The following is a 53022-nucleotide window of genomic DNA, read 5'->3' as shown; positions in this document are numbered from 1 at the left end:
CGGCGCGGATGACCGCCGACAGTTCGGCGTCGTCGCCAAGGCGGATCAGGGCCTGATCGACGGCCCGGCGCGCATTGACCTCGGCCACGCCGAGGCCGAGCAGGGCGGACACCGCCTCGCCGGTGACGCTGGGGACCGGTGCGATCTCGGCATGCAGCCCCGCCGCGCTCGGCGTGAAGCTGACATCTCCGAGCGGCTTGCCCTTGAGTTCGGTGACGATGCGCAGGGCCAGCTTGGGCCCGACGCCGTTGGCGCGAGCCACGGCGGCCTTGTCGTCGCGGGCCACAGCGCCGGCGAGTTCGCCCGGCGGCAGGACGTCGAGCACCGCCAGCGCCGCCTTGGGGCCGACGCCCTGGATCGCGATCAGGGTGGTGAAGGCGCGGCGTTCGTCGCGGGTCAGGAAGCCGTACAGGCGCGGCCCGTTCTCGGCGGACCAGCTGGATTCGACGTGCAGGGTCGCCTCGTCGCCGGGCGCCGGCAGCCGCTGCAGCGTCCGCGCCCCGCAGGCCACCACATAGCCGACGCCGGCGCAGTCGATCAGGCAGTGATCCGCCTCGACCTCGGCCAGCACGCCTCTGAGCCGGCCGATCATGCCGCCCCCGCGAGTAGGGCCCGCTTGCGCAGCTGGGCGTGGGTGATCGCCACGGCCAGGGCGTCGGCCGCGTCGGCCTTCACGTCGCCGGCGGACGGCAGCAGCCGTTTCACCATGAAGGCGATCTGGCTCTTGTCGGCGTGGCCGGCGCCGACCACCGCCTTCTTGATCAGGTTCGGCGAATACTCCGCCACGCTCAGCCCGTGTCGCGCGGGGGCCAGCATCACCGCCGCCCGGGCGTGGCCCAGCTTCAGCGTCGAGGCCGGGTTCATGTTGACGAAGACCTCCTCGATCGCCGCCTCGTCGCAGGCGTGGGCGGCGCAGACCTCGCCGACCGCGTCGAGCAGGAACAGCAGTCGTTCGCTGAACGGCGCCCCCTCGGGCGGGGCGACGACGCCGTGGGCGATCCAGCGCAGGCGCGAGCCTTCGGCCGCCACCACGCCCCATCCGGTGCGGCGCAGGCCGGGGTCGAGACCGAGGATTCGAGTCACTTCGTTCGCCATCCGTTCCGTTATTGCCCGATAGATGGCTAACGGACAATGACCGATCGCCGGCCGTTCAGTGGCCGAGACGCAGAAGTCCCAGCGCCGGCGTGCCGTCATCCGTCGGCATCAGGTTGAGCATATAGACCGGCTCGGTCGCGGCGTGGTCCGCCATCGCCTCCATTCCGCCCAGCATCAGTTCGGTCCGGTCGGTGTAGGGACCGTTCCCCGAGAAGGTCCAGACCGGGAGGATCGCGGCGGCGAGGCCGAGCCGCGCCTCCACCAGGGCGCTGAGCGCGGCCTCGTCGATGGCGGAGGCCGGCGCGGGCTCCACCACGCAGACCCGAACCTTCACGCCGCCCTGCCCCGCCATGGGGGGCGAGGTGGTGAGGATCAGCCGGGCCGGGGCGGCGTCGACGGGCCCGCTCAGGCGGACGACCGCCTCGGGCGCGTCAGGGTTGACGATCTCGTCGACCATGGCCTGGGGCGCGGGCAGCCAGCCCTCGGCCTCGGCCGCCGCCGTCGCCAGCGCCGGATCGCCCCCGGTGCTCAGGCAGAAACGGTCGACATGCTGGAAATAGGTTTCCGTACTCATCGGAGTCTGCGCCCCGGCGGGCGTCGCCATGACCATCGCCGCCATGGCGACGAGCGCCGTCCTTCGTCCAGTCATCGTGTTCCCCCAAAGAGCCCTGCGCCTTGCTAGCACGCAGGTCGGCCATGGGAAGCACCGGCGAACCGATCATTTCTGACGGCGGCGTCCTTTCGCGCGGCCTACTCGTCGCGCGGCAGCACCGAGAACCCGGCCAGGCCGTCGTGGCCGGACAGCTGCGCCACCAGGGCGTCGGCGTCGATCGGCATCGGCCCCTTCACCTTCAGCTGGTGCTCGTGGATCAGGCGGTCGGGGCTCATCACATGGCCGATGCGCACGGCCTTCAGGCCCCGGGCCCGCAGCAGGTCGCGCAGCGCGGCCTCGCTCGGCGCCGCCCCTCGTTTCCAGCGCAGCACCACGTCCATGACGCCGACGTGCGGAAGCTTGGCGTCGAGCAGGCGCAGCACGGCGAGCACCGCCAGCGTCGCGCCGGAGCCGATCAACGCCAGCTCCAGCATGCCCACGCCATAGAGGACGCCGATCGCCGAGGTGACCCACAGCGAGGCGGCCGTGGTCAGGCCATGCACCGAGAAGCCCTCGCGGAAGATCACCCCGGCGCAGAGGAAGCCGATGCCGGTCAGCAGACCGTGCGACATCCGCGTCGGGTCGATCACCACCCTCTGGCCGGGGAGGTAGGCGAAATCCCAGGTCGACTGCTGCATCGCCGCCAGCATCAGCAGGCAACTGGTCAGGCACACCAGGATATGGGTCCGGAACCCGGCCGGATGTCCGTGATAGGTCCGCTCGACCCCGATCAGGCCGCCCGCCGTCATGGCCGCGACGACCGGCCAGACCAGATCCCAATCCACCAAGAAAATCCCTCCGGAAGCTGCCGAACCTCCAGCGTAGGCCCGCCGCCCCGCGGCGATCAAGCGGCCGTCAGTCGTCGCGCGGATCGAGCCGGTAGCCGGTGACCCCCTCGATGGTCCTCAGTCGGGCCGCCAACGCCTTCAGGGGCTCCTCGCCGACCGCCCTGAGCCGGAAGGCCCGCCGCACGGATTCACCGCCGTCGATCAGTTCATGCCGGTCGCCGCTGGGGGACCAGCCGATCTCTCCCATGGCCGCCTCGACCGCGTCTTCAGCGTCCGGGGCGTCACGCCGCCACACCACCTCAGCGTCCACGACGGTCTGCTGCGGCAAACGCACACTCACCAGCCTCAGCGCCGCGAGGATGACCACGGTGAGCACCGTTCCGCTGGCCGCCAGCGCGAACAGGCCGGCCCCGAACAGCAGGCCTATCGCGGAGGTGATCCACAACGACGCCGCCGTGGTCAGGCCGTGGATCGAGAAGCCCGCCCGGAAGATCACCCCCGCGCAGAGGAAGCCGATGCCGGTGAGCACGCCGTGGGCCATCCGGGTCGGATCGCTGACGATCTCGGTCCCGGCCAAGGCGTCGAACCGCCAGGCGCCCTGCGACACGGCCGCCGCCATCAGCAAGGCGGAGGCGAGACAGACGAGAATGTGGGTGCGGAAGCCGGCCGCCCGCCCCCGCCACTCGCGCTCGAAGCCAACCAGTCCGCCGGCCAGCACGGCGGCGAGCAGGGGCAGGGCGAAGTCGGGCAGCGAGGCCAGGTCCATGCTCCGGCAACGGCGCGGCAGCCTCGCCGTTCCCGCCCTCCGGGGCCGCAACCCCCTCATGAGGGTTAACGCCGGAACCGGACGCCGATCCGAGGGTTACTCGCCGGTTGACCACAGGCCTTCGCCGCCACGGAGGGCTCATATGGCCCAGATTCCGGACCGCCGCCTCGCCCTCGCAGCCTATGAGAAGGTTCGGGCTGACGTGTTGCACGCCGTCGTCGAGCTGTCGGACGACCAGTTGCTCGAGCTCACCGACGCCCTGCACGATCTCATCCGCCTGCGCCGCCCCGGCCGTCCGGGCCGCCACCCCGACGGCTGGGTCGTCGACGAGTTGCGCCGCTTCGCGGGCTGACCCTCAGCCGGCGTATTTCGCCAGGTCCTCGTCCGAGATGTCCTCGTTCGAATAGACGTTCTGCACATCGTCCTCGGCGTCCAGCGCGTCGAGCAGCTTCATCAGCGTGCCGACCGCCTCGCCGGTCACGGCGACCTCGGATTGGGGTTTCCAGACAATGGCCGTCGACTTCGGGTCGCCCAGCACCTTGGACATGGCGTCGGCGACCTCGTTGAGGTCCTCGAACTTCGTCCAGATGGTGTGGCCCGGCGCGTCCTCGTAGATGTCCGGCTTGACCAGATCGCTCTCGACGTCCTGGGCGCCCGCCTCGATGGCGGCCTCCATGACCTGGTCCTCGGTGCCCGCGTCGGCCTTGTAGATGATCTGGCCGACCCGATCCCACATGAAGGCGACCGAGTTCATCTCGCCCAGGGCCCCGCCGTTCTTGGAGAAGGCGGCGCGGATGTTGGAGCCGGCGCGGTTGCGGTTGTCGGTCAGGGCCTCGACGATGATGCCGACGCCGCCCGGCCCGCGGCCCTCGTAGCGGATCTCCTCCATCGTATCGACGTCGCCCGCCGCGGCCTTGTTGATAGCCCGCTGGATGACGTCCTTGGGCAGGCTCTCGGCCTTGGCGTTGTTCACCGCGAGGCGCAGACGCGGGTTCATGGCCGGGTCGGGCATCCCCGACTTGGCGGCGACTGTGATGTCGCGGGACAGCTTGGAGAAGAGCTTGGACCGCTGCGCGTCGGCGCGGCCCTTGCGGTGCATGATGTTCTTGAACTTGGAATGGCCGGCCATGAGGATTCGTTCTGGGTCCGTGGAAAAGTGAGGCGCGCCGTCTAGCCGATGCGCGACCGGCTGTCACGGGACAGGAACCGCCAGCTTCGCCGGGCATTTCCCGAGAGACCCGCCGGAGCCCGCCATGACCGCCGAAGACGCCATCTATGACACCGACCTCTATGACGAGGGCGACCTCGACGAGGCGGACATCGTCGAGTGGTACGAGGCCCGCCCGGTCACCGTCCCCGCCGCCGTCGCCACCGGCGCCATCATCGGCGCCTTCGCCCTGGGGGTGCTGACCGCGGTCGGCGCGCTCGCCCTCATGGGGCGGTTGGACGACTAGGTCTTCAGGCTTTCCAGGAACCCGCGCATCTTCTCGTCCACCGACACCGGTCGCTTTGTCTCGCGGTCGACGTAGACGTGGACGAAATAGCCCACGGCCGCGGCTTCCTCCTCGGCATTGCGGAACAGGCCGATCTCGTAGCGCACCGACGATGTGCCGACGTGGGCCACCCGCACCCCGGCCTGAATCTCGTCCGGAAAGGCGGTCGGCGAGAAGTAGCGGCAGCCGGTCTCGACCACCAGGCCGATGGTCCGGCCGCCATGGATGTCCAGCACGCCGTTGACGACCAGCAGCCGGTTCACCGCCGTGTCGAACCACGAGTAATAGACCACGTTGTTCACGTGGCCGTAGACGTCGTTGTCCATCCAGCGCGTGGAGATGGCCTGGAAGCGGCGATAGTCGCTCCGTTTGGTCCGTTCGATGGTGCCGGTCATGTATCCCCTCCGGGTTGGTGCGCTATCGCTCGGCGCGCCGCGCCTCGCTGCTTGAGCGCGATGTTTCCTCGAGCACGTCTGGCGCGCGCTTCATGGGCGACGCTCGGGCTTGGCGGACGCGGCGTCAAGCGCCTAGCCTCCGCTCCATGCAGACCACCGCCGCCGTCCTCCGCAGCATGGGCGCCGCCCGCCCCTACGCCGACAGCCGCCCGCTGAGCCTCGAGACCGTGACCCTCGATCCGCCGGGCGCGGATGAGGTGCTCGTCGCCATCAAGGCCGCCGGCCTTTGCCATTCGGACCTCAGCGTCATCAACGGCGACCGGCCGCGCCCCCTGCCGATGGCGCTGGGCCATGAGGCGGCCGGGGTGGTCGAGGCGCTGGGGCCCGGCGTCGGCGACCTGGCGATCGGGGACCATGTGGTCATGGTCTTCATGCCCAACTGCGGTCATTGCGACCCCTGCGCCGGCGGCCGGCCGGCCCTGTGCGAGCCGGGGGCGGCGGCCAACGGCCGGGGCGTGCTGCTGGGCGGGGACCGGCGCATCCATGCCGGCGCGGATACGCTGAATCACCATCTCGGCTGCTCCGCCTTCGCGGGTCATGCGGTGGTGTCGCGGCGGTCGCTGGTGAAGGTCGACCGCGACCTGCCCTTCGAGCACGCCGCCCTGTTCGGCTGCGCGGTGCTGACCGGCGTCGGCGCGGTGGTGAACACCGCCGGGGTGCGGACGGGCCAGTCGGTGGTGGTGGTCGGGCTCGGCGGACTCGGCCTGTCGTCGGTGCTGGGGGCGCTGGCCAGCGGAGCGTCGCCGGTGGTGGCGGTGGACCTGAGCGACGACAAGCTGGCCCTCGCCCGGTCGCTGGGTCCGGTGCGGACGGTCAACGCCGCCGACGCCGATGCGGTGGAGCAGGTCCGGGCCCTGACCGGCGGCGGGGCCGATGTCGTGTTCGAGATGGCCGGCAGCGTGAAGGCGCTGGAGGCGGCGTGGCGGATGACCCGGCGCGGCGGGACCACGGTCACCGCCGGCCTGCCGCCGCCCGAGGCGGCGCTGGCGGTCAACGTCGTGCAACTGGTCGCCGAGGAGCGCAGCCTGAAGGGCTCGTACATCGGAACCTGCGTGCCCTCGCGGGACATCCCGCGATACGTGGCGCTGTTCCGCGAGGGGCGGCTGCCGGTGGACCGGCTGCTGACCGGGACCATTCCGCTGGAGGACATCAACGCCGCCTTCGACGCCCTGGCCGACGGGGTGGCGGTGCGAACCGTGGTGACCTTCCCGTAAGGCCAAGCTAGAACCCGGTCCGAAACCCGCGAGGAGAGACCGCCATGGCCACCGAACTCTACGATCTGACGGTCCCCGTCTTCACCCGCGCCCTCAAGGCCCTGTCGGGCCTGCTGGACAAGGCGGTCGAGCACGCGGGCCAGGCGGGCGCCGACGCATTGCTGTCGAACCGGCTGGCCGAGGACATGCACCCCCTGGTCAAGCAGGTGCAGATCGCCTGCGACGGGCCCAAGCTGTGCGTCGCCCGCCTGTCCGGCGTCGAGGCCCCGGTCAACGAGGACACCGAGACCACCATCCCGGAGCTGAAGGCCCGCATCGCCGCCACCCTGGACTGGATCGGCTCGGTCCCGCGCGAGGCGATCGACGGACAGGAGAACCGGGATGTTGTGCTGAAATTCCCCGGCGGGGAATGGCCGTTCAAGGGTCAGGCCTACGTCGTCGGTTTCGCCCTGCCCAACTTCTTCTTCCACGTCACCACCGCCTACGACCTGCTGCGCCAGGCCGGCGTGCCGCTGGGCAAACGCGACTTCCTCGGCGCCGCGGGGTAGCCGGACCGGGGGTGGACCCCGCCAAGGCAACGCTGCTACCCCAAGGGCATGGAAACCGGCGCACTCATCACCATCGGCCTCTATTTCGTCCTGATGCTCGGCATCGGCGTCTATGCCTGGAGAAAGTCCACCAGCGACGTCTCGGGCTATATGCTGGGCGGGCGACAGCTGGGCCCGGGGGTCACCGCCCTGTCGGCGGGCGCGTCGGACATGAGCGGCTGGCTGATGATGGGCCTGCCCGGCGCGATGTTCCTGACCGGCCTGTCGGCGGCGTGGATCGGGGTCGGCCTCGTGGTCGGGGCATGGCTGAACTATCTGATCGTGGCCCCGCGGCTGCGCGTCTACACCGAGGTCGCCAACGACGCGATCACCATCCCCGACTATCTGGCCGAGCGCTTCGCCGACCGGGCCCATCTGCTGCGCATCATCTCGGCCGTGGTCATCGTCGTCTTCTACACCCTGTACACCGCCAGCGGCATGGTCGCGGGGGGCAAGCTGTTCGACAGCGCCTTCGGCCTCGACTACGCGTGGGGCCTGTGGATCACCGCCGGCGTGGTGCTGGCCTATACGATGTTCGGCGGCTTCCTCGCCGTCAGCCTGACCGACTTCGTGCAGGGCTGCATCATGTTCCTGGCCCTGATCCTCGTGCCGATCGTGGCCATGATGAACGTCGGCGGACCGGCGGAGACGGCGGAGATCGTCCGCTCGGTCGATCCGGCCCGCTTCGACCTGCTGGCCGGCACCACCGCCGTGGGCGTCGTCTCGGCCCTGGCCTGGGGCCTCGGCTATTTCGGCCAGCCCCACATCATCGTCCGCTTCATGGCCATCCGCTCGGTGCGCGACATCCCGGCCGCGCGCCGCATCGGCATGAGCTGGATGATCGTGTCGCTGGTCGGCGCCCTCGCCACCGGCATCACCGGCCTCGCCTACGCCACCTTGAACAACCTCGACGTCGCCGACCCCGAGACCATCTTCATCCTCCTCTCCGACCTGCTGTTCGATCCGCTGATCACCGGCTTCCTGCTGGCCGCCATCCTCGCCGCGATCATGAGCACCATCTCGTCGCAGCTGCTGGTCTCGTCCAGCTCGCTGACCGAGGACGTGTACCGCACCTTCCTGCGCCGCAGCGCCTCGCAGAAGGAGCTGGTGCTGGTCGGCCGCCTCGCCGTGCTGGCCGTGGCGCTGGCGGGCATCGGACTGGCGTATGACCCGGACAACAATGTGCTGGGCCTCGTGGCCAACGCCTGGGCCGGCTTCGGCGCCGCCTTCGGGCCGCTGATCATCCTGTCGCTGACGTGGAAGCGGATGACCCGCAACGGCGCCCTCGCCGGCATGATCACCGGCGCCGCCGTGGTGCTGTTCTGGATCTTCGCCCCGGTGCTGCCCTCGGGCGCCGCCCTGACCACGGTGCTGTACGAGATGGTCCCCGGCTTCATCCTCAGCTTCCTCGCCATCGTCGCCGTCAGCCTGATGGGCAAGGCCCCGGCCGGCGAGGTCGCCGCGACCTTCGACGCCGTCGAGGCGAAGCTGGCCGAGGCGAAGGCGCCCGAAGCGGCGGCGTCGTGAGCGACTCCGCGCCCGGCCCGCTGCGGCGCCTCGCCGACCTGCCCGGCGTCGACGACCTCGAGCTCAAGGCGCTGATGAAGCCGCGCCTCGCCGACCCCGACCTGCGCGACGAGCACCCCGAGGTCGACGCCGTCGCCCGCGCCGCCTTCGGCCTGTCGCTGGCCGAGGCCGAGGCCGTCGCCCTGCCCGCCGACTGGCCCGACCCTCTGCGCGACCTGCACCGCCGCTCGCCGGCCGAGCTGGTCGAGGCCTTCGAGGCCGAGGGCTGGGACGTCACGGACAAGCGCCGCAAGCCGCTGCGGATGCTGCCGATCTTCGCCCTGCCGCTGGCGCTGGCCGCGCGGGGCGTGGCGGGACAGCTGCCGTTCGTCGCCGAGCCGGATCATCCCACGACCGACTGGGGCGCCAGTCTGAAGGCCGAGGCGGGGCGGTTCAGGAAGCGATGACATCGGCGGCGTCAGCCGCCGCGTCGTCGGTCCGGGCGGCGGTCCGCCGCAGCGGGTCGGTCACGGTCTCGGCCATGAACAGCAGGCCGGGCAGGATGAAGTCGGCGGGGTCGGCGATGCGGCGGGCCTGAAGGGTCCAGAGGAACAGGTGTTCGCGCTCGAAATGCGGCTCCATCCGGCCCTCGGCGATCTGCATCAGGCGATGGCGCTGGACGGCCCACATCTGGTGGTCCTTGCGGCGCAGGCGGTTGGGGCGGCGGGTTTTCACGGCGATCTCTCTCCGTCAGGCGCCTTGCAGGCACGGGTTTGGGCTTCCCGGAGCAGGCTCCGGAAAGGTGGGAGGGAGCGGGGCGACCGGGCCTCGCCCGGTGCTTTGATAGATAACCGTTTCGACGAGACAGGCTGCCCCGCGTAGTCGTTTTCCACACGCCCTCCGGCTGGCGGCCTTGGCATTCGGGCCTTGCCGGATCACCGCCGGAACCGTTGCCGGGCCCGACGCGGGGCGGACATGACGGCCTCAGGACGTCAGCAGCCCGCAGTCCAACAGCGCGCGGCGAGCAAGCAGAGGCCATCCATCGACCTCCACGAGGACCCCCGGACTCTCCTTCGCCCGGGCTTCATCGCTCGACCATAGCCCGCCGCCATCGAGGAACGTGGATCCGACGCCCTCCCCACCGACGGGATGGGCAGGAGTATGGGCCGGGTTCTTCCTACGGCGGGCTCAGGACGCTGGGAATTTTCGATCCGGCCTGAAAACAACAGGTTGGCGGTAAAGATTAGGGAGGTTGGGCCCGGATTTGCAGCGCAGCATTCCCCTTCGTCATCCTCCGGCAAGCGCAGCGAGACCGGGGGACCCAGCGGCGCCGAAGGCGGTCTGTTCCGGCAGGCTGTATCGAACAGCGGCGCTCCCGACAGGGTCGCGCTCGCGCGCGCCGCTGGGTCCCCCGGTCTGCGCGGCTACGCCGCTTGCCGGAGGATGACGATAGCGGGGATGCGTCTCCTCCCTGTCCGCAGAGCGGATGGGGAGGTGGATCGACGGCGGAGCCCGCGAGACGGAGGGCTGGCGGCGGCGCGCACGAAAGGGCACCCCTCCACCGCTTCGCGGTCCCCCTCCCATCGCGGAGCGACGGGGAGGAGACGTGGCAACGGCGCCCAGGGCGCGTGTTGAAGGCTGGCGTCCGACGCTCCGGAGGCGCTAACCTCTAGTAGGAACGCTGAGCGACTCACCTACTCGAGGTAGGAACTTGGTGATGAACTGGGGGGCGGACGCCGTGAGCGCTCTATCTGCTGCGCTTTCGAAACTAACTCCGCAGCATCGCACCGCGCTGGAATGGTTTTGGTCGCGGCGAGGTGAACTTATCGGATGGCCCGAGCCACTCGACGGCCTGTTCCTAGTCAACCGCCCCAAGGGCATCCACAAACCTGAGGGCTGGGTGCACGCTCTTAGCGTTCGGCAGGCCCTTAAGGGCCCCTACCCCGACAAGCCGGTTAGTGGCTCGTTCGAAGACGGCTGGACCTACGACTATTTTCAAGAGGGACAGCGGCCGGAAGACCGGGACAAGTACGCGGGCAATCGCGGGCTGATGGCGTGTAAGGCGGACGGGGTTCCCGTGGCTGTCCTTATTCAAGAAAAGCCGAAACCCGGGGTGCAGTATCGCGTATGGGGGTTGGCAGAGGTCGTTGATTTCGATGCCGGCTACTTCCGACTTCGTGGTTTCTCCGCCGACGGCAACCTAAAGACTCCGCACCCGGGGGCCGGGCTGGATTTCGCGTATCCGCAACCCGAGCCGAGCCTCGCCCACGCGGCTGACCACCCACCCCTTTCACTCGACGACGCTAGGCGTCGTATTGAAACCCAGATCGTGGAGCGCCAAGGCGGCAAAGCCTTTCGCGAGGAGGCGCTCAAGCGCTTCAGTAGCCGCTGCGCGGTGACCGGATGGAACGTGCCCGAGGTACTCGAAGCCGCCCATATCGTTCCTTACCTCGGAGAGCACACCAATCGGCCCGACAACGCGCTGCTGCTGCGGTCAGACATCCACACACTTTTTGATCGTGACCTGTTGGCCATTGACCCCGAGACCCTCCGAGTTCGCCTAAGCGGCACTCTCGATCAGGGGCCATACGCTGAGTTCTCCGGCAAAGGAGTCGCCCTTCCTACCGGAATCGCGCCGGAGACGCTTCGAGCCCGCCTGTTGGAGCGGATCGAAGCTCTGAAGCCAAAGACGTTTCAGGCTTAACCAGAAGTCATCCGAATGGCCTCGAACCGGATCAGCCCGTACTTCTCGACGAACCACGCCACAAAGGCCTCTGGGCTCTCGCCGTATCGCCAATAGCGCAGCGCGTCTTCGGGCGACCAACCTGCGTCATTCGAGTCGATGCACCAGTCGCGCTTCATGACGCGATCGACCTCCGCCAGCCATGCGATGCATTCGGAAGAAATTGGAGCGGAGGCTGCCATGGCCGCGAGCCTATCCCTGTCTCGCCGACGCCTCTACCAACCCGGAGTAGGTACGCCCCCTACGCCCGGTCCCGCACCCGCATCGCCCCGCCCGCGCTGGTCTCCACCTCGAACCGGCCCGTCCCGCGGATCAGGTCCGACAGCTTGGCATAGCCATAGGACCGCTGGTCGAAGTCCGGGTAGGCGTTCCTCAGCCGGTTGGCGATGCCGCCGGCGTTGACCCAGCCGTCGCCGTCCTCGTCCATGTCGGCGATGACCGTGGCGATCAGGCGGGCGGCCTCGGACGGGGGGCGTTTGCCGGGGGCCGGGGTCGCGCCGGCCGGGGCGGCGGCCGCGGCGGTCTTGCGGCCGCGGCCGGAGCCGGACGCGGGGGCGGCGGGCTCGTCGGCGGCGGCGGCGGCCATGCGGCCGGTCAGGTTCTCGGTGTAGATGAAGCGGGTGCAGGCCTGGCGGAAGCTCTCGGGCGTCTTGCGCTCGCCGAAGCCGTAGACGTCGACCCCCTCTTCGCGGATGCGCGAGGCCAAACGGGTGAAGTCGGCGTCAGACGAGACGAGGCAGAAGCCGTCGAACCGGCCCGAGTGCAGCAGGTCCATGCCGTCGATGACGAGGGCGATGTCGCCGGAGTTCTTGCCCTTGGTGTTGGCGAAATTCTGCTGGGGCTGGATGGCGAGGCGGGCCAGGACGCGGGTCCAGCCGGCGATCTGGGGGCTGGAGAAGTCGCCGTAGATGCGCCGGGCGCTGGCCTCGCCGAGGGTGGCGATCTCGGTGAACAGGGCCTCGGCGATCTTCGGCGAGGCGTTCTCGGCGTCGATCAGCACGGCCAGGCGCGGGGCGCGGTCGGCGGCTCGGGTGGGGTCGGTCGCCATGTCGTCGGGCCTCCTCGGCTGATGAACCGGTGTGGCGCGGCGGCGGGGGCGGGTCAACCGGGGGCGGCCGGGGGCCGGCGGACCCATTGGCTCGGCCGCACGTTTTCCCGGTCATGGTTTACCACAATCACCTTCTCGACACGCTCGGGCCGGACGATCTGGAGGCGCTGCGCCCGCACCTGCGCCCGATGGCGGTCGCCGCCGGCCAGATCCTGATCGAGCAGGACGGCGAGATCGCGGAGGTGCATTTCCCCGCCGACGCCCAGCTGGCCAATCTGGTGCGCTTCTCCGACGGGTCGGCGGTCGAGACCGCCGTGGTCGGGCGCGAGGGCCTGTCGGGACTGGCGCCCCTCATGGCCGACGAGCCGTGCGGCTGGGAGGTGGCGGCGCGGCTGCCGGGGACGGTGCATGTCATGCCGGCGGCGGCGCTGCGCGCGCGGATGCGGGTCAGTCCGCCGCTGATGGACCGGCTGCTGCGCCTGTCGTCGATCTACCAGATGCAGGCGGTGCAGCACGCCGCCTGCAACGCCACGCACAGGGTGCTGCCGCGGGTGGCGCGCTGGCTGCTGAGCGCCGGCGACCTGACGCCGGACGAGCGCATCCACTTCACCCAGGAGGAGCTGGCCGGCCTGCTGGGGGCGCAGCGCACCACGGTCAACGACGCCGCCAACCAGCTGAAGGACCGCAAGGCGATCAGCTATGCGCGCGGGGCGATCCGCATCCTCGACCGCCGCGCGCTCGAGGCGGAGGCCTGCGAATGCTACGCCATGGAGCGGAGGCGGATCGAGCGGGCGGGGGTGCGGCCCTGAGGCGTCACGCCCGGGCGGACACGATCTCCAGCCCGGCCCCGGGCGCGGCGTCGGGCGAGCCGACCACCACGTCGAGGCGCGTGTCCAGCGTCACTCCGGCCAGCGCCCGGTTCATCAGCAGGGGGATCGGGGTCTCGCCCGCCGCGCGGATGTCGAGCAGGAAGCCCTCCTCGCCGTCGTTCCAGCGGGCCAGCGCCAGCCACGCCGCCTTGACCGCCGGCTCGGCCGCCAGTTCGCGGGTCAGGGCGTCGACGAGGCCGGGCGGGGTGCTCGCCGGTTTGGCGACCTGGGTGGGGTAGCGCTCCGCCGGGGCCGGGTTGGGCCGGCCGATCAGCCGGGCCATGGCGTCGGGCGACCAGCGCGCGCCATAGCCGTGGCCGGGGTTCAGCACTGCCGGGTTCTCGCGGATGGTCTCGAGCAGGGCGCGGCCGGGGAAGGCCGTCGGCTCGGCGTCGGCGCCGATGGACTGCAGCGCCCGTTCGCGCGCGGTGAAGACGGCGGTGGCCGGGCGGCCGTCCTGGGCCACGGTGCGCAGGCGCAGTTCGTCGGCGGCGGTCTGGCCGGGGGCGGGAACGACCCACAGTTCGGCGTCGGACACGGCGGTCTCGAAGGCGGCGCGCTCGCCGGCCCCGCCCGAGGCGGCGGCCATCAGCAGGCGCTCCAGATCGTTGAGCGGCTCGAAGGCGGGGCGGGCGGGGGTGGCGGTCATGGGGTCAGTCCTCGTCCATCTTCAGCGCGGCGATGAAGGCCTCCTGCGGGATCTCCACCTTGCCGAACTGGCGCATGCGCTTCTTGCCGGCCTTCTGCTTCTCGAGCAGCTTCTTCTTGCGGGTGGCGTCGCCGCCGTAGCACTTCGACGTCACGTCCTTGCGCAGGGCGCGGACGGTCTCGCGGGCGATGATCTTGCCGCCGATGGCCGCCTGGATCGGGATGACGAACAGGTGGGGCGGGATCAGCTCCTTCATCTTCTCGACCATCGAGCGGCCGCGCATCTCGGCCCGGCCGCGGTGGACCAGCATGGAGAGGGCGTCGACCGGCTCGCTGTTGACCAGGATGTTCATCTTGACCAGGTCGCCCTCGCGGTAGTCGCTGAGCTCGTAGTCGAAGGAGGCGTAGCCCTTGGAGATGGATTTCAGCCGGTCGTAGAAGTCGAAGACCACCTCGTTGAGCGGCAGTTCGTAGACCACCAGGGCGCGGCTGCCGACGTAGGACAGCTCGACCTGCTGGCCGCGGCGGTCCTGGCACAGCTTGATGACGCCGCCGAGGTATTCGTCGGGGGTCAGGATGGTGGCCTTGATCCAAGGCTCCGAGATGCTGAGGATCTGCATCACGTCGGGCAGGTCGGCGGGGTTGTGCAGCTCCATCTCTGAGCCGTCGCGCAGGCCGATCTTGTAGACCACCGAGGGGGCGGTCGCGATCAGGTCGAGGTTGAACTCGCGGCTGAGGCGCTCCTGGATGATCTCCAGATGCAGCAGGCCGAGGAAGCCGCAGCGGAAGCCGAAGCCGAGGGCGGCCGAGGACTCCATCTCATAGGTGAACGACGCATCGTTCAACCGCAGGCGGCCGATGGCGGCGCGCAGGTCCTCGAAGTCGGCGGCGTCGACCGGGAAGAGGCCGCAGAAGACCACCGACTGGACCTCCTTGAAGCCCTTGAGCGGCTCGGCGGTCGGCTTCTTCTCGTCGGTGATGGTGTCGCCGACGGCGGCGTGGGCGACCTCCTTGATCTGGGCGGTGATGAAACCGACCTCGCCGGGGCCGAGGGACTCGACCGGGGTGTTCTTGGGCAGGAAGACGCCGACGCGGTCGATCAGGTGGGTCGAGCCGTTCTGCATCATCTTGACGCGCTGGCCGGCGCGCAGCGTGCCGTCGAAGACGCGGACCAGCACGACGACGCCGAGGTAGGGGTCGTACCAGGCGTCGACCAGCAGGGCCTTGAGCGGCGCGTTGGGGTCGCCCTTGGGGGCCGGCAGGCGGGTGACGATGGCCTCGAGCACGTCCTCGATGCCGATCCCGGACTTGGCGCTGCACAGCACGGCGTCGGAGGCGTCGATGCCAATGACGTCCTCGATCTGCTGGCGCACGCGGTCGGGCTCAGCGGCGGGCAGGTCGATCTTGTTGAGGACCGGGACGATCTCGTGGTCGTTGTCGATGGCCTGGTAGACGTTGGCCAGGGTCTGGGCCTCGACCCCCTGGGAGGCGTCCACGACCAGCAGCGAACCCTCGCAGGCGGCCAGCGAACGGCTGACCTCATAGGCGAAGTCGACGTGGCCGGGGGTGTCCATCAGGTTGAGGACGTAGTCGAGCCCGTCCTTCGCCTTGTAGTTCAGGCGCACGGTCTGCGCCTTGATGGTGATCCCCCGCTCCTTCTCGATATCCATGTTGTCGAGCACCTGCGCCGACATTTCGCGCGCGGTCAGCCCGCCGGTGAACTGAATCAGGCGGTCGGACAGCGTCGATTTGCCGTGGTCGATGTGCGCGACCACGCTGAAATTCCGGATGCGTTCGATGGGAGGGGTCGTCATGGCCGCGCCGGTAGCACGGCGGGGCCGGATCGCCAACGCGGACGGCGTTCAGACGCGGTCCGCTACTGTTTTTGTGGCGGATTACATCGCCGTAAGGCGACGCATTGGCGTTTGAGAAGCGGTCGCGAAACGTCTATTCAACGGTCGATGACAAGGTTCGCCGCGACCGGCGGCCAACGACAGGCGCGCGGCTCCCCCTCCGCGCTGCATGGGGATCGGACGTGGCGAACATGATGCGGAACAGCTGGGCCGGCGCGGCCGTCCTGACTCTGGCCCTGACGCTGACTTTGGCGCTGAGCGCCTGCGGCGCGGGCGACGACGCGGCCAAGAAGGCCGAGACCAAGGCGGGCTCCACCGGCGGCAGCAGTCTGACGGTCACCGTCGCCACGGCCACGCTTCAGAACCTGCCGCGCACCGTCACCGCCTCCGGCACCATTTCCGCCTGGGAAGAGGTGCCGGTCGGGGCCGAGACCGGCGGCCTGACCGCCACCGCCGTCTATGTCGATGAGGGCCGCTATGTCCGCCAGGGCCAGCCGCTGGTCCAGCTCAACGACGCCCTGCTGCGGGCCCAGCTGCGCCAGCAACAAGCGGCCGTGCAGACCGCCCAGGCCAACGCCGCCCGCGACCAGGCCGCGCTCGACCGGGCCCAGGAACTGAAGGAGCGCGGCTTCCTCAGCCAGGCGTCGCTGGATACGGCCCTGGCCAACAAGCGTGCCTCGGACGCCAACCTCGCCGCCGCCCAGGCCTCGCTGTCGGAGACCCGCACCCGCCTGGCCCAGGCGACCATCCGCGCGCCGGTGTCCGGGCTGGTGATCAGCCGCAGCGTCACCCGCGGCCAGATCGTCTCCGCCGGGACGGAGCTGTTCCGCATCGTGCGCGACGGCCGTCTCGAGCTCGACGCCCAGGTGCCGGAGACCGAGCTGCATCTGGTCCGCGCCGGCCAGTCCGCCGTCATCTCGTCCGATCAGGTCGGCGAGGCCGCCGGAACGGTCCGCATCGTCACCCCCGAGGTGAACGCCGAGACCCGGCTGGGCGTGGCCCGGATCGCCGTGTCCGGCAGCGGCTTCCGGCCCGGCATGTTCGCCCGGGCCCGCATCCAGGTCGGCGACCAGCCCGCCGTCACCGTGCCGACCGCGGCCGTGCTCTATCGCGAGAACCGCGCCGGCGTCTTCGTCATGGGAGCCGACGGCCGGGCGCGCTTCCGGCCGGTCACCGTGATCTCCCGGGCCACCGACCGCACCGCCGTCACCGGCGTCGAGGCCGGCGTGCGCGTCGTGGTCGAGGGGGCCGGCTTCCTCGGCGAGGGCGACCGGGTCACCATCGCGCCCGCCCGGACCGCCGCCGCGCCGGCCACCGCCCGCGCCCCCGCCGCGGCCAAGAAGTAGGCCCCGGCCATGAAGAACATCTCGTCCTGGTCGATCAAGAATCCGATCCCGATCATCCTCATGTTCGTGCTGCTGACGCTGGCGGGCGTCAACGGCTTCATGGGGATGCGGATCAACAACAACCCCGACATCGACTTCCCGCTGGTTCACGTCTCCGCGGGACGGCCCGGCGCCGCGCCCAGCGAGATGGAGGTGCAGGTCACCCGGCTGATCGAGGACTCCCTCGCCGGCCTGTCGGGCGTCCGCCACATCAATTCGCAGATCACCGACGGCTCGTCCTCGACGACGATCGAGTTCGAGCTGGGCACCGACACCGAGCGGGCCACCAACGACGTCCGCAACGCCATGAGCGGGCTGCGCGCCGACCTGCCGCAGGACATGCAGGAACCGAGCGTCCAGCGTATCGATATCACCGGCGACGCCCTGATCACCTGGGTGGTCCGCTCGGCGACGATGACGCCGGAGGAGCTAAGCTGGTTTATCGACAACGAGGTCAGCCGGTCGCTGCTGTCCATCGGCGGCGTCGGCGAGGTCAACCGCTCGGGCGGCGTCGACCGCGAGATCCGGGTCGAGCTGGATCCCGACCGCCTCGCTTCCTACGGCCTGACCGCCGCCTCGGTGAGCCAGGCGCTGACCTCGGTGAACAGCGACCTGCCCGGCGGGCGGGTGACCATTTCCGGCTCGGAGCGTTCGATCCGCACCCTCGGCGCGGCCGGCTCGATCGACGAGCTGCGCCAGACCCTGGTGCCGCTGGCCGACGGCCGTTCGGTGCGCCTCGGCGATCTCGGGACGGTCGAGGACCACTGGAGCGAACCCCGCCGGCTGGCCCGCTACAACGGCCAGGAAGCCGTCACCTTCAACTTCCTGCGCTCGCGCACGGCCAGCGAGGTCAAGGTGGCCGAAAGGGTCCGCGAGCGCGTGGCCGAGATCGACGAGGCCCATCCCGAACTGACCATCGAACAGGTCACCGCCAGCGTCGAATACATCGAGGAGAGCTACATCGCCTCGCTCGAGGCCCTTTTGCTGGGCGCGGCGCTCGCCGTCGTGGTGGTGTTCATCTTCCTGCGCGACTGGCGGGCGACCTTCATCACCGCCATGGCCATGCCGTTGTCGCTGATCCCGGCCTTCGCCATCCTCGGGCCGCTGGACCAGTCGCTCAACGTGGTCACCCTGCTGGCGCTGTCGCTGACCGTCGGCATCCTCGTCGACGACGCCATCGTCGAGATCGAGAACATCGTCCGGCACATGCGGGACGGGAAGTCGCCCTACAACGCCTCGATGGAGGCGGCCGACGAGATCGGCCTGGCGGTCGTGGCGACCACCGCCACCATCGTGGCGGTGTTCGCGCCGGTCGGCTTCATGCCCGGCATCATTGGCCAGTTCTTCAAGGCCTTCGCCCTGGCCGCCTGCGTCGCCGTGGCCTTCTCGCTGGTCGTGGCGCGCACGCTGACGCCGCTGATGGCCGCCTATCTGCTCAAGCACACCAGGCACGAGGACGCCGACCCGTTCTGGATGGGCGGCTATCTGAAGGCGTTGCGCTGGTCGCTGGGCAACCGGTGGAAGGTGTTCGCCATGGGCACCGCCGCGGTGTTGGGATGCTTCGGGCTGGTCTTCGCGGGCGCCCTGCCGTTCGAATTCTCGCCGTCGGGCGACCAGTCGCGCGCCGCCTTCTCCGTCGAGCTTCCGCCCGGCGCGACGCTGCGCCAGACCGACGCCATCGTCCAGCGCCTCACCCGCGACCTCGAGCAACGCCCCGAGGTGACCTCCGTCTTCGCCCAGATCGGCGGGCAGGACGTCAATCAGGCCAACATCTTCGCCGACATGGTCGACAAGGGCGAGCGCGCGCTCAGCCAGCAGGAATTCGCCCGCGAGATGGTGGATCGCTGGAAGTCCATTCCGGGGGCCCGCATCGGCGCGGGAACCGGCAACCAGGGCGGCGGGCCGTCGGACGGCACCAGCTACACATTCGCCATCCTCGGCGACAATCCGGAAGCCCTGCAGGCCGCGGCCCGCCAGATCGAGGCCGAGATGCGCGCGGTTCCGGGCCTGGCCAACGTCGTCAACACCGCCTCGATCGCGCGGCCCGAGATTCTCGTCACCCCACGGCCCGACCAGGCCGCGCTGATGGGGGTCTCGACGCGGGACATCTCGCAGACCATCCGCGTCGCCACGATCGGCGACATCGCCCAGAACCTGCCCAAATACAATCTGGGCGACCGCCAGGTGCCGATCCGGCTGCAGCTGACCTCCGACGCCCGCGAGGACCTGTCGGTGCTCGAGAACCTGCGCGTGCCGACCAACACGGGCGGGGCCGTCCCGCTCAGCGCCGTGGCCGACATCCAGTTCGGGGCCGGTCCGTCGCAGGTGCTGCGCCAGGACCGCGCCCGCATCGCCTCGATCACGGCCGAACTGGATGGCATCCGCACCGGCGAGGCCGCGGCGGCGGTGCAGAAACTGCCATCGGTGAAGAACCTGCCCACCGGGGTCCGGCAGGTTCCGGCCGGCGACGCCGAGTTCATCCAGGAGATGGTCACCGGCTTCGCCATCGCCTTCCTGACCGGCATCCTGCTGATGTACGCCGTGCTGGTGCTGCTGTTCCGCAGCTTCGCCTATCCGGTCACCATCATGGCCTCGCTGCCGCTCGCCATAGGCGGAGCGATCATCGGTCTGGTCGTCGCGGGCTCCAGCTTCTCGATCTCGTCGCTGATCGGGGTGCTGATGCTGATGGGCATCGCGGCCAAGAACTCCATCCTGCTGGTCGACTACATCGTCATGGCCGAGAAGGACGGGATGAAGCGGTTCGACGCGATCATGGACGCCGCGCACAAGCGGGCGCGGCCGATCCTGATGACCACCTTCGCCATGGGCGCCGGCATGATGCCAGTGGCGCTGGGCTGGGGCGCCGACGTGGAGTTCCGTTCGCCGATGGCCATCGCGGTGGTCGGGGGCCTGATCTCCTCGACCTTCCTGTCGCTGCTGTTCATCCCGCCGATCTTCACCATCGTCGACGACATCTCGGGCTTCTTCGCCCGGCGGATGAGCAAGATGTTCGCCAGCCAGCGGCATGAGCCGAACCGGCCGGCGCCGGAGCCGGAGCCGGCGAAGTAGCGACACCACAGGGGGACCGGGACGGCGCGCAAGGGCGGGCCGACCCCCGGAGGGACCGTATTCCGAAGACAGGGTGAACGCGGCTTAAGGTCGTTTGTTTGGACTTGCTTCAGGCTCCTGACCGCAAACGTGGCGGCATGTGCGGGTTCGCCTTCGTCCGTAAGTTTCTCCGCCGCCGGGACGGCAATGTGGCGATTATCGCCGCCTTGGCCATGCCCCTGGTCGTCGGGGGCGCCGCCTATGGGGTCGACACCCTCTACTGGTATTTCCGCGATCTGGAGCTGCAGGCCGCCGCCGACGCGGCCGCCTACGCCGCCGCCATCGAGATGCGCGCCGGTCGCGCCGAGACCACGGTGACCGCCGCCGCCGGCCGCGAGGCGGGCGACAACGGCTTCGATCTCGCCGTTGGGACGTTGACGGTCAACACCCCGCCAACCACCGGCGCCTTCCAGCAGCCGCAGGCGGTCGAGGTGGTGCTGACCGAGCAGCAGGACCGGTTCTTCAGCGGCCTGTTCGACGATTCGCTCGTCTGGGCCGGGGCCCGCTCCGTCGCCATCTACGAAACCACCTCAAACGCCTGCGTCATCGCGCTCGATCCGGGCGCCGCCGCGGCCGTGTCCATGCGCGGCTCGGCGAGCCTGAGGCTGCAGGGATGCAGCGTCGTGGCCAACTCGATCGCCGACACCGCCATCGACCTCGGCGGCGCCTCGCGCCTCGAAACGCCCTGCCTGATCTCGGGCGGCGGGGTTTCGGCGACCTCGTCGCTGGTGCTGACGGAATGCACCGAGCCGGTGACCCGCGCCCCCCCGGTCGCGGACCCCTACCGTCTGGTGCCGGAGCCGACGCCCTCCGGCGGCTGCCTCAACGGGAATGGCGCGGTGCTGCAGCCCGGCCGCTACTGCAACGGCCTCAATCTGCGCGGCGACGTGCATCTGGAGCCGGGGGTCTACTACGTCGAGAGCGGCGACTTCCGCACCAACGCCCTCGCCAACATCACCGGCGAAGGGGTGACGATCTTTCTCGGCGACGGCGTCGGCACGCGCTTCAACGGCACGGCGACGATCACGCTCTCGGCTCCGACCGTGGGACCTTACGCCGGCCTGCTGTTCTTCGCCGACCGCGAGGGCCAGCGGCAGTCCCACCTGTTCAACGGCGGCGCCGGCTCCAGCCTCACCGGAGCCCTCTACCTGGCCGGTCAGGACGTCGAGTACGCGGGCAATTTCGCCGGCGACGGCGGCTGTATGCAGATCGTCGCCCGCACGGTCGCCTGGAGCGGAACCGCCGACATCGCCGTCGACTGCACCGCCCGCGGCATGACCGCCCTGCCCGGCCAGCAGCTGATCAGGATCGTCGAATGAGCGCGCGGCCGTTTCATCGGCTGGTCCGCGACGAACGCGGCGGATCGGCGGTCGAGTTCGCCCTGGTGGCTCCGGTTCTGGCGGGGATCCTGGCCGTCCTGACCCTGGTGTGGAGCGACATCACGGCGGTGGCGCGCATGCGCTCCGCGGTTCACGCCGGCGCCGACTACCTGCGCGCCGGCGGCGCCGACACGGCCCTGGTGCGCACCGTGGTCGAGCGGTCTTGGGAGGCGATGCCGGAGACCTACGAAATCACGGTCGCTGAATCCTGCGCCTGCGGAGACGCCGTCGGCGGCTGTGCGGTGCTGTGCCCCTCGGGCGAGCCGCCTTCGGTCTATGTCGAGATCCGCGCCGCGACCGGCGACCCCGACCAGATGATCGGCCGCACGGCCACCGAGCTGGTCCGTGTCCGCTAGCCCCCGCAGCCCCCGCGCCCTGGCCGGCGACAGCTCGGGAGCCTCCGCGGTCGAATTCGGCATGATCGCACCGCTGCTGATCGTCCTCCTGTTCGGCCTCTTCCAGGTGGGCTGGGCCCTGCACTGCGCCTCTTCCGTCCGCTATGCGCTGGACGAGTCGGCCCGGGCCCTGTCGATCGACCCGGACCTGACCGCCTCCGAGGTGGAGGCCGCCATGCGCGCGCGCCTGGACGAGTTCGCCGATCCGGAGATCAGCGTCTCGATCAGCGAGGATTCGGCCACGCCCGGCCTGCGTATCACCAACCTCCAGGCCACCTATGTCCACTCCCTGGCGGTGCCGATGCTGCCCGTCTGGGAGTTGCGCTTCCAGTCGGCCGCCTCCGTCGCCCGCCCGGTGATCTGACGCCCCAGGCCGAGGGCGCCCGACAAAGCAAAGCCGGCCGGGGTTTCCCCCGGCCGGCTCTTTCGTTCCGCCTGTCGGCGAAGCGGTCAGTACTTGAAGCGCAGGGTCGCGCCGTAGGTCCGCGGCGCGCCCAGGAAGGCGTCGTAGGTCTGGGAGTCCAGCGCCGGGTTGTAGTAGGTGCCGTTCGGCTGGATCGTGCTCTGGAACGCCGAGCCCTGGAGCGGGGCGTTGTAGGCGACCTGGATGTATTCCTCGTCGGTCAGGTTCTGGACCCAGAACTCCGCCGTCCAGCGCTCATCCGCGCTGCCGAGCATGACGCGCCCGTTGAGGGTGGCGAAGGCGTCCTGCTGCTTGAACGGGATCAGGTCCGAGCCGGTGTTGTACTCGGTCATGTACTTGCCGGCGAGGCTGAAGCCCGCGCGCAGGTTGTTGCCGACGTCGCGATCGAAATTGATCGACAGGGTCGAGGACCATTCCGGCGCGAAGGACGCCGTGGAGCCCGGCAGCAGCGACAGCTGCGGGAAGTTGCCGGGGCTGGCCAGATCGGCGGCGGTGAACTCGCCGTACTCGGCCTCGGTCCAGGTGACGCCGCCCTGGAAGCTCAGGCCCTCGACGGGCGAGAACCACACGAAGTCGGCGTCGACGCCGCGCGAGGTCAGCTCGGGGATCGACTCCACCACGAAGGCGGTGCCGAGGAAGGTGTTGAGCTGGAAGTCCTCGAACGTCTGGTCGAAGTAGGTGGCGTTCAGCAGCAGGGTGCGATCCAGCAGCGTCATCTTCACGCCGGCTTCGTAGCTGTCCACGACTTCCGACGGGAACAGGGTCGAGGCCACCGGCGTGATGCCGGCCTGAACGCGATCGAGGTTGTAGCCGAAGCTCTTGTAGCCGCGGGCGTACGACACATAGGTCAGGATCGACGGGTTCAGGCGGTAGGAGGCCTTGATCGTGCCGCTGAGTTCGGTGTCGTCGAAGGACTCGTCGATGCTGCGGTTGTTGAAGAAGACGTTGGCCCACGGCAGACAGAAGTTGCCGAGAACGGTGGCGGCGTTGCCGGCTCCCAGCACCGCGCCGATGGCGCCGGCGTTGCCCAGGGCGGCCGCGCAGGTGAGGCCGTTGCCGTTGGTGTTGGTCTGCTGACCGGTCAGGGACTTGTCGTCCATCGTGTAGCGCAGGCCGAGGGTCAGATCGAACGCCTCGGTGACGTGCCAGGTGTTGTTGGTGAACACCGCGAAGGAGGTCGATTCCTGCTCGTAGGTGTCCTCGAAGCCTTGGCCGACGATGAAGCCCGGGCCGCCGCCGCCGATGGCGCCGCCGGTGCCCAGGCAGGTCCCGAATCCGACCGGCGTCTGGGCAGGCCGCGTGTAGCAGCCGATGGTGTTCGGGCTGATCGGCAGGGCCGGATTGGCCGCGTTCAGGCGGGCGCTGAGCAGGAACGACAGGAAGGGCGTGTAGTCGTCGCCGAAATACCAGCTGTCGGCGCGGCCGATGTCTTCCTTGGTGGCGAAGACGCCGACCAGCCAGTCGAGGCTGTCCGTGGACCCGGCGAGGCGGAACTCCTGGGTCAGGTTCTCGACCGAGAAGCCGAAGTCGCCGTCCTGTTCGCGATAGGCGATGTCGGCACCGGTGTAGTCGATCTCGTGGCCGAGGCTGGACGTCCACTTACGCCACGACGAGACGGAGGTCAGGGTGGCCCCGCCGAACATCGACGGCATGTCGAAGTTGGCTTCGACCGAGACGCCCTTGTCCTCGACTTCCTGGCCGCTGGCGCGGTTGGCGTAGCCGGTACGGTCGAAAGGCAGCACGCCGAAGCCGGCGACCGGCGGACGCTGGCCGGGACCGTCGGAAAGCAGGTCGACGAAGGGATAGGTCGGGCCGGTGCGGATCTGCGTGCCGATGCAGCAGTATTCGTCACGCGACGAATAGTCGGCGATAACCCGGACCGAGGTGTTGTCGTTGGGCAGCCACAGCAGTTGGCCGCGGACGGTGCCGAAGTCCTGGTTGTTGTCGTCCGTTTCCTCGCGGGGGCCGTCGCCGGTGTCGATATTCATGAAGCCGTCGCGGAGACGGCGTCCGGCGTAGAGGCGGAAGGCCAGGGTGTCGCTGATCGGGCCGGTGACCGATCCGGAGACGGCCATGGCGCCGTAGTTGCCGACGGTGGCCTCGGCGCTGAAGCCGGGCGTGAAGGACGGAGCCTCGGTGATGATGTTGATGACGCCGGCCGAAGTGTTCTTGCCGAACAGCGTGCCCTGCGGCCCCTTCAGCACCTCGATGCGCTGCAGTTCGCCCAGATCGCCGAAGCCGACCGAGTTGCGCGAACGGTAGACGCCGTCGATGACCACGCCGACCGAGCTTTCGAGGCCCGGGTTGTCGCCGACCGTGCCGACGCCGCGGATACGGGCCGTGGTCGAGGCTTCCGACGAGGTCGAGGTGACCGTCAGGCCCGGGGTCAGGATCTGCAGGTCCTTGATGTCGCGGACACCGGCGTCCTGCAGGGTCTCCTGCGACAGGCTGGTGACCACGATCGGCACGTCCTGAAGGTTCTGCTCGCGCTTCTGGGCGGTGACGATGATGTCGTCGACGGTCGTGGCGGTCTGGCCCTCCTGGGCCTGGGCGACGCCGGCGAAGCCGAAGGCGACGGCGCCGACGACGGCGGCCGACGCAGTGGTGCGAAGAAGGTTGGTAAGGCGCATGCACGGCTCCCCGACATTGGCCGGGGTCCCGCATGGAACGGGTTGCCGCGGCGTTTCCTGATCCCTGGCCCGCGCTCTTCTTGCGGAGCGCGGAAACTCCAGCATTCGGGGTAATCCAAGCCGGACTCCGCCACAAGCGCCGGGGCGCCGAGGGGCCTCATTTCCGCCGTGCCGCTTGCCCCACTGTGACGCAAAAGCGACAGAAACGGATGACCCTACGTCAATATTCGCCCGCTATTCGCCAGTATCCGTGAGCTTCCCGGCCAATTTCTTGCGCCGCCGCCCTGCAACCGCCAGCACCAGGGCTCCCGCGACGGCCGACAGGAAGGATCCGCCCAGCACGCCCAACTTCACCTCGACTTGCTCGGGCGAGTCGATGGCCCCCGGAAAGGCCAGGATGCCGATGAACAGGCTCATGGTGAAGCCGACGCCGCACAGCAGGCTGACGCCGTACAGCTCCAGCCAGGTCGAGCCGGTCGGACGGCGTCCGATCTTCAGCGCCGAGGCCAGCCAGGCCGCTCCGAAGACGCCGATCTGCTTGCCCACGAACAGGCCCAGCGCCACGCCGATGACCAGCGGGGCGAACGCCTGCTCCAGCGACAGGCCGCCGAAGCTGACACCGGCCTTGGCGAAGGCGAACAGCGGCAGGACCAGGTAGGCGACATAGGGGTGCAGATCGTGCATCGCCTCGCGCAGGGGGCTCTGGCCGTCGCGACGCCGCTCGCTGACGGGGACGATGGCGGCGAAGGCCACCGCGGTCAGCGAGGTCGACAGGCCCGACAGCACCGTCAGGTACCAGATGAGGGCGAAGCCCAGCACCCAGAACGGCGAGGGTATCTTGCGGAACCGGCTCATGACTCCGCCGACGAGCAGCAGCCCGACAATCCAGACCAGCGGCTGCCAGACCACGCCGCTCGAGAACAGGGCGGCGATCAGGGCGATGGCGCCGAGATCGTCCACGATCGCCAGAGTCAGCAGGAAGACCCGCAGCGACGACGGCAGGCTGCGCGCCGCCACGGCGAACACGGCCAGGGCGAAGGCGATGTCGGTGGCCAGCGGAATCGGCCAGCCGCCTGTCGGGCCGGCCATGGCGTTCGAGACGACCAGATAGACGGCGGCCGGCGCGACCATGCCGCCAAGCGCCGCCAGCACCGGCGTGGCCAGCTTCTTTGGATCGCTGAGTTCGCCCCGGAGAATCTCGTATTTGATCTCCAGTCCGACGACGAGGAAGAAGACCGCCATCAGGCCTTCCTTGATCCATTCGGTGACCGACAGCTCCAGCAGCAGCGGTCCGACCTGCAGCACATGCTCGCTCTTCAGCCAGGCGAAATAGGTCCCTGACAGCGGCGAGTTGGCGATGATCAGGGCGGCCAGGGCGGCGAGGCCCAGCACCGCGCCGGACGCGGCTTCGGTCTTGAGGAAATCGAGGGTGATCTTGCGCGCCACGGAGGCCTCCGGATTGGAAAGGTCTGTCGTGGCGCCCGGTTATCGACGGGCGCCGGACCGGGTTCGCGCCGCGGATGCGGGCGCCGGCCTGGCCCAGCGGCGCCGCGAACGACGGACGGGCCTGATCTCTGCCGACACACTACCGGGCGCGGCCCCGCTGGTTCAACCCGTTGGGCAATCTGAACGGTCGCGGTTGCCCCGCGCGCCCAAAGACCGCATCTGCCGTCGATGCCCGTGTCACCCGCCTACCGTCCCGAACCGCGCTTCTTCGATCTCGGGGATGATTACGGCGACGCCGTTCGGGCCGCGGACTTTCCCGAGACCCGCCTGCGTTTTCGCAATGACCGCGCCGCCGCGACCGTCGGGCTGGAGATGCTGACCGACGCGGAATGGATCGCCCATTTCGGCCGTTTCGAGCCCCTGCCCGGCCAGCCGGGGCCGGTGGCCATGGGTTATCACGGCCACCAGTTCCGCACCTACAACGCCGACCTCGGCGACGGGCGGGGCTTCCTGGCGGCGCAACTGAGGGCCGATGACGGTCGGCTGCTGGACCTCGGCACCAAAGGCTCGGGACAGACGCCATGGTCGCGGGGCGGCGACGGGCGGCTCACCCTCAAGGGCGGGGTGCGCGAGGTGCTTGCAGCCGAGATGCTGGAGACGGTGGGCGTGCCGACCAGCCGCGCGTTCAGCCTGATCGAGACCGGCGAGGCGCTGCAGCGGGGGGACGAGCCGTCGCCGACGCGGTCGGCCGTGCTGGTCCGGCTGTCGCACAGCCACGTCCGTTTCGGGACCTTCCAGCGCGCCGCCTACATCGGCCGCCCCGACATGATCGAGGTGCTGGTCGAGCATGCCCGGGCGCTCTACCACCCGGACGTCGCGGCCGGGGACACGCCCGGCTTCCTGCGCGCCGTGGTCGAGGCCTCAGCCCGGTTGACCGCCCGCTGGATCGCGGCCGGGTTCGTGCACGGGGTGCTCAACACCGACAATCTGAACGTCACCGGAGAGAGTTTCGACTACGGCCCGTGGCGCTTCCTGCCGTATTACGAGCCCGGCTTCACGGCGGCCTATTTCGACCAGTTCGGCCTCTACGCCTTCGCCCGCCAGCCCGAGGCGGTGTTCTGGGCCCTGACCCAGCTGGGCGGGGCGCTGAAGCTGGTCGCCGACGCGGAGCCGCTGACCGACGCGCTGAACGGCTTCGGCCCCGCCTATATCCGCGAACTGCGGGCGGCCTTCCTGGCCCGGCTCGGCGTCGCCAGCCTCGGCGAGGCGGCCGACCAGCGACTGCTGGACACGACCCTGGCGCTGCTGCGCGAAGGCGGCGAGGGGCTGCGCTGGGAGCCGCTGTTCTTCGACTGGTTCGGCGGCTTCGCCTCGTCGGCGCGGGCGCTCGGCGGGCCGCGCGGCAAGCTCTATCAGGGCGAGGCCTTCGACGCCTTCCGCTTCGCCCTGTTCGAACATGAGCCGGACCGGCCCGAGCGGCTGGAGCATCCGATGTTCGCGGCGCCCGAACCCGAGGAAATGCTGATCGACGAGGTCGAGGCGATCTGGGCGGCGATCGACGCCGGCGACGACTGGACGCCGTTCCACGTCAAGCTGGAGCGGCTGGCCCGCGCTCGCGAGGCCTGGGGTCTGACCGGCTGCTGACAGCAGGCTGTCAGCAAGGTGGCGGTAGTCAGGGAGAAACCGGCGCAGACCGGACGCTCCTCAGAGGACAGCCGTCATGCCACCCCCGACATGCGTGGGACGCTCCGCTCTTAAGGCCCCCGAAACGGAGGCCGCATTACAGAGATTTATGAATACGGCCACGCTTTGGCCGTGGGGCTCATGCAGAAGGCGTTCACGGATGGTTACGGCCTCGCTTCGCGCCCTTGCGAACCCGACCCCGCGATCCGACATCGCAACTGTTGCCAATAGAACGAGCGCCCCTTCCCCGGCGTCACAGAAAATGACTTCTCAGGTCCTCACCCCCGCCCGCTCGCGCCTCGCCGCCAGCTACCGCAATCTTACGCTCTGGACGCTGCAGGGCTGGCTGGCGATGTTCTTCATCGCCGCCGGCTACGCCAAGCTGAGCGAGCCGTTGGCCACTCTTATCGACCTGATGCGCTGGCCCGGGCTCGTCGCCGAGAACATGGTGCGCGGTCTCGGCGTCGCCGAGATCGTCCTCGCCGTTCTGCTGCTGGCGCCGCTGGTGTCGTGGAAGCACGGACGGCCGCTGCTGGTGATGGCCGCCGGCGGCCTGCTGGCGCTGGAGGTGGTCATGCTGGGCCTGCACGCCGCCGGCCTCGAAGGCGGGCTGGCGCTGACCAACCTGGTGCTGATCGCCATGACGGCGCCGGTGCTGTGGATGCGGGCCCGCGAGGTGCGCTGAACCGCCCACGCCGAAGACCAAAAGACGGCCGCCGGGTTCGCCCGGCGGCCGTCTTTGTTTGCGCTCTCAACTGAAGGCTTCCCTTTACGTGCACGTCAAGTTATGAGGTCGGGCATGGCGACCGCCGACGATCATCGCACCTATTCGATCCGCCAGCTCTGCCGCGAGTTCGGGGCGACGGCGCGCGCGCTGCGCTTCTATGAGGACAAGGGGCTGCTGGCCCCGGCGCGGAAGGGCCAGACGCGGGTCTATGACGCCCGCGACCGGGCCCGGTTGAAGCTGATCCTGCGGGGACGCCGCATCGGCTTCTCGCTGCAGGAGATCCAGGAGATGCTGGATCTCTACGACCACGACAATCACAACGCCCACCAGATGGCCGTCGCCCTGCGCCGCCACCGGGCCCAGATCGCCGCGCTGAAGCAGCAGCGCGAGGACCTCGACGCCGCCATCGAGACGGCCGAGGAAGCCTGCGCCGTCATGGAACGGAAGCTGGGCGAACATCGCCCCGACCTGCTGCCGGGCGCCGAGGAGTACGCCAACCTGCTCAAGGCGCGCCTCAACCCGGACAACAACCTCCAGCCCTTCAAAGCGAGAGCGTAACTCCATGGCCTACAAGGCGCCTGTCCGCGACCTGACGTTCATCCTGAACGAGGTGCTGGAAATCGACCGTTATTCCAACCAGCCCGGGTTCGCCGACGTGTCGTCGGAGCTGGTCGGACAGATCCTGGAGGAAGGCGCCAAATTCGCCGAGGAGGTCATCGCCCCCCTGAACCGCGTCGGCGATCAGGAAGGCTGCAAATGGGTTGACGGGAAGGTCACCGGCCCGACCGGCTGGAAGGAGGCCTACAAGGCCATGGTCGAGGCCGGCTGGCCCGCCCTGTCGGCCCTGCCCGAGCATGGCGGCCAGGGCATGCCCTCGGTCGTGGCCATGGCCTTCGGCCAATTCACCGCCGCCGCCAGCGCCGCCTTCTCGATGTATCCGGGCCTGACGGCCGGCGCCTACTGGGGGCTGAACGCCAACGGCAGTCCCGAGCAGAAGGCCATGTACCTGCCGAAGATGGCCACCGGCGAATGGGGCGGGACCATGAACCTGACCGAGCCGCAGTGCGGCACGGATCTGGGCCTGATCCGCACGAAAGCCGTGCCGAACGGCGACGGCAGCTATTCCATCACCGGCCAGAAGATCTGGATCTCGTCGGGCGAGCACGACTTCACCGACAACATCATCCACCTGGTGCTGGCCCGGATCGAGGGCGCGCCGGCGGGGATCAAGGGCATCAGCCTGTTCGTCGTGCCCAAGGTGTTCGTCAACGAGGACGGTTCGCTGGGCGAGCGCAACGCGGGCGCGGGCTGCGCCGGGCTCGAGCACAAGATGGGCATCCACGGCAACGCCACCTGCGTCATGGCCTATGAGAACGCCAAGGGCTGGCTGGTCGGGACCGAGAACAAGGGCATGGCCGCCATGTTCGTGATGATGAACGAGGCGCGTCTGGGCACCGGCCTGCAGGGCCTGTCGATCGGTTCGGCCGCCTACCAGGCCGCGGTCGAGTTCGCCCGGGAGCGTCTGCAGGGCCGCAGCCTGACCGGACCGAAGAACCCCGACGGTCCGGCGGACTCCATCATGGTCCACCCCGACGTGCGCCGCATGCTGCTCGAGGCCAAGGCCTTCGTCGAGGGCGGCCAGGCCTTCACCCTGTGGACCGCGCTGCAGGCCGATCTGCAGCATTCCAACGACGAGGCCGAGGCCCAGAAGGCTCATGACTACATGGGTCTGATCACGCCGGTGCTGAAAGCCTATCTGACCGACAAGGGCTTCCACGTCGCCTCGCTGGCCATGCAGGTGCACGGCGGCAGCGGCTATACCGAGCATTTCCCGGCCAGCCAGTATCTGCGCGATGCGCGGATCACCATGATCTACGAGGGCGCCAACGGCATCCAGGCGCTGGATCTGGTGGGCCGCAAACTGCCGGCCAACGGCGGCCGGGCGATCATGACCTGGTTCGCCGAGATCGACGCCTTCACCGCCGAGCACGGCGGCGACGAGACGGTGAAGCCGTTCATCGACGGCCTGGCCGACGCCAAGAAGAAGCTGCAGGAGGCCACCATGTGGCTGATGCAGAACGGCATGCAGAACCCGGACAACGCCGGCGCCGCCTCGACCGACTATCTGCACATCTTCGGCCTGACGGCGCTGGCCTACATGTGGTCGCAGATGGCCATCGCGGCGCAGAAGCAGATCGACGCGGGTTCGACCGACCCGTTCTACGCCAACAAGATCGCCACCGGGCGGTACTTCGTCGAGCGCATCCTGCCGGACGCGGGCGCGCATCTGGCCAAGCTCAAGACGGGCGCGGATGTGCTGATGGCGATGCCGGCGGAGGCGTTCTGAGCGTGAACGTCCTCAACGTCCCCGAACCCGAGTTCATGCAGGAAGAGGAGATCACCCTCTTCTCGGACAGCGTCGGCAAATGGATCGACGAGCACGCCTCGCCCGAGGCGGTGCAGTCGTGGATCGCCAACTCCAGCGTGCCCCGCGAACTGTGGAGTCAGGCCGGCGAGGCGGGCCTGCTGGGCCTGTCGATGCCCGAGGCCGACGGCGGCATGGGCGGCGACTACCGACATGAAGTCACCCTGATGCGCCAGCTCGGCTGGAAGGGCGCGGATCACTTCGGCATCAGCCTGCACAATGCGATCGTCATGCCGTACATCTGGCACTACGGCACCGAGGAGCAGAAGGCGCGCTGGCTGCCCCGCCTCCAGTCCGGCGAACTGGTCGGCGCCATCGCCATGACCGAGCCGGGCGCGGGCTCCGACCTGCAGGGGGTCAAGACCACCGCGATCAAGTCGGGCAACGGCTATGTCGTGAACGGCTCCAAGACCTTTATCACCAACGGCCAGCTGGCCAATTTCATCATCGTGGTGGCCAAGACCGACCCGGCCGAGGGCGCCAAGGGCACCAGCCTGATCGTCATCGAGACCGACGGGGCCGAGGGCTTCGAGCGCGGCCGGAACCTGCACAAGATCGGCATGGAGGGGAACGACACCTCCGAGCTGTTCTTCAACGACGTGAAGGTCCCCGGCGAGAACATCATCGGCGGCGGCGAGGGCCAGGGCTTCATCCAGCTGATGCAGCAGCTGCCGCAGGAGCGGCTGAATATCGCGGTGCAGGGCGTGGCGGCGGCGGAGCGCGGCCTGCATGAGACGCTGGAGTACGTGAAGGGCCGCAAGGCCTTCGGCAAGCGGGTGATCGACTTCCAGAACACCCAGTTCAAACTGGCCGAGGTCAAGACCAAGCTGACGGTGGCGAAGGTGTTCGTCGACCACTGCCTGGGGCTGCACCTGCAGGGCAAGCTGGACGCCGCGACGGCCTCGATGGCCAAATACTGGGTCACCGACATCCAGGGCGAGGTCATCGACGAGATGCTGCAGCTGCACGGCGGCTACGGCTATATGAACGAATACCCGATCGCCCAGCTGTACAAGGACGCGCGGGTGCAGCGGATCTACGGCGGGACCAACGAGATCATGAAGCTCTTGATCGCGCGGACGCTGTAGGGATCAGGCACGGAGCCTTGTCATCCCCGACGAGCGAAGCGAGATCGGGGACGCGGAACACACAACCTTGACCACTCCCGGACAACTCGCAAGAGTTGATCCGGGAGGCAGGGATGGCCAAGCGCTTCTATGTCTATCTACTCGCCAGCGGTCCGTGTGGCTGGCTGTACGTCGGCATGACCAACGACCTGATCCGTCGTGTCAGCGAGCATAAGCAGGGCCTGATCCCAGGCTATACATGTGAGCGAGGGATTGATCGGCTCGTCTGGTACGAGACCCATCAGTACGTCGACCGGGCCATCCTGCGGGAGAAGCGCATCAAGCGATGGCTGCGCGAGTGGAAGTTCGCGCTGGTCGAGGACATGAACCCGCATTGGGCGGATCTGTACGGCGACCTGCTGGCCGATGAGCCCTAGCCCCGGTTCGGCAAGCCGACCGGGCCGGGAGTAATGCTGACCTTCCCGTCCCGGATCTCCGCTTCGCTTCGTCCGGGATGACAAGCTGACTCCAAAGTCTATGAGTCGACCAATGATCCGCCTCCACGTCCCCCAGCCCCTGTCCGCCGGCGCGGCCGTCCTGCCGACGCTGGATCAGTCGCGCTACCTGACGCAGGTGATGCGGCTGAAGGCGGGGGACGACCTGCTGGTGTTCAACGGCGTCGATGGGGAGTGGAGATGCTCCATCGCCGAGGCGCTCAAGAAGGGCGTGATCCTGCGCGCCGGGGAACAGGTGCGGCCGCGGGGGGCCGTGCCGGACGTCCACCTGCTGATCGCGGTGGTGAAGAAGGCGGCGCTGGAGTTCGCGGTCGAGAAGGCCACCGAGCTGGGCGCGGCGCGGATCGGGCTGGTCACGACCCGGCGGACGCAGGGCGACCGGGTGCGGATGGACCGGCTGGAGGCCATAGCGGTGGAGAGCGCCGAGCAGACGGGGCGGCTGGATGTGCCGGGGATCGACCTGCCGGTGAAGCTGGAGGTGGTGCTGGACGGCTGGGACGCCGGGCGGAGGCTGATGTTCTGCGACGAGACGGGCGGGGCGCCGGCGATGCAGGCGCTGGCGGCCGCCGGGGCCGGGCCGTGGGCCATCCTGATCGGCCCGGAGGGCGGATTCGCGCCGGAAGAACGCGACCGTCTGAGGGCCCTGCCCTTCACCACCGCCGTGTCGCTGGGGCCGCGCGTGCTGCGGGCGGATACGGCGGCGACAGCGGCCCTGACGCTGTGGCAGGCGGCGGTGGGGGACTGGGAACGATAGGCCTTATCGACGCCGTAGCAGAATGGGGCTTGAGCCGGCCGCTCCGTCTGCCCATCTAGCCGCGACAAGAGGGGCTTAGAGAAACAGATGGCCGACGCCGCGCCGCTTACCCGCGAAGACCTGATCGCCGCCATGTCGAAGGGGTCCAAGCCCAAGGACCAGTGGCGCATCGGCGCCGAGCACGAGAAATTCGGCTTCGACAAATCCACCCTGCGCCGCCCGGCCTACGAGGGGCCCAACGGCATCAAGGCCATGCTGGAGGGGCTGACCCGGTTCGGCTGGAGCCAGGTCTACGAAGGCGATCACGTCATCGCCCTGGAGCGCAAGAACGCCGAGGGCTACGCCGCCTCGATCTCGCTGGAGCCGGGCGGCCAGTTCGAGCTGTCGGGCGCGCCGCTGATGGACGTGCACGAAATCTGCAACGAGACCGGCCAGCACCTGATGGAGGTCAAGCAGGTCGCCGACCAGCTCAACCTCGGCTTCCTCGGCGCCGGCTTCGATCCGCTGTGGCGGCGCGAGGACGTGCCGGTGATGCCCAAGGGCCGTTACGACATCATGCGCGCCTACATGCCCAAGCGGGGCTCTCTGGGCCTCGACATGATGCTGCGCACCTGCACCATCCAGGCCAACCTCGACTTCGACGGCGAGGCCGACATGGTGGCCAAGTTCCGCACCTCGCTGGCGCTGCAGCCGATCGCCACCGCCCTGTTCGCCTGTTCGCCCTTCACCGAGGGCAAGCCGAACGGCTTCCTGTCGGCCCGCGCCAACGTCTGGACCGACACCGATCCCGACCGCACCGGCATGCTCGATTTCGTGTTCCGCGACGGCTTCGGCTTCGAGGCCTACGCCGACTATGCGCTGGACGTGCCGATGTATTTCGCCAAGCGCGGCGACCGCTACGTCGACTTGTCGGGCCAGTCGTTCCGGGCCTTCATGGACGGCAAGCTGGACGCCCTGCCCGGCGACCGGGCCACGGCCAAGGACTGGGGCGACCACCTGACCACCCTGTTCCCCGAGGTGCGGCTGAAGTCATATCTGGAGATGCGCGGCGCCGATGGCGGGCCGTGGAGCCGCATCTGCGGCCTGCCGGCGCTGTGGGCCGGAATCCTCTATGACGCGCCGTCGCTGGCCGCGGCCTGGGACCTGGTCAAGGACTGGGACATCGCGGACCACGAGCGGCTACGTCGCGACGTCACCCGGTTGGGCCTCAAGGCCGAGGTGGCGGGCCGGTCGGTGCGCGAGGTGGCCGTCGACATGGTCGCCATCGCCAAACAGGGGCTGAAGAACCGCGCCCGCTTCTCGGGCGGCATGGTCGACGAGCGCGGCTATCTGTCGGAGCTGGAAGACATCGCCGACAGCGGGGTCACCCCCGCTGACCGGCTGCTGTCGTTGTATCACGGCGACTGGCAGGGCGACGTCAGCCGCATCTACAGGGACTTCGCCTACTAGGCCCTCGCCGCCGCGTTGCACTGGGCCAGTTCGGCCTCGGTCAGGGCGAGGTCGCCGCGGGCGAAAGCCGAGACGGGACCGAAGCGGGCCACGAAGCGGCGGCATTCACGCATCAGCGGCTGGCTCGCGCCGCCGCCGCGACCGACGCATTCGCCGCCGCCGTTGCAGGCCCAACTGCGGCCATCGAGAACCTGGCGGACCTCGCGCGGCTGGATCAGCACCGCCGCCGCGTCGGGCGTTGGAGCCGGTTGGGCGACCGACAGGGCCGCCGTCATCAGGGTCATGAGAAGCATTTTGAGCCTCCTGGGGCTGGTCATGGCGGCCGGTTCATGCAAAAGTGACCGACCGTGCACATATGAGTGACCACTCGGTCACTTCGAGTCAACAAGAAAGTGGCCGTTCGGACACTTTTTGTCGCTGGAGTTCCCTGATGCCCCCCAAAGGCGCAGCCACCCACGCCCGGTTGATCGACGAGGCGATGACCCAGGTCACCGTGCGCGGCCTCGCCGCCGTCAGCCTGCAGGACGTCGCCGGCGCCGCGGGCGTGTCGAAGAGCGCGGTGCTGAAGCATTTCCAGTCCAAGGAGGCGCTGCAGACCGAGGTGGTCGACGCCATGATCGAGCGCTTCAAGGCGGCGGTCTGGGACCCCGCCGAGCCGCTGCCGGCCGGCCGCGAACGGCTGGACCGCATCTTCCAGGGCGAATTGGACTGGATCGACGGCGAGGACCGTCCCGGCGGCTGTCCGCTGAAGGCGGCGGCGATCGAACTCGACGACCAGCCCGGCCCCCTGCGCGACACGCTGAAGGCCAGCCAGGTGCGCTGGGCCAAGGTGTTGAAGCGCGAGTTCCGGACGCTGAATCCGAACGCCGACGATGCGGCGCTGGAGGTGCTGGTGTTCCAGTTCAAAGGGATCGTGCTGGCCTATGGCCATTCCCGCCGTCTGCTGGACGACGAAACGGCGCGGGCGCAGGCGACGGCGGCCTACCGGATGCTTGTGGCGACGGCGTCGCAGTCCTAGGTCTCGCCCCAGCAGGGAGAGGACCATGACCGGAACCATCAGAGTCGGCATCGGCGGCTGGACCTATGAGCCGTGGCGCGGCGTCTTCTATCCGGAGAAGCTGAGCCAGAAGAAGGAGCTGGAGTTCGCCTCCGGCAAGCTCACCTCGATCGAGATCAACGGCACCTACTATTCCGGCTTCAAACCCGAGACGTGGATGAAGTGGCGCGACGAGACGCCCGACGACTTCGTCTTCGCGGTCAAGGCCAGCCGGTTCTGCACCAACCGCAAGGTGCTGTCCGAGGGCAATGAGAGCCTTGAACGCTTCCTCGACCAGGGGCTGACGGCGCTGGGCGACAAGCTGGGGCCGATCAACTGGCAGTTCATGGCCACCAAGAAGTTCGATCCGGTCGACTTCGAGGGCTTCCTGAAGCTGTTGCCGAAGGAGAAGGACGGGGTGCGGCTGCGTCACGCGCTCGAAGTCCGCAGCGGCACCTTCGACAACGAGCAGTTCTACGATCTCGCCCGCAAATACGGGGCGGCCATCGTCTACGGCCACGACGACGAGGCGCCGGAGTGGCCGCGGATCGATCAGGACACCGCCGACTTCAAATACGCCCGGCTGATGTCGAGCCGCGAGGACGAGCCCACCGGCATGTCGCCGGCCGAACTGGACGGCATCGTCAAACAGACCCGGGAGTGGGCGAAGAAGGGCGACGTGTTCGCCTACTTCATCGCGGGCGCCAAGGTGCGCAATCCGGCGGCGGCGCAGGCGCTGATCGCGAAGCTGGGCGAATGACCCCGCTGGTGCAGGGAAGCTGTCATTGCGGGGCGCAACGGTTCGCCGCCCCGGCGCCCGACAGCGTCACGCAATGCACCTGCTCGACCTGCACCAAGCGCGGGACGGTCGCCGCCTACTATGCGCCCGGCGAGGTCGAGTTCAGCCTCACGCCCGACCGGCTGGCGGCCTATCAGTGGGGCGACCGGATGATGACCTTCCACCACTGCGTCACGTGCGGCTGCGGCGTCTTCGCCGAGTCGGACGCCTGGACGACGGAGGACGGCGAGGCGAGGCCTGCGCGGATCACCCTGAACGCCCGGCTGTTCGACGATTTCGACCTCGACGCCGTGCCGGTCCGCCACGTCGACGGGCGCAACGACTGGTGACCCCGCCGGTTCAACCCCATCTGCGCCCCTGCCCCTGACCCTTGGTCCAAGGACTCTTCATGCCCATCGCCACCCGCGCCTTCGCCGCCACCGCCGCCGACGCCCCGCTGGCACCCTACGGCTTCAACCGGCGCGATCCCGGCCCGGACGATGTAGCCATCGAGATCAAATTCTGCGGCGTCTGCCACTCGGACCTCCACGTGGTGAAGAACGACCTGGGCGGGACGCGCTATCCCATCGTGCCGGGCCACGAGATCGCCGGCGTGGTCGCGGCGGTGGGCGCGAACGTGACGCGGTTCAAGGCCGGCGACCGGGTCGGCGTCGGCTGCATGGTCGACAGCTGCCGCACCTGCGCCGCCTGCCTGGAGGGCGAGGAACAGTACTGCGCGCCCGGCATGACCCAGACCTACGGCTCGGCCGATCCGAAGGGCGCCGAGGTCGGCCAGACCATCACCCAGGGCGGCTATTCCGACCGCATCACGGTCGACCAGAACTATGTGCTGCGCATCCCCGACTCCCTGCCGCTGGACGCCGCCGCGCCGCTGCTGTGCGCCGGCATCACCACCTACAGCCCGCTGAAGGAGTGGGGCGTCGGGCCCGGCTCGAAGGTGGCGGTGATCGGCCTGGGCGGCCTCGGCCACATGGCGGTCAAGCTGGCCCACGCCATGGGGGCCGAAGTGACGGTGCTGTCGACCTCGGATCGCAAGAAGGCCGACGCCGAGCGGATGGGGGCGAAGCATTTCCTGATCAATTCGGACAAGGCGGCGATGAAGGCGGCGGGCGAGACGTTCGACCTGATCATCAACACCGTCTCGGCCACGCACGAGATCGCCAGCCACGTGAACCTGCTGGCCCGCGACGGGACCATGGTCATGCTGGGCCTGACCACCGAGGGCCTGCCGGTCTACGCCATGCCGCTGCTGTGGCGCCGCCGGCGGATCGCCGGCTCGCTGATCGGCGGCATCCGCGAGACCCAGGAGATGCTCAACTTCTGCGCCGAGCACGGCCTGGCCTGCGACATCGAGGTGATCGCTCCGGACCAGATCAACGAGGCCTACGCCCGGATGGAGAAGTCCGACGTCCGCTACCGCTTCGTCATCGACATGGGCCGCCTCGACCGGGCCGCCTAAGCCGATCCTTTCCGCGCAACGGCTCAAGGGCTAAAGCGTATCCATATGCAGGCGGCCCGGGTGAGAGGCCGCCGCTCGCAGGACAGGAAACGGACATGGCACGAGTGGCTCTGGTCACGGGCGGCACCCGCGGCATCGGCAAGGCGATCGCCCAGCGCCTCAAGGAGGACGGCATGCTGGTCGCAGCCGGCTACTCCGGCAATGTCGAGGCCGCCGAGGCCACGGCGCGCGAACTGGGCGTCATGGTGGTCAAGGGCAATGTCGGCTCGTTCGAGGACTGCCAGCGGGCGGTCGCCGAGGTCGAGGCGCAGCTGGGCCCGATCGACACCCTGATCAACAACGCCGGCATCACCCGCGACGGCTTCTTCCACAAGATGAGCGCCGACCAGTGGTCGGACGTGATCCGGGTCAACATGGACAGCGTCTTCAACATGACGCGCCAGGTCATCAACGGCATGCGCGACCGCGGCTTCGGCCGCATCGTCAACATCAGTTCGATCAACGGCCAGAAGGGCCAGATCGGCCAGACCAACTATTCCGCCGCCAAGGCCGGGATGATCGGCTTCACCAAAGCCCTGGCGCTGGAGAACGCCCGCAAGGGGGTCACGGTGAATTGCATCGCGCCCGGCTACATCGACACCGAGATGGTCGGGGCCATGGACGAGAAGGTCCTGGCCGGAATCATCGCCCAGATCCCGGTGGGAAGACTCGGAAAAGGCGAGGAAATCGCCGATATGGTGTCGTGGCTGGCCGGCGAACGTGCCGGATATGTCACAGGCTGCACCCTGTCGCTGAACGGTGGTCAGTATCTGGTCGGCTAACCCCACTCCGCCCAAAATCCGCCGCGCGGCGATTCCACGACAGAGGCCATGCAGTTGACGGCGAGGGTCAGAACGGCGCGACGGCCGCTTCCGACCGCGATGGCGATCGCCCTCGCGGCGGCGGTGCTGTCGCTGCTGTCCGTCGCCTCCGAGGTTTCGGCCCAGGTTCGCGGCAATGCGCAGGCCGAGCAGAGCCGAACCCTGCGCAACCGCCCTTCCGAACCCGCCCTGCCGCCGGTCGGGCGTTATGCGGCCGACTCCGGCGAGGGCTTCATCCTTGACCGGTCCGGACGGCATCCGCTGCTGCGCTTCGAGCGCCGCGACGAGACCTGGGTGCTGCGGCCCAGCGCGGCGCCGCGCGGCGATGTCATCTACCGCAACGACGCCGGCCAGCAGGTGCTGCGGGTCACCCCCAGCGGCGGCATGACCGTCTATACGCCGCGCTCGCCGGGCGGTTCGCCGGCCTCCTACGCCGGGCCGGGCGAAAGCCTGTCGCCACCCCGGCTCGGGCCGGCCCAGATGCTGAATCTGATGCTGCGGCGCAGCGCCATGGTCAGTCAGGCCGTGGGCCGGACGGTGGAGATCAACGCCGACACCGGGGTCGAGTCGGAGTCGCTGACCGTCGAGGCGCTCATCCTGTCCACCGACGTGGTGCTGCGCATCGCCCGCTCGCCCACCGGGCGCGCCGCGCTCAACCAGCTGCGCCGCATCGTCATCGTCGAAGGATCCAGGGCCTCGGTCACCTACAACCGCGGCGAGCTGCACATTGTCGTGGCGCCGTCGCAGGGCGCGGCGGGCCGGCCGTCGTCGGCCCGTGTCATTCGCGCCTTCCTGCCGCCGGCGCGCTAGACCGGCTCCACCCTAACCCGTGAAACTGTCCTTCGCGGCCCGGCGGCTCGCGAAGCCGGCCGCGTCGCCGGCGCGCAGGAAGGGATTGAACGCCTTCTCCGCCCCGATGGTGGTCGGAACCGTCGGCTGCCCCCGCTCCCGCGCCGCGAACACCGCCGCGGCCTGCGCCGCCATCTGCGGCCGGTCGTCGAGGCTGAGGGCGAAGCGGGCGTTGGCGGCGGTGTATTCATGGGCGCACCAGACGGTGGTCTCGTCCGGCCAGGCGGCGAGCTTCTGAAGGCTGTCCCACATCTGCTCCGGCGCGCCCTCGAACAGGCGGCCGCAACCGAGGGCGAACAGGGTGTCGCCGACGAAGGCCTGGCCGCCGGCGGCGTCGCGATAGACGATGTGGCCGAGGGTGTGGCCGGGCGTGTCGGTCACATCCAGCCGCGTCTCGCCCAGCATGACGACATCGCCGCCGCGCACGACCCGGTCCAGCGGCGCGGCCTTGCGCACCTCCTCCGGCCCGACGATCTCGCAGCCCGTCGCCGCCTTCAGCGCGGCGTTGCCCTGGGTGTGGTCGGGGTGCCAGTGGGTGTTCAGGATCAGGTCCAGCCGACCCCAGCCGGACTGCTCCAGCGCCGCCAGGATGGCGTCGGCGTCGGGCGTGTCGATCGTGGCCACCACGCCGGTCGCGGTGTCGCGCGCCAGGAAGCCATAGTTGTCGGACAGGCAGGGAAACAGGCGAACTTCGAGGGACATGCCGCATTCTAGCAGCGGACCCTCACGCGGCCTATGGTGACCGGATGCGGCGCAGCATCGAGGAACTTCGGACCTTCTATGGCGAGCCGGCGGGCGCGCTGGCCCGCCGTCTGCTGGCGCGCCGACTCGACGACGCCTGGGGCGAGGCGGGCGGGTGCGACGTTCTGGGCCTGGGCTACGCCACCCCGTGGCTGGACGCCTTCGTCGGGGCCCGGCGGGTGGTCGCAGCCATGCCGGGTGGACAGGGCGTCGAGTTGTGGCCGTCGGTGGGCCGCAACCGCACCGTTCTCGTCGACGACCGCCGCCTGCCGTTCGCGGCCGGGACCTTCGATCGCATCCTGCTCGTCCATGCGCTGGAAGAGGCCGACGACGCCTCCGCCCTGCTGCTGGAAGCCGTGCGGACGCTGTCGCCGGCCGGCCGCATCATCCTGATCGCCGCCGCGCGCGGCGGACTGTGGTCACGGGTCGAGGCCACGCCATTCGGCTATGGCCGGCCGTTCACCCGACGCCAGCTCGAACGGCTGGTGCGCGGGGCGGGGCTCGAGCCCACCGCCTGGAGCCAGACCCTGTACGTGCCGCCTTGGAGCCCGCTGCTGCCGCTGGCCGACGGCTTCGAACAGATTGGACGGCGGGTTATGCCCGGGGCCGCGGGCGTCATCCTGCTGGAGGCCACCCGCCAGGCCTACGCCCGGGTGCATCCAGGCAACGCCCTGGCCGCCGCCCCGGCCCTGGCCGCCGCCCTGCGGCCGCAGCCGATCCCGGGCAGCCGCCGCGAAAGCCGCTGACCGTTCCCCGGCTTTGCAGGCGGGGCGGCAGGCCCTAAAGGGCGGGCATGCAGAGACTGATCCTGATGCGGCACGCCGAGGCCGAGCGGGCGGCGGGTTCCGGACGCGACCGCGATCGCGCCCTGTCGAACCGCGGCCGGACCGACGCCGCCGCCATGGGCCGGGCCCTGGCCGCGCGCGGCCTGCGGCCGGACCTGGCGCTGGTCTCGCCCGCGGCGCGCACCCGTCAGACCTGGGACCTGCTGCACGACGCCTTCGGCGATGTGCAGATCCGCGACGACGAGGCGCTCTACAACGGCGGCGCCGAGACCCTGCGCCGTCTGGTCGAGGCGGTGGAGGACGACGCCGGCTGCCTGATGGTCGTGGCCCACAATCCCGGCGTCCATCTGCTGGCCGTGGAATATCTGGTCGAAGGGGCCGCCTCGCCGTCGATCCTCGACCGCATGAGCGGCGGTTTCCCGCCCGGCGCGGCGGCGATCTTCGGCGTCGACGCCGCCGGCCGGCGCATGCTCGAAGGCTATCTGCAGCCGCGCGATCTCGTCGCCGAATGACCGATACCGCCCACAAGCTGGTCGACCGCGCTGAATGGGCGCAGGCGCGGGCGGCGGGCGTCTACGACGGCTCGGCCGTCGATCGCGCCGACGGCTACATCCACATGTCGACGGCGACGCAGCTGGCCGAAACGGCGCGCCGCCATTACGCGGGGCGGGGCGGTCTGGTGCTGGTCACGGTCGACCTGGCCTCGCTCGGCGAGACCCTCCGCTGGGAGGCGTCACGCGGCGGCGCGCTGTTTCCGCACCTCCACGGCCCCTTGCCCGTGTCGTCGGCCACAGCCGGGCGGCCGCTGTCGGTGAGTGAGGATGGCGTGATGATCTTCGAGGATGGAGCGACCGGATGGCCCTGACCGACTTCGGCGCCGCCGCCCTGCGCCTTCTCGATCCCGAAATCGCGCACCGTCTGGCCATCCTCGCGCTGAGGATCGCGCCCCTGCCCGCCCCCCCGGCCGACGACCCGGTCCTGGCGACGACGGTGGCCGGCCTGCGTCTGTCCAATCCGGTCGGACTGGCGGCGGGCCTGGACAAGAACGGCGAGGCGCTGAGGGGGCTGTCGCGGCTGGGCTTCGGCTTCGTCGAGTGCGGCTCGGTCACGCCGCGCCCGCAGCCCGGCAATCCGCGCCCGCGCCTGTTCCGCCTGTCCGAAGACCGGGCGGTCATCAACCGCATGGGTTTCAACAACGCGGGGCTCGAGGCCTTCGCCGCGCGGCTGGCCCGCCGTCCCGCCGGGGCGGTGATCGGCGCCAATCTCGGAGCCAACAAGGAGACGGAGGACAAGGCGGCCGATTACGTCGCCGGTCTGGAGCGGCTGAAGGGCCTGGCCGACTATGTCACCGTCAATGTCTCGTCGCCGAACACCCCGGGCCTGCGCGACCTGCAGGGCCGGGCCGCGCTGGATGATCTGCTCGGACGTCTGGCGGAGGCCCGCGCCGGCGACCGCACGCCGGTTTTCCTCAAGATCGCGCCCGACCTGACGGCGGCGGAGATCCAGCTGATCGTCGAGGCGGCGCTGGACCACGGCATCGACGCCCTGATCGTGGCCAACACCACCCTGGACCGGCCTGACAGCCTGAAATCGCCTCAGCGGGACGAGGCCGGCGGACTGTCCGGCGCGCCGCTGAGAGCCCGCGCCACGGCGGCCCTGCGCGCGGCGGCGGAGGCGTCGTCCGGGCGTCTGCCGCTGATCGCCGTCGGCGGGATTGGTTCCGGCGCGGACGCCTATGAGCGCATCCGGGCCGGCGCCTCGGCCGTGCAGGTCTACAGCGCCCTCGTCTACGAGGGTCCCGGCCTCGTCGGGCGCATCAAGCGCGATCTGGCGGCCCGCCTGCGCGCCGACGGCTTCTCCACAGCAAATGAGGCCGTGGCGACAGGTCGTTGACGGAGCGTTAGGGGCCCGCGGGGTATGATTTAGACGGGCGAACACGTCCGATCCGGGGGAGCCGCATGGCGATCGCCAAAGCCGACATGCCTGCCGCCGCCCTGGACACCACCTGGGCCGGCGCCATCCGCCAGCGGCGCAAGGCGCTGTTGCAGCGGTTGGGCATGGCCGCGGCCTGCGCCCTGGTGTTCAGCCCGCTGCTCGGCTGGTCGCTCAGCGTCGGCTGGGTGCTGGGCTATTTCCTCGTCCAGTTGCTGGATTTGCTGGTCTTCGGCCCGGTCAACGACGGCCGCACCGAGCGCCTGCGCGGCCTGCGGCGGCTGGCCGGCGACGCCCTGCTGATCGTCAACGCCGGCTATTTCGGCAGCTTGGCCATTCCGCTGTGGCTGGTAGGCGGCCCGATGGGCGGCATCTGCGCCTCCATGCTGCTGTCGGCCGGCGCCATCTATTCGATGATCAATGCGCCACGCTCGATCTCGGTGCTCCTGCTGACGGTGACGCCGCAGTTCCTCTACCTCGCCTCGACGCCGTTCTTCATGGCCATGTTCGGCGCGTCGGCGGCCTTCATCACGGCGGCGTCGATCGCCGTCGGCGTCTTCATCACCTACTGCCTGTCGACATGGCAGCGCATGAACGAGGCCCGGGTCTCCGAGACCGCCGCCCGGATCGAGGCCGAAGAGAAGCGCGCCGACGCGGAACGCATCATGGAAGGCCGCAGCGCCTTCCTGGCCGCCGTGGGCCATGACCTCCGCACCCCGATCAGCGCGATCCTGACCGGCTCCGCCGAACTGGAACGCGGCGCCGCCGACAACACCGCCCGGGCCCAGGCGCGGCTGATCAGCGACGCCGGCTTCATGATGAAGGCCCTGCTGGACGACCTGCTGGACCACGCCAAGCTCGAGGCCGGGCACATGACCGTGGACGCGGTCGACTTCAACCTGCGCGACCTGCTGAACCAGTCCGCCCGGCTGTGGCGCGGACCGGCCCGCGCCAAGGGCCTGAAGCTGCGCATCGAAGGCGCCGCGACGGTGCCGGCCTCGGTGCGTGGCGATCCGATGCGGCTGCGGCAGGTGCTCAACAACCTGATCTCCAACGCCATGAAATTCACGGCCGAGGGGTCCATCACCCTGCGCTTCCACGGCTGGGCCGAGGACACCGGCGGCCACGCCGTGCTTATCGAGGTCTCGGATACGGGGCCGGGCATGTCGCGGGATCAGATGGCCCGGCTGTTCACCCCCTTCGACCAGACCGTCGATGGCGTCAGCGCCCGGCACGGCGGCAGCGGCCTGGGGCTCGCCATCAGCCGCCAGCTGGCCGAATTGATGGGCGGCCGCCTAACCGCGCGCAGCAGCGTCGGGCACGGGGCCAGCTTCACGCTCGCCCTGCGGCTCGAGCCCGGAAAAGCGAGCACGGCGGTCGCGCCCGCCCTGGACCAGGAAAGCCGCGACGCCGTCGCCCGCGCCCTGTCCGCCGGCGGCTCAGGCCGGCCGTCGAGCCCGGCATCGCCCGCGCCGGCCGCCCGGTCGCCTGGGGAGGCGTCCACGGACGCCATCCCGATCGAGGCCGTCGCACCGACAGCCAACGAACCTTCCGAAGAGGATGACGGCCGCCCGATGCGGGTGCTCGTCGTCGACGACCACGACATCAACCGCCGCGCCATCCAGCTGATCCTGCAGCCGCTCGGCTGCGACATCGCCACGGCCGCCGACGGCATGGCGGCGCTGAAGATCTGCGAAACCTCGGGTTTCGACCTGATCTTCATGGACGTGCGGATGCCCGAGCTCGACGGGCGCGAGACCACCCGCCGCATCCGCGCCGGCGCCGGCCCCAATGCGCTGGTCCCGATCATCGCGGTGACGGCGGACACCTCGCCCGACGACATCGCCGCCTGCACCGACGCCGGCATGACCTATTTCGTGCCCAAGCCGATCACCCCGCCGATGCTGCTGGGGGCCATCAACCACGTCATGACCCTGGCTCAGGCCGCTGAAGAAGACGCCGTGGCCGAGCCCGCCGTCGCCTGACCCCGCACCTCGGCGACCAGCCGGGCGGGGAAGTCGGCGGCCTTCATCCCGCATTCCCAAACCGTGATCACCCGCCAGCCCGCGGCCTCCAGCGCCGCCCGGGCCGCGGCGTCGCGGGCGCGGTTGCGCTCGATCTTGGCGCTCCAGTAGGCGGCGTTGGCCTTGGGTTTACGGGCCCCGCGGGCGCAGTCGTGGCCGTGCCAGAAGCAGCCGTGCACGAACACCGCCACGCGCCGGCCCTTCATAACCACGTCGGGCCGCCCCGGCAGGCCGGCGCCGCCCAGCCGATAGCCGATCCCCGCTTCGCGCAGGACGCGGCGCACGGCGCGCTCGGGCGCGGTGTCGCGGCCCTTGATGCGCCGCATCACCGCGCTGCGCTGTTCGGGGGTGAAGACGTCGGTCATGGCTCGGACCCCGCGCTCACGCAGCGAACGGCCGCGCCGTGAGCGATAGCGCCCCCTAGAGCTGCGTCAGCAGATGTTCCGCCGACGACACCTTGAACTCGCCCGGCTGCTCGACGTTGAGCTGCTCGACCACGCCGTCCTTGACGATCATCGAATAGCGCTGCGAGCGCTCGCCCATGCCGAAGCCCTTGGCGTCCATCGACAGGCCGAGGGCGCGGGTGAAGTCGCCGTTGCCGTCGCCCAGCATCACGATCTCGTCCTTGCCGATGCCCTGGCTGTCGGCCCAGGCCCCCATGACGAAGGCGTCGTTGACCGACAGGCAGGCGACCGTGTCGACGCCCTTGCCGGCCAGGTCCTCGCGGTGGTCCTTGAAGCCGGGCAGGTGTTTGGCCGAACAGGTCGGGGTGAAGGCGCCGGGCACGGCGAACAGGGCCACGGTCTTGCCGGCGAAGACCTCGTCGGTGGACACCGGCTTGGGGCCGTCGTCGGTGGCGCGGGTCAGGGTGGCCGAGGGGATGCGGTCGCCGATCTGGACGGTCATGGCAGGGCTCCGGAGCAAGGGGATGATGATCGAAACTCCCGATCCAGATAGGCGTTGCCGGGCGCAGCGCCAACCTTTCCGTCGCGGCCCGGCCTTGCGCCCGTCGCGCCCGGTCCCGATGATAGGAGAATGGACGATTTCCACTCCCTCGCGGGCCGACTGCTGGTGGCCATGCCGGGCATCAGCGATCCTCGCTTCGAGCAGGCCGTCATCCTCGTCTGCGCCCACCGGCCCGACCATGCCATGGGGCTCCGCCTCGACCGCCCCGCGCCGGGCATCGACCTGAAGGCGGTGCTGACCAAGCTGGAGACGCCGGCGCCGGAGTCGGCCGCGGAGCGCGCGGTGCTGGTCGGCGGTCCAGTCGAGCGCGAGCGCGGCTTCGTGCTGCACACCGACGACTGGCTGATCGACGACGCCTCGCTGGCCTTCGGCGAGGGCCTGGCCATGACCGGCACGCGCGAGGCGCTGGCGGCGATGGTCGACCCGGCCATGGGACCGCGGCGCTCGGTGCTGCTGCTCGGCTACGCCGGCTGGGGCGAGGGCCAGCTCGAGGACGAGCTGGGCGAGAACGTCTGGCTCACCGCCGAGGCCGACGCCGACCTGATCTTCGATCCGGACTACGAAGGCAAATGGGGCAAGGCGCTGGCCGGTCTGGGCGTCGATCCGGCGCGGCTGTCGGGGCAGAGCGGGCGCGCCTGACGGTCAGGCCGAGCGCGCCTTGATCGGCGCCGTGCCGTCGGCGAGCGACTCGTTCAGATAGACCTCGGCCTCCTGGGCGGGCAGGGCCGGGGCGTAGCCGAAGCCCTGGCCGTAGTGGCACTGGGCCTCGAGCAGCAGCTTGGCGAGGCCGGCGTTCTCGACGCCCTCGGCGACGACCTCGAGCGACAGGTCGCGGCCGAGGTTGACGACCGACTTGACGATCTTCGCCGAGCCCTCGTCCTTGTCCATGGTCAGCACGAAATAGCGGTCGATCTTCAGCGTATCGAACGGCAGCTTGGCCAGCCAGGTCAGGGACGAGAAGCCGGTGCCGAAGTCGTCGAGGGCCAGCGAGGCGCCGGCCTCGCGCAGCCGGGTCAGGGTGTCGGCCGCGCGCGAGGTGTCGCGCATGATGTCGCCCTCGGTGACCTCCAGCTTCAGCGCCCCCTTGGGCAGGCCGGCGTCGGCGATGATCCGCGCCACGTCCTCGACCAAGTTGGCCCGCTCGATCTCGCCGACCGACAGGTTGACGCTGCAGAACAGCCTGCCGGCCGACGGGTGCCGGGCCAGCCATTCGGCCAGCTGGCGCGCCGCCTGACTCATCATCAGCAGGCCGAGCTCGTTCATCAGCCCCATCTCGTCGGCGAGGCCGAGGAACTCGTCCGGCGGCACCAGGCCGCGCTGCGGATGGCGCCAGCGGGCCAGGGCCTCGAATCCGGCCACCGCCCCCGTCACCAGATTGACGATGGGCTGGTAGAAGGGCTCGATCTCGCCGCGCACGAAGGCGTTGCGCAGGTCGGCTTCAAGCGCCAGCCGCGACAGGCTGTCGGACTCCAGCGCGCGGCCATAGGCGGCCGCCCCGCCGCGCCCGGCGGTCTTGGCCTGTTCGACGGCCAGCTCGGCCCGGCGCAGCAGTTCCGCCGGGTCGGAGGCGTCCGGACCGCCCTCGGCCGCCACGGCCCCGATCGAGACGGTGGGATAGATGTCGAAGCCCGCCACCCTCAGCGGCTGCTCCAGCGCCTCGCGCAGACGTTCCGAGGCGGCTCCGGAGCCGCGCGGCACGATCACGGCGAATTCGTCCTCGCCGACGCGGGCGGGATTGGCCTCCTGGGCGAAGGCCCCGTTCAGGCGCGAACCCAGCGCCGCCAGCACCAGGTCGGCGCGTTCGTGGCCCAGGGCCTCGTTGAGGCGGCGCAGGCGGTCAACGTCGGCGACCACCAGCTCGTAGTCGCCCGGCTGGGTCAGGGTTTCGCCAGCGCGGGTCAGGAAGGTGCGGCGGTCCAGCAGGCCGGTCAGGTGATCCCGGTGGGAGGCCGCGAACTTGGTCTCCAGCGCCACCACCCCGGCGGCGCGCAACCCGTCCTCGAGCCAGACGCCGCGCCACAGGCAGGTCTCGGCCTCGCGCATGCGCAGGCGCACTGCGACCTCGGTCCCCTCGGTCTGCGGCTTGAGGATGCGCTCGGCCAGCGAACGGTCCGACGGCACGGCGACGGCGGTGAAGGCGGCGCCCGAACACTCCGGGGCCAACGGTCCGAGGCCGAGCGCCCGGGTGGCCCCGGTGAAGCGCATCTGATCGTCGGACGGGGTCCAGATCCACAGGGCCGTATCGGCCGCGGCCAGCGCCTCGATGGCGGTCGTCGCGTCCCAGGCCAGACTTCTGGAGCGAGTGTTCAAAACGCGTGACCGGTCCCGAGAAGGCGGCCCCAAGGATCACCCGAGGTCAGCCGCCGCGTCCAGCCCCGTCGTTGACGATCCCGAACAGGAGATGATCTGCCCAAGCGCCGTTAATTTTGAGATAAGCCCGGGCCTGCCCCTCGAGCGCGAAGCCGGCCTTCTCCAGCACCCGGCGCGAGGCCAGGTTGGTCGGCACGCAGGCCGCCTCGACCCGATGCAGTTTCAGCTCGTCGAAGGCGTGCGCGACCATGCCTCTGACCGCCGCCGTGGCGTGTCCCCGTCCGGCGAACGGGCGGCCGATCCAGTAGCCGAGCGTGCCCGCCTCGGCGACGCCGCGCCGGATGTTCGACAGGGTGATGGCCCCGACCAGCGCCTGGTCCGCGTCGGCGAAGATGAAGAAGGGCCAGGCGTTCCCCGCGTCCATCTCGCGGGCGTAGATCGACAGGCGCCGCTTGAAGGCGGGGCGGGTCAGGTCGTCCTCGGGCCAGGTCGGCTCCCACGGCTGCAGATAGGCGTGGGACAGCTGGCGCAGGGCGGACCAGGCCTCGTAGTCCGCGGCGCGCGGCGGGCGCAGGGTCACGCCTTCGCCCTTCACGACCGGACCGGTCGCCTCGTTGATCCAGTCCAGCAGGGCCATGCCCGAAAGGATACCCCCCTGCCGGTCAGCCGAAAAGGGCGTCGCGGAAGGCCGGGCCGGCCGGGGCCGCCGCGCCCGGACCCAGCACCGCCGTGGCCGCGCGGCCCGCCGACAGCGCCGCCGCCGCCGCCGCGCGGACGTCGTCGGCGGTCTGGGCCAGCGTCCGCCCGGCCATGGTCTCCGAAGTGATCGGGGCGCCGAAGATCAGCACCTGCGCCGCCGCCCGGCCCGCGCGCGCCGCCGGGCTCTCGTCCGACATCCACAGGCCGGCGTTCATCACCGCCTTGGCCCGCGACAGTTCGGCCGCCGTCGGGCCGCTCTCCGCGAGGGCCTTCAGCTCGGCGGCGCACACCTGGGCCAGTTCGACGGCCCGGTCGGCCGCCGCCCCGGCGTAGATGCCCAGAATCCCAGCGTCCTCGTAGGGCTCGTGATAGGCGTCGATGGCGTAGGCCAGGCCGCGCTCCTCGCGGGCGCTCTGGAACAGGCGCGAAGCCATGCCGCCGCCGAGGATTTCGGTCATCAGCCGGGTGGCCGCATAGGACGGGTCCGTGGCCGCGGCGGCCGGCAGCTGGAAGACGATGTTGGCCTGTTCGATCCGGCGCGACAGGGCGGCGTGGCCGCCGGTGAAGCGCGGAGCGGCGGGGGCCTCGGCCGAGGTCGGCGTCTCGCCGCCGAACCAGCGCTCGGCCAGCGCCAGCAGCTCGGTCTCGTCGACCGCGCCGGAGGCCGCGACCACCATCCGGTCGGGGGAATACAGCCGGGCCCGCCAGTCGCCGATGGCGGCGCGGGTGATCGGTTTCAGGCTGATGACCGAGCCGAGGATCGGCCGCCCCAGCGGCTGGCCCTCGAAGGCCCGGGTCTGGGCCATTTCGAAGACGTGGTCATCGGGGGTGTCGAAGGCCTCGGCGATCTCCTGCGCCACCACGTCCTTCTCGCGCTCGATCTCGTCGGGGTCGAGGGTCGGGCGGAACACCAGGTCGGACAGCACCTGCATGGCCAGCGGCAGGGAGCCGTGCAGGGCCCGGACCTCGAAACTGGTGCGCTCATAGCCGGTCGAGGCGTTCAGCGAGCCGCCCTCGGCCTCGATCCGCTCGACGATGTCGCGCGCGCCCATGTCGCCGGCCCCCTTGAAGACCAGGTGCTCGAGACAGTGCGACCAGCCGGACTGCGCCTCCGATTCCCATTTGGCGCCGCCGCGGACGGCCACGGTCAGCGCCAGGGTGCGCAGGCCGGGCATCGGATCGCAGACGACACGGACGCCGTTCGACAGGGTGTGGAGCGTGGCGGTCAGTTGGGTCTCTCTTCCCCACGAGGCGGGGTCAGCTTGCGGCGGAGCAGGGCGATGTAGAAACCGGCCAGCGCCAGCGCCAGTCCGAACCAGGTGATCGCATAGCCGAGATGGTTGTTCGAGAAGACGGCGGGCGGCGCGGACGGCTCCAGGGCGAGCCATTCCGGGTTGGACGAGGTCAGGGCGAACAGGGTCTGGGGCGCGACGGGTCCCTCGACACCCAGCACCCGGGCCATGGCGGCGTTGTCGCGGGCGAAGAAGCGCCGGCCTTCGGCGGCCAGGGCCATCGGTCCGGGGGCGGGCGTGGTGCGCACCTGGGCGACCAGCTCGACGGGCTCGTCCGACGCCGCTACCGGCGGGCGGGCGGAAATGGTCTCGGCGACGAAGCCGCGATCGATCAGCAGCGTCTGACCGTAGCCGGGATGCCGGCAGGCCGAGATCAGGCGGACGCCCGGCTGACCCTCGTGGATGGTCTGCAGCTCCACAAACGGCGCCGTGGCCAGTCCGGGGCAGATCAGCGCCACCTTGCCGAATTCGGGTTCGTCGGCCTCGAGGACAGCGACGGGGGAGGCCGGCGGGGCGGTCGCGACCGCTTCGGCCCTGGCGATCAGCCCCTGCTTCCACTGCAGCCGCTGCACCTGCCAGACGCCGAGCGTGACCAGCAGGACGAACACCAGCGCCGAGGCGAGGGTCAGCCCCCAGGGAAAGCGGCCTCTCGTTTCACCCGTCATGGCGCGCCTGTCCCGCCCGGTTCCTCATCTGCAGGGCGATCATGACGCCCTTGCCCGGCCGCATCAGGCCCAGCGACAGCCCCGCCACCAGCGGCAGGGCCACCAGAAGCATGGCCCAGATGGGCGGCTCATAGGCGATCTGGACGAACAGCGCCCCGAACACCACGGGCGCGCCGGCGATCTGCATCACGAAGACGGCCGCGCCGTCGCCGGTGTTCAGCCGGGTGAAGTCGAAGCCGCAGGCCTCGCAGCGCTCCACCACCTTCAGAAAACCGGCGTAGAGCGGACCCTGGCCGCAGTTGGGGCAGCGGCAAAGCAGACCGGCGCGGATCGGGTCGATCCGCGCCGGTTGATGGTTCGGACCTGTGGGCCCCGCCGTCACCCGAAGGTGACGTAGACGAAGGCGAACAGGAACAGCCAGACCACGTCCACGAAGTGCCAGTACCAGGCGGCGGCCTCGAAGCCGAAATGCTTCTCGGGGGTCATCTGGCCGGCCAGCAGGCGCAGCAGGCAGACGGTCAGGAAGATGGTCCCGACCAGCACGTGGAAGCCGTGGAAGCCGGTGGCCATGAAGAAGATCGAACCGTACAGGCCCGAGTTCAGGGCCTCTTCGTTGAAGAACAGGTTCTCGTGGAGGATGTGGTTGTACTCGTAGGCCTGCACCGCGGTGAACAGCACGCCGAGGGCGATGGTGATGGCCAGGCCGATCTTGGTCGCGTTGCGGTCGCCGACCTGAAGCGCGTGGTGCGCCCAGGTCACCGTGGTGCCGGACAGCAGCAGGATGACGGTGTTCAGCAGCGGCAGCTGCCACGCATCCAGCACCTCGACGCCCTTCGGCGGCCAGGTCGACCAGGCGGCGGCCGTCTCGGCCCAGTTGCCGATCTCGGGGATGTGGGCGCGGGCCTCGTTGAAGACCGCCATCTCGAAGAAGATCCAGAAGAAGGCCGCGAAGAACATCACTTCCGAAGCGATGAACAGGATCATGCCGTAGCGCAGGCCGATCGAGACGACCGGCGTGTGGTCGCCGGCGCGGCTTTCCTTGATCACGTCCGACCACCAGCCGGCCATCGACACCAGCACGCCCGCCAGACCGGCGAAGAACAGCGGCTGCTTGCCCTCGGACAGCAGGGCCGAGGCCAGCGGCCCCGAATCGGCCGGAACCAGGCCCTTCATCCACACCACGGCGCCGACGAACAGGATGACGACGGCGATCGATGACACCAGCGGCCAGGGGCTGGGGTTCACCAGGTGGTAGTCGTGATGGGGAGTGGCGTGGGCGTCGGCCATCTGGGTCTCTTGCAACGTCGAGAGTCGGATTGGGGCAGGCTATAGCGTTCGCTACCCGGCCGCGCCAGTGGCTGCGGCGGGGTTTGAGGCCAGTTCGGCGCCCTTGGTCGGATAGAAGGTGTAGCTGAGGGTGATCTCGCGCACGCCGCGGCTCTCGCGGTCGGTGGCGATCTCGGGTGCGACGAAATACTGCACCGGGAATTTCATCGTCTGA

Annotated in this window: 58 protein-coding genes (2 of these 58 running past the window's edge); 33 read left to right on the top strand and 25 right to left on the bottom strand. The window is 69.7% G+C overall.

Features of this window, described 5'->3' with window-relative positions:
- From ruvA to ACSQ1L_RS07790, 5 genes are all read right to left on the bottom strand, one after another.
- On the bottom strand, nt 1-592 hold the 5' portion of the coding sequence (ruvA, locus tag ACSQ1L_RS07810) for a Holliday junction branch migration protein RuvA (protein WP_435993637.1). 23 nt of this gene lie to the left of the window's left edge; only the first 592 of its 615 coding nucleotides appear in the window; the start codon lies at nt 590-592; its stop codon lies off the left edge, out of view.
- Entirely contained in the window at nt 589-1095 is a 507-nt protein-coding gene (ruvC, locus tag ACSQ1L_RS07805) for a crossover junction endodeoxyribonuclease RuvC (RefSeq protein ID WP_435993635.1), read from the bottom strand. The genes ruvA and ruvC overlap by 4 nt, the downstream gene beginning before the upstream one ends.
- Before the next feature lie 55 nt (nt 1096-1150).
- Nucleotides 1151-1744, bottom strand: a complete 594-nt coding sequence (locus ACSQ1L_RS07800; RefSeq protein WP_435993633.1) for a hypothetical protein — start codon at nt 1742-1744, stop codon at nt 1151-1153.
- A gap of 101 nt (nt 1745-1845) precedes the next feature.
- On the bottom strand, nt 1846-2532 hold the full coding sequence (locus ACSQ1L_RS07795) for an MgtC/SapB family protein (RefSeq protein WP_435993631.1): 687 nt from the start codon (nt 2530-2532) through the stop codon (nt 1846-1848).
- Nucleotides 2533-2602: 70 nt separating this feature from the next.
- Nucleotides 2603-3301 carry an MgtC/SapB family protein gene (locus ACSQ1L_RS07790; RefSeq protein WP_435993629.1) on the bottom strand — a complete coding sequence of 233 codons (699 nt, stop codon included), beginning with the start codon at nt 3299-3301 and terminating at the stop codon, nt 2603-2605.
- A gap of 142 nt (nt 3302-3443) precedes the next feature.
- Between ACSQ1L_RS07790 and ACSQ1L_RS07785 the strand changes: the two genes are divergently transcribed.
- Nucleotides 3444-3653 (top strand): hypothetical protein, encoded by a 210-nt coding sequence (locus ACSQ1L_RS07785; protein ID WP_435993627.1) that lies wholly within the window; start codon nt 3444-3446, stop codon nt 3651-3653.
- A 3-nt stretch (nt 3654-3656) separates the two neighbouring features.
- Here ACSQ1L_RS07785 and ACSQ1L_RS07780 read toward each other — a convergent pair whose 3' ends face one another.
- Nucleotides 3657-4430: a YebC/PmpR family DNA-binding transcriptional regulator gene (locus ACSQ1L_RS07780; RefSeq protein WP_435993625.1), complete on the bottom strand. Its 774-nt coding sequence runs from the start codon at nt 4428-4430 to the stop codon at nt 3657-3659.
- Between the two features lie 124 nt (nt 4431-4554).
- Here ACSQ1L_RS07780 and ACSQ1L_RS07775 point away from each other — a divergent pair, with 124 nt between their 5' ends.
- Complete coding sequence (locus ACSQ1L_RS07775; RefSeq protein ID WP_435993623.1) at nt 4555-4755, top strand: hypothetical protein; 201 nt, start codon at nt 4555-4557, stop codon at nt 4753-4755.
- Here ACSQ1L_RS07775 and ACSQ1L_RS07770 read toward each other — a convergent pair.
- A complete protein-coding gene (locus tag ACSQ1L_RS07770; protein WP_435993621.1) occupies nt 4752-5189 on the bottom strand; it encodes an acyl-CoA thioesterase in 438 nt (145 codons plus the stop codon). The two genes, ACSQ1L_RS07775 and ACSQ1L_RS07770, sit on opposite strands and share 4 nt — an antisense overlap.
- 146 nt (nt 5190-5335) lie before the next feature.
- Here ACSQ1L_RS07770 and ACSQ1L_RS07765 point away from each other — a divergent pair, with 146 nt between their 5' ends.
- Genes ACSQ1L_RS07765 through ACSQ1L_RS07750 form a run of 4 tightly spaced genes read left to right on the top strand, consistent with a single transcriptional unit; the run spans nt 5336 to nt 9023 of the window.
- On the top strand, nt 5336-6463 hold the full coding sequence (locus tag ACSQ1L_RS07765; RefSeq protein WP_435993619.1) for a zinc-dependent alcohol dehydrogenase family protein: 1128 nt from the start codon (nt 5336-5338) through the stop codon (nt 6461-6463).
- A gap of 44 nt (nt 6464-6507) precedes the next feature.
- The gene (locus ACSQ1L_RS07760; RefSeq protein WP_435993617.1) at nt 6508-7011 is read left to right on the top strand and encodes a DUF1993 domain-containing protein; all 504 of its coding nucleotides are present in this window, start codon (nt 6508-6510) and stop codon (nt 7009-7011) included.
- A 48-nt stretch (nt 7012-7059) separates the two neighbouring features.
- Nucleotides 7060-8577: a sodium/proline symporter PutP gene (gene putP, locus ACSQ1L_RS07755; protein ID WP_435993615.1), complete on the top strand. Its 1518-nt coding sequence runs from the start codon at nt 7060-7062 to the stop codon at nt 8575-8577.
- Nucleotides 8574-9023: a hypothetical protein gene (locus ACSQ1L_RS07750; RefSeq protein WP_435993613.1), complete on the top strand. Its 450-nt coding sequence runs from the start codon at nt 8574-8576 to the stop codon at nt 9021-9023. Before putP ends, ACSQ1L_RS07750 begins: the two co-directional genes overlap by 4 nt.
- Here ACSQ1L_RS07750 and ACSQ1L_RS07745 read toward each other — a convergent pair.
- Nucleotides 9010-9291 carry a hypothetical protein gene (locus ACSQ1L_RS07745; RefSeq protein ID WP_435993611.1) on the bottom strand — a complete coding sequence of 94 codons (282 nt, stop codon included), beginning with the start codon at nt 9289-9291 and terminating at the stop codon, nt 9010-9012. The two genes, ACSQ1L_RS07750 and ACSQ1L_RS07745, sit on opposite strands and share 14 nt — an antisense overlap.
- 982 nt (nt 9292-10273) lie before the next feature.
- Here ACSQ1L_RS07745 and ACSQ1L_RS07740 point away from each other — a divergent pair.
- Nucleotides 10274-11260, top strand: a complete 987-nt coding sequence (locus tag ACSQ1L_RS07740; protein WP_435993609.1) for an HNH endonuclease — start codon at nt 10274-10276, stop codon at nt 11258-11260.
- On the opposite strand, the gene ACSQ1L_RS07735 is transcribed toward ACSQ1L_RS07740, so the two are convergent.
- Entirely contained in the window at nt 11257-11481 is a 225-nt protein-coding gene (locus ACSQ1L_RS07735) for a hypothetical protein (protein WP_435993607.1), read from the bottom strand. The two genes, ACSQ1L_RS07740 and ACSQ1L_RS07735, sit on opposite strands and share 4 nt — an antisense overlap.
- A gap of 59 nt (nt 11482-11540) precedes the next feature.
- Nucleotides 11541-12347: an NYN domain-containing protein gene (locus tag ACSQ1L_RS07730; RefSeq protein WP_435993605.1), complete on the bottom strand. Its 807-nt coding sequence runs from the start codon at nt 12345-12347 to the stop codon at nt 11541-11543.
- Nucleotides 12348-12460: 113 nt separating this feature from the next.
- Between ACSQ1L_RS07730 and ACSQ1L_RS07725 the strand changes: the two genes are divergently transcribed.
- The gene (locus ACSQ1L_RS07725) at nt 12461-13156 is read left to right on the top strand and encodes a Crp/Fnr family transcriptional regulator (RefSeq protein WP_435993603.1); all 696 of its coding nucleotides are present in this window, start codon (nt 12461-12463) and stop codon (nt 13154-13156) included.
- Nucleotides 13157-13160: 4 nt separating this feature from the next.
- Here ACSQ1L_RS07725 and ACSQ1L_RS07720 read toward each other — a convergent pair whose 3' ends face one another.
- The gene (locus ACSQ1L_RS07720; protein WP_435993601.1) at nt 13161-13865 is read right to left on the bottom strand and encodes an enhanced serine sensitivity protein SseB C-terminal domain-containing protein; all 705 of its coding nucleotides are present in this window, start codon (nt 13863-13865) and stop codon (nt 13161-13163) included.
- Nucleotides 13866-13869: 4 nt separating this feature from the next.
- Nucleotides 13870-15678, bottom strand: a complete 1809-nt coding sequence (gene lepA, locus ACSQ1L_RS07715) for a translation elongation factor 4 (RefSeq protein ID WP_435993599.1) — start codon at nt 15676-15678, stop codon at nt 13870-13872.
- A gap of 230 nt (nt 15679-15908) precedes the next feature.
- Here lepA and ACSQ1L_RS07710 point away from each other — a divergent pair, with 230 nt between their 5' ends.
- From ACSQ1L_RS07710 to ACSQ1L_RS07690, 5 genes are all read left to right on the top strand, one after another.
- Nucleotides 15909-17063: an efflux RND transporter periplasmic adaptor subunit gene (locus tag ACSQ1L_RS07710; protein WP_435993675.1), complete on the top strand. Its 1155-nt coding sequence runs from the start codon at nt 15909-15911 to the stop codon at nt 17061-17063.
- 9 nt (nt 17064-17072) lie between these two features.
- The gene (locus tag ACSQ1L_RS07705) at nt 17073-20171 is read left to right on the top strand and encodes an efflux RND transporter permease subunit (protein WP_435993597.1); all 3099 of its coding nucleotides are present in this window, start codon (nt 17073-17075) and stop codon (nt 20169-20171) included.
- 188 nt (nt 20172-20359) lie between these two features.
- On the top strand, nt 20360-21529 hold the full coding sequence (locus tag ACSQ1L_RS07700; RefSeq protein WP_435993595.1) for a hypothetical protein: 1170 nt from the start codon (nt 20360-20362) through the stop codon (nt 21527-21529).
- Nucleotides 21526-21945, top strand: coding sequence for a TadE/TadG family type IV pilus assembly protein (locus ACSQ1L_RS07695; RefSeq protein ID WP_435993593.1), 420 nt, complete (start codon nt 21526-21528; stop codon nt 21943-21945). The genes ACSQ1L_RS07700 and ACSQ1L_RS07695 overlap by 4 nt, the downstream gene beginning before the upstream one ends.
- Nucleotides 21935-22348 carry a TadE/TadG family type IV pilus assembly protein gene (locus ACSQ1L_RS07690; protein WP_435993591.1) on the top strand — a complete coding sequence of 138 codons (414 nt, stop codon included), beginning with the start codon at nt 21935-21937 and terminating at the stop codon, nt 22346-22348. Before ACSQ1L_RS07695 ends, ACSQ1L_RS07690 begins: the two co-directional genes overlap by 11 nt.
- Nucleotides 22349-22434: 86 nt before the next feature.
- On the opposite strand, the gene ACSQ1L_RS07685 is transcribed toward ACSQ1L_RS07690, so the two are convergent.
- Both ACSQ1L_RS07685 and nhaA read right to left on the bottom strand, forming a co-directional pair.
- Nucleotides 22435-25038 carry a TonB-dependent receptor gene (locus ACSQ1L_RS07685; protein ID WP_435993589.1) on the bottom strand — a complete coding sequence of 868 codons (2604 nt, stop codon included), beginning with the start codon at nt 25036-25038 and terminating at the stop codon, nt 22435-22437.
- Between the two features lie 234 nt (nt 25039-25272).
- A complete protein-coding gene (gene nhaA, locus ACSQ1L_RS07680) occupies nt 25273-26484 on the bottom strand; it encodes a Na+/H+ antiporter NhaA (protein WP_435993587.1) in 1212 nt (403 codons plus the stop codon).
- A gap of 228 nt (nt 26485-26712) precedes the next feature.
- On the opposite strand from nhaA, the gene ACSQ1L_RS07675 reads away from it, so the two are divergent.
- The 8 genes from ACSQ1L_RS07675 (at nt 26713) to ACSQ1L_RS07640 (ending at nt 35104) form a co-directional block, all read left to right on the top strand.
- A complete protein-coding gene (locus ACSQ1L_RS07675; protein ID WP_435993585.1) occupies nt 26713-28128 on the top strand; it encodes a protein adenylyltransferase SelO in 1416 nt (471 codons plus the stop codon).
- A 301-nt stretch (nt 28129-28429) separates the two neighbouring features.
- Nucleotides 28430-28852 (top strand): DoxX family protein, encoded by a 423-nt coding sequence (locus tag ACSQ1L_RS07670; protein ID WP_435993583.1) that lies wholly within the window; start codon nt 28430-28432, stop codon nt 28850-28852.
- A gap of 114 nt (nt 28853-28966) precedes the next feature.
- Entirely contained in the window at nt 28967-29452 is a 486-nt protein-coding gene (locus ACSQ1L_RS07665; RefSeq protein ID WP_435993581.1) for a MerR family transcriptional regulator, read from the top strand.
- Nucleotides 29453-29456: 4 nt separating this feature from the next.
- Nucleotides 29457-31241 carry an acyl-CoA dehydrogenase C-terminal domain-containing protein gene (locus tag ACSQ1L_RS07660; protein WP_435993579.1) on the top strand — a complete coding sequence of 595 codons (1785 nt, stop codon included), beginning with the start codon at nt 29457-29459 and terminating at the stop codon, nt 31239-31241.
- 2 nt (nt 31242-31243) lie between these two features.
- Nucleotides 31244-32407, top strand: a complete 1164-nt coding sequence (locus ACSQ1L_RS07655; RefSeq protein ID WP_435993577.1) for an acyl-CoA dehydrogenase family protein — start codon at nt 31244-31246, stop codon at nt 32405-32407.
- A gap of 113 nt (nt 32408-32520) precedes the next feature.
- The gene (locus ACSQ1L_RS07650; protein WP_435993575.1) at nt 32521-32823 is read left to right on the top strand and encodes a GIY-YIG nuclease family protein; all 303 of its coding nucleotides are present in this window, start codon (nt 32521-32523) and stop codon (nt 32821-32823) included.
- 112 nt (nt 32824-32935) lie between these two features.
- A complete protein-coding gene (locus tag ACSQ1L_RS07645; RefSeq protein ID WP_435993573.1) occupies nt 32936-33655 on the top strand; it encodes a 16S rRNA (uracil(1498)-N(3))-methyltransferase in 720 nt (239 codons plus the stop codon).
- Nucleotides 33656-33742: 87 nt separating this feature from the next.
- Nucleotides 33743-35104 (top strand): glutamate--cysteine ligase, encoded by a 1362-nt coding sequence (locus ACSQ1L_RS07640; RefSeq protein ID WP_435993571.1) that lies wholly within the window; start codon nt 33743-33745, stop codon nt 35102-35104.
- On the opposite strand, the gene ACSQ1L_RS07635 is transcribed toward ACSQ1L_RS07640, so the two are convergent.
- The gene (locus ACSQ1L_RS07635; RefSeq protein WP_435993569.1) at nt 35101-35397 is read right to left on the bottom strand and encodes a CC_3452 family protein; all 297 of its coding nucleotides are present in this window, start codon (nt 35395-35397) and stop codon (nt 35101-35103) included. The genes ACSQ1L_RS07640 and ACSQ1L_RS07635 overlap by 4 nt on opposite strands.
- Before the next feature lie 137 nt (nt 35398-35534).
- Here ACSQ1L_RS07635 and ACSQ1L_RS07630 point away from each other — a divergent pair, with 137 nt between their 5' ends.
- The 6 genes from ACSQ1L_RS07630 (at nt 35535) to ACSQ1L_RS07605 (ending at nt 40068) form a co-directional block, all read left to right on the top strand.
- The gene (locus ACSQ1L_RS07630) at nt 35535-36122 is read left to right on the top strand and encodes a TetR/AcrR family transcriptional regulator (RefSeq protein WP_435993567.1); all 588 of its coding nucleotides are present in this window, start codon (nt 35535-35537) and stop codon (nt 36120-36122) included.
- Nucleotides 36028-36900, top strand: a complete 873-nt coding sequence (locus ACSQ1L_RS07625; protein ID WP_435993565.1) for a DUF72 domain-containing protein — start codon at nt 36028-36030, stop codon at nt 36898-36900. The genes ACSQ1L_RS07630 and ACSQ1L_RS07625 overlap by 95 nt, the downstream gene beginning before the upstream one ends.
- Nucleotides 36897-37268 carry a GFA family protein gene (locus ACSQ1L_RS07620; RefSeq protein ID WP_435993563.1) on the top strand — a complete coding sequence of 124 codons (372 nt, stop codon included), beginning with the start codon at nt 36897-36899 and terminating at the stop codon, nt 37266-37268. Before ACSQ1L_RS07625 ends, ACSQ1L_RS07620 begins: the two co-directional genes overlap by 4 nt.
- Before the next feature lie 59 nt (nt 37269-37327).
- A complete protein-coding gene (locus ACSQ1L_RS07615) occupies nt 37328-38398 on the top strand; it encodes an NAD(P)-dependent alcohol dehydrogenase (RefSeq protein ID WP_435993561.1) in 1071 nt (356 codons plus the stop codon).
- Between the two features lie 95 nt (nt 38399-38493).
- Nucleotides 38494-39219, top strand: coding sequence for an acetoacetyl-CoA reductase (gene phbB / locus ACSQ1L_RS07610; protein WP_435993559.1), 726 nt, complete (start codon nt 38494-38496; stop codon nt 39217-39219).
- Nucleotides 39220-39318: 99 nt separating this feature from the next.
- The gene (locus ACSQ1L_RS07605; RefSeq protein ID WP_435993557.1) at nt 39319-40068 is read left to right on the top strand and encodes a DUF4908 domain-containing protein; all 750 of its coding nucleotides are present in this window, start codon (nt 39319-39321) and stop codon (nt 40066-40068) included.
- Between the two features lie 12 nt (nt 40069-40080).
- Here ACSQ1L_RS07605 and gloB read toward each other — a convergent pair whose 3' ends face one another.
- Entirely contained in the window at nt 40081-40809 is a 729-nt protein-coding gene (gloB, locus tag ACSQ1L_RS07600) for a hydroxyacylglutathione hydrolase (protein WP_435993555.1), read from the bottom strand.
- A gap of 44 nt (nt 40810-40853) precedes the next feature.
- On the opposite strand from gloB, the gene ACSQ1L_RS07595 reads away from it, so the two are divergent.
- From ACSQ1L_RS07595 to ACSQ1L_RS07575, 5 genes are all read left to right on the top strand, one after another.
- Nucleotides 40854-41594 carry a methyltransferase domain-containing protein gene (locus ACSQ1L_RS07595; protein ID WP_435993553.1) on the top strand — a complete coding sequence of 247 codons (741 nt, stop codon included), beginning with the start codon at nt 40854-40856 and terminating at the stop codon, nt 41592-41594.
- A gap of 47 nt (nt 41595-41641) precedes the next feature.
- On the top strand, nt 41642-42145 hold the full coding sequence (locus ACSQ1L_RS07590; RefSeq protein WP_435993551.1) for a SixA phosphatase family protein: 504 nt from the start codon (nt 41642-41644) through the stop codon (nt 42143-42145).
- On the top strand, nt 42142-42498 hold the full coding sequence (locus ACSQ1L_RS07585; protein WP_435993549.1) for a DUF952 domain-containing protein: 357 nt from the start codon (nt 42142-42144) through the stop codon (nt 42496-42498). Before ACSQ1L_RS07590 ends, ACSQ1L_RS07585 begins: the two co-directional genes overlap by 4 nt.
- Nucleotides 42489-43526 (top strand): quinone-dependent dihydroorotate dehydrogenase, encoded by a 1038-nt coding sequence (locus ACSQ1L_RS07580; RefSeq protein WP_435993547.1) that lies wholly within the window; start codon nt 42489-42491, stop codon nt 43524-43526. The genes ACSQ1L_RS07585 and ACSQ1L_RS07580 overlap by 10 nt, the downstream gene beginning before the upstream one ends.
- A gap of 65 nt (nt 43527-43591) precedes the next feature.
- A complete protein-coding gene (locus tag ACSQ1L_RS07575) occupies nt 43592-45550 on the top strand; it encodes an ATP-binding protein (RefSeq protein ID WP_435993545.1) in 1959 nt (652 codons plus the stop codon).
- On the opposite strand, the gene ACSQ1L_RS07570 is transcribed toward ACSQ1L_RS07575, so the two are convergent.
- Together ACSQ1L_RS07570 and ACSQ1L_RS07565 are read right to left on the bottom strand one after the other, a co-directional pair.
- Nucleotides 45505-45954, bottom strand: a complete 450-nt coding sequence (locus ACSQ1L_RS07570) for a very short patch repair endonuclease (RefSeq protein ID WP_435993543.1) — start codon at nt 45952-45954, stop codon at nt 45505-45507. The genes ACSQ1L_RS07575 and ACSQ1L_RS07570 overlap by 46 nt on opposite strands.
- A gap of 55 nt (nt 45955-46009) precedes the next feature.
- Nucleotides 46010-46495, bottom strand: coding sequence for a peroxiredoxin (locus ACSQ1L_RS07565; protein ID WP_435993541.1), 486 nt, complete (start codon nt 46493-46495; stop codon nt 46010-46012).
- Nucleotides 46496-46624: 129 nt separating this feature from the next.
- Between ACSQ1L_RS07565 and ACSQ1L_RS07560 the strand changes: the two genes are divergently transcribed.
- Nucleotides 46625-47194, top strand: coding sequence for a YqgE/AlgH family protein (locus ACSQ1L_RS07560; RefSeq protein ID WP_435993539.1), 570 nt, complete (start codon nt 46625-46627; stop codon nt 47192-47194).
- A gap of 3 nt (nt 47195-47197) precedes the next feature.
- On the opposite strand, the gene ACSQ1L_RS07555 is transcribed toward ACSQ1L_RS07560, so the two are convergent.
- The 7 genes in view from ACSQ1L_RS07555 to ACSQ1L_RS07525 are tightly spaced (at most 51 nt apart) and all read right to left on the bottom strand, a layout consistent with a single transcriptional unit that may run on beyond the window.
- On the bottom strand, nt 47198-48865 hold the full coding sequence (locus ACSQ1L_RS07555) for a putative bifunctional diguanylate cyclase/phosphodiesterase (RefSeq protein WP_435993537.1): 1668 nt from the start codon (nt 48863-48865) through the stop codon (nt 47198-47200).
- A gap of 46 nt (nt 48866-48911) precedes the next feature.
- Nucleotides 48912-49502, bottom strand: a complete 591-nt coding sequence (locus tag ACSQ1L_RS07550) for a GNAT family N-acetyltransferase (protein ID WP_435993535.1) — start codon at nt 49500-49502, stop codon at nt 48912-48914.
- A gap of 25 nt (nt 49503-49527) precedes the next feature.
- Nucleotides 49528-50739, bottom strand: coding sequence for a M16 family metallopeptidase (locus ACSQ1L_RS07545; protein ID WP_435993533.1), 1212 nt, complete (start codon nt 50737-50739; stop codon nt 49528-49530).
- 50 nt (nt 50740-50789) lie between these two features.
- Entirely contained in the window at nt 50790-51521 is a 732-nt protein-coding gene (locus ACSQ1L_RS07540; protein ID WP_435993531.1) for an SURF1 family protein, read from the bottom strand.
- Nucleotides 51511-51903, bottom strand: a complete 393-nt coding sequence (locus ACSQ1L_RS07535; protein WP_435993529.1) for a DUF983 domain-containing protein — start codon at nt 51901-51903, stop codon at nt 51511-51513. The genes ACSQ1L_RS07540 and ACSQ1L_RS07535 overlap by 11 nt, the downstream gene beginning before the upstream one ends.
- Nucleotides 51900-52808 carry a cytochrome c oxidase subunit 3 gene (locus ACSQ1L_RS07530; protein WP_435993527.1) on the bottom strand — a complete coding sequence of 303 codons (909 nt, stop codon included), beginning with the start codon at nt 52806-52808 and terminating at the stop codon, nt 51900-51902. Before ACSQ1L_RS07530 ends, ACSQ1L_RS07535 begins: the two co-directional genes overlap by 4 nt.
- A 51-nt stretch (nt 52809-52859) precedes the next feature.
- Nucleotides 52860-53022, bottom strand: the final stretch of a protein-coding gene (locus ACSQ1L_RS07525; protein ID WP_435993525.1) for a cytochrome c oxidase assembly protein. 401 nt of this gene lie beyond the right edge of the window; only the last 163 of its 564 coding nucleotides appear in the window; the start codon falls outside the window, past its right edge — the gene reads right to left on this strand; the stop codon is at nt 52860-52862.

The sequence above is a fragment of the Brevundimonas sp. LjRoot202 genome, assembly GCF_964253355.1.
In the GTDB taxonomy this organism is placed as follows: domain Bacteria; phylum Pseudomonadota; class Alphaproteobacteria; order Caulobacterales; family Caulobacteraceae; genus Brevundimonas.
This window is presented reverse-complemented; position numbering and strand designations above follow the sequence as displayed.

What these genes read in the sequence shown, in the direction of transcription:
- ACSQ1L_RS07530 (WP_435993527.1), bottom strand. Translation starts at nt 52,808, where the DNA reads ATGGCCGACGCCCACGCCACTCCCCATCACGACTACCACCTGGTGAAC.
- ACSQ1L_RS07635 (WP_435993569.1), bottom strand. Translation starts at nt 35,397, where the DNA reads ATGCTTCTCATGACCCTGATGACGGCGGCCCTGTCGGTCGCCCAACCG.
- ACSQ1L_RS07595 (WP_435993553.1), top strand. Translation starts at nt 40,854, where the DNA reads ATGCGGCGCAGCATCGAGGAACTTCGGACCTTCTATGGCGAGCCGGCG.
- ACSQ1L_RS07550 (WP_435993535.1), bottom strand. Translation starts at nt 49,502, where the DNA reads ATGGCCCTGCTGGACTGGATCAACGAGGCGACCGGTCCGGTCGTGAAG.
- ACSQ1L_RS07575 (WP_435993545.1), top strand. Translation starts at nt 43,592, where the DNA reads ATGGCGATCGCCAAAGCCGACATGCCTGCCGCCGCCCTGGACACCACC.
- ACSQ1L_RS07565 (WP_435993541.1), bottom strand. Translation starts at nt 46,495, where the DNA reads ATGACCGTCCAGATCGGCGACCGCATCCCCTCGGCCACCCTGACCCGC.
- ACSQ1L_RS07585 (WP_435993549.1), top strand. Translation starts at nt 42,142, where the DNA reads ATGACCGATACCGCCCACAAGCTGGTCGACCGCGCTGAATGGGCGCAG.
- ACSQ1L_RS07615 (WP_435993561.1), top strand. Translation starts at nt 37,328, where the DNA reads ATGCCCATCGCCACCCGCGCCTTCGCCGCCACCGCCGCCGACGCCCCG.
- ACSQ1L_RS07785 (WP_435993627.1), top strand. Translation starts at nt 3,444, where the DNA reads ATGGCCCAGATTCCGGACCGCCGCCTCGCCCTCGCAGCCTATGAGAAG.
- ACSQ1L_RS07580 (WP_435993547.1), top strand. Translation starts at nt 42,489, where the DNA reads ATGGCCCTGACCGACTTCGGCGCCGCCGCCCTGCGCCTTCTCGATCCC.
- lepA (WP_435993599.1), bottom strand. Translation starts at nt 15,678, where the DNA reads ATGACGACCCCTCCCATCGAACGCATCCGGAATTTCAGCGTGGTCGCG.
- ACSQ1L_RS07560 (WP_435993539.1), top strand. Translation starts at nt 46,625, where the DNA reads ATGGACGATTTCCACTCCCTCGCGGGCCGACTGCTGGTGGCCATGCCG.
- ACSQ1L_RS07625 (WP_435993565.1), top strand. Translation starts at nt 36,028, where the DNA reads ATGGCCATTCCCGCCGTCTGCTGGACGACGAAACGGCGCGGGCGCAGG.
- ACSQ1L_RS07760 (WP_435993617.1), top strand. Translation starts at nt 6,508, where the DNA reads ATGGCCACCGAACTCTACGATCTGACGGTCCCCGTCTTCACCCGCGCC.
- ACSQ1L_RS07770 (WP_435993621.1), bottom strand. Translation starts at nt 5,189, where the DNA reads ATGACCGGCACCATCGAACGGACCAAACGGAGCGACTATCGCCGCTTC.
- ACSQ1L_RS07675 (WP_435993585.1), top strand. Translation starts at nt 26,713, where the DNA reads ATGCCCGTGTCACCCGCCTACCGTCCCGAACCGCGCTTCTTCGATCTC.
- ACSQ1L_RS07685 (WP_435993589.1), bottom strand. Translation starts at nt 25,038, where the DNA reads ATGCGCCTTACCAACCTTCTTCGCACCACTGCGTCGGCCGCCGTCGTC.
- ACSQ1L_RS07775 (WP_435993623.1), top strand. Translation starts at nt 4,555, where the DNA reads ATGACCGCCGAAGACGCCATCTATGACACCGACCTCTATGACGAGGGC.
- ACSQ1L_RS07695 (WP_435993593.1), top strand. Translation starts at nt 21,526, where the DNA reads ATGAGCGCGCGGCCGTTTCATCGGCTGGTCCGCGACGAACGCGGCGGA.
- gloB (WP_435993555.1), bottom strand. Translation starts at nt 40,809, where the DNA reads ATGTCCCTCGAAGTTCGCCTGTTTCCCTGCCTGTCCGACAACTATGGC.
- phbB (WP_435993559.1), top strand. Translation starts at nt 38,494, where the DNA reads ATGGCACGAGTGGCTCTGGTCACGGGCGGCACCCGCGGCATCGGCAAG.
- putP (WP_435993615.1), top strand. Translation starts at nt 7,060, where the DNA reads ATGGAAACCGGCGCACTCATCACCATCGGCCTCTATTTCGTCCTGATG.
- ACSQ1L_RS07780 (WP_435993625.1), bottom strand. Translation starts at nt 4,430, where the DNA reads ATGGCCGGCCATTCCAAGTTCAAGAACATCATGCACCGCAAGGGCCGC.
- ACSQ1L_RS07740 (WP_435993609.1), top strand. Translation starts at nt 10,274, where the DNA reads ATGAACTGGGGGGCGGACGCCGTGAGCGCTCTATCTGCTGCGCTTTCG.
- ACSQ1L_RS07545 (WP_435993533.1), bottom strand. Translation starts at nt 50,739, where the DNA reads ATGCCCGGCCTGCGCACCCTGGCGCTGACCGTGGCCGTCCGCGGCGGC.
- ACSQ1L_RS07570 (WP_435993543.1), bottom strand. Translation starts at nt 45,954, where the DNA reads ATGACCGACGTCTTCACCCCCGAACAGCGCAGCGCGGTGATGCGGCGC.
- ACSQ1L_RS07630 (WP_435993567.1), top strand. Translation starts at nt 35,535, where the DNA reads ATGCCCCCCAAAGGCGCAGCCACCCACGCCCGGTTGATCGACGAGGCG.
- ACSQ1L_RS07725 (WP_435993603.1), top strand. Translation starts at nt 12,461, where the DNA reads ATGGTTTACCACAATCACCTTCTCGACACGCTCGGGCCGGACGATCTG.
- ACSQ1L_RS07640 (WP_435993571.1), top strand. Translation starts at nt 33,743, where the DNA reads ATGGCCGACGCCGCGCCGCTTACCCGCGAAGACCTGATCGCCGCCATG.
- ACSQ1L_RS07670 (WP_435993583.1), top strand. Translation starts at nt 28,430, where the DNA reads ATGACTTCTCAGGTCCTCACCCCCGCCCGCTCGCGCCTCGCCGCCAGC.
- ACSQ1L_RS07705 (WP_435993597.1), top strand. Translation starts at nt 17,073, where the DNA reads ATGAAGAACATCTCGTCCTGGTCGATCAAGAATCCGATCCCGATCATC.
- ACSQ1L_RS07730 (WP_435993605.1), bottom strand. Translation starts at nt 12,347, where the DNA reads ATGGCGACCGACCCCACCCGAGCCGCCGACCGCGCCCCGCGCCTGGCC.
- ACSQ1L_RS07590 (WP_435993551.1), top strand. Translation starts at nt 41,642, where the DNA reads ATGCAGAGACTGATCCTGATGCGGCACGCCGAGGCCGAGCGGGCGGCG.
- ACSQ1L_RS07765 (WP_435993619.1), top strand. Translation starts at nt 5,336, where the DNA reads ATGCAGACCACCGCCGCCGTCCTCCGCAGCATGGGCGCCGCCCGCCCC.
- ACSQ1L_RS07665 (WP_435993581.1), top strand. Translation starts at nt 28,967, where the DNA reads ATGGCGACCGCCGACGATCATCGCACCTATTCGATCCGCCAGCTCTGC.
- ACSQ1L_RS07650 (WP_435993575.1), top strand. Translation starts at nt 32,521, where the DNA reads ATGGCCAAGCGCTTCTATGTCTATCTACTCGCCAGCGGTCCGTGTGGC.
- ACSQ1L_RS07620 (WP_435993563.1), top strand. Translation starts at nt 36,897, where the DNA reads ATGACCCCGCTGGTGCAGGGAAGCTGTCATTGCGGGGCGCAACGGTTC.
- ACSQ1L_RS07790 (WP_435993629.1), bottom strand. Translation starts at nt 3,301, where the DNA reads ATGGACCTGGCCTCGCTGCCCGACTTCGCCCTGCCCCTGCTCGCCGCC.
- ACSQ1L_RS07720 (WP_435993601.1), bottom strand. Translation starts at nt 13,865, where the DNA reads ATGACCGCCACCCCCGCCCGCCCCGCCTTCGAGCCGCTCAACGATCTG.
- ACSQ1L_RS07540 (WP_435993531.1), bottom strand. Translation starts at nt 51,521, where the DNA reads ATGACGGGTGAAACGAGAGGCCGCTTTCCCTGGGGGCTGACCCTCGCC.
- ruvC (WP_435993635.1), bottom strand. Translation starts at nt 1,095, where the DNA reads ATGGCGAACGAAGTGACTCGAATCCTCGGTCTCGACCCCGGCCTGCGC.
- ACSQ1L_RS07800 (WP_435993633.1), bottom strand. Translation starts at nt 1,744, where the DNA reads ATGACTGGACGAAGGACGGCGCTCGTCGCCATGGCGGCGATGGTCATG.
- ACSQ1L_RS07645 (WP_435993573.1), top strand. Translation starts at nt 32,936, where the DNA reads ATGATCCGCCTCCACGTCCCCCAGCCCCTGTCCGCCGGCGCGGCCGTC.
- ACSQ1L_RS07605 (WP_435993557.1), top strand. Translation starts at nt 39,319, where the DNA reads ATGGCGATCGCCCTCGCGGCGGCGGTGCTGTCGCTGCTGTCCGTCGCC.
- ACSQ1L_RS07660 (WP_435993579.1), top strand. Translation starts at nt 29,457, where the DNA reads ATGGCCTACAAGGCGCCTGTCCGCGACCTGACGTTCATCCTGAACGAG.
- ACSQ1L_RS07710 (WP_435993675.1), top strand. Translation starts at nt 15,909, where the DNA reads ATGATGCGGAACAGCTGGGCCGGCGCGGCCGTCCTGACTCTGGCCCTG.
- ACSQ1L_RS07735 (WP_435993607.1), bottom strand. Translation starts at nt 11,481, where the DNA reads ATGGCAGCCTCCGCTCCAATTTCTTCCGAATGCATCGCATGGCTGGCG.